43 protein-coding genes, 1 other RNA gene and 4 pseudogenes (1 of these 48 running past the window's edge) are annotated in these 57,671 nt (G+C 53.0%); 18 read left to right on the top strand and 30 right to left on the bottom strand.

Features of this window, described 5'->3' with window-relative positions:
• Together fnr and ACM6IR_RS16255 are read left to right on the top strand one after the other, a co-directional pair.
• Positions 1-17, top strand: the 3' end of a protein-coding gene (gene fnr, locus ACM6IR_RS16260) for a fumarate/nitrate reduction transcriptional regulator Fnr (protein ID WP_414908673.1). It extends 718 nt beyond the left edge of the window; only the last 17 of its 735 coding nucleotides appear in the window; its start codon lies beyond the left edge, outside the window; its stop codon occupies positions 15-17.
• A gap of 80 nt (positions 18-97) precedes the next feature.
• On the top strand, positions 98-646 hold the full coding sequence (locus ACM6IR_RS16255) for an adenine phosphoribosyltransferase (protein WP_414908672.1): 549 nt from the start codon (positions 98-100) through the stop codon (positions 644-646).
• 120 nt (positions 647-766) lie between these two features.
• Here ACM6IR_RS16255 and ACM6IR_RS16250 read toward each other — a convergent pair whose 3' ends face one another.
• The 5 genes from ACM6IR_RS16250 to dnaX form a co-directional block, all read right to left on the bottom strand.
• Complete coding sequence (locus ACM6IR_RS16250) at positions 767-1,915, bottom strand: acyl-CoA dehydrogenase family protein (protein ID WP_414908671.1); 1,149 nt, start codon at positions 1,913-1,915, stop codon at positions 767-769.
• Between the two features lie 182 nt (positions 1,916-2,097).
• The gene (recR, locus tag ACM6IR_RS16245) at positions 2,098-2,700 is read right to left on the bottom strand and encodes a recombination mediator RecR (RefSeq protein WP_414908670.1); all 603 of its coding nucleotides are present in this window, start codon (positions 2,698-2,700) and stop codon (positions 2,098-2,100) included.
• Positions 2,701-2,765: 65 nt separating this feature from the next.
• A complete protein-coding gene (locus tag ACM6IR_RS16240; protein WP_414908669.1) occupies positions 2,766-3,800 on the bottom strand; it encodes an NADP-dependent oxidoreductase in 1,035 nt (344 codons plus the stop codon).
• 271 nt (positions 3,801-4,071) lie between these two features.
• Positions 4,072-4,410 (bottom strand): YbaB/EbfC family nucleoid-associated protein, encoded by a 339-nt coding sequence (locus ACM6IR_RS16235; RefSeq protein WP_007905413.1) that lies wholly within the window; start codon positions 4,408-4,410, stop codon positions 4,072-4,074.
• Positions 4,411-4,477: 67 nt separating this feature from the next.
• Positions 4,478-6,568 (bottom strand): DNA polymerase III subunit gamma/tau, encoded by a 2,091-nt coding sequence (dnaX, locus tag ACM6IR_RS16230; protein ID WP_414908668.1) that lies wholly within the window; start codon positions 6,566-6,568, stop codon positions 4,478-4,480.
• Between the two features lie 145 nt (positions 6,569-6,713).
• Here dnaX and ACM6IR_RS16225 point away from each other — a divergent pair, with 145 nt between their 5' ends.
• Complete coding sequence (locus ACM6IR_RS16225; protein WP_414908667.1) at positions 6,714-7,478, top strand: substrate-binding periplasmic protein; 765 nt, start codon at positions 6,714-6,716, stop codon at positions 7,476-7,478.
• A gap of 303 nt (positions 7,479-7,781) precedes the next feature.
• On the opposite strand, the gene ffs is transcribed toward ACM6IR_RS16225, so the two are convergent.
• The 3 genes from ffs to ACM6IR_RS16210 form a co-directional block, all read right to left on the bottom strand.
• Positions 7,782-7,878: signal recognition particle sRNA small type (gene ffs / locus ACM6IR_RS16220), an RNA gene on the bottom strand.
• A gap of 200 nt (positions 7,879-8,078) precedes the next feature.
• On the bottom strand, positions 8,079-8,930 hold the full coding sequence (locus ACM6IR_RS16215; protein WP_414908666.1) for an urea carboxylase-associated family protein: 852 nt from the start codon (positions 8,928-8,930) through the stop codon (positions 8,079-8,081).
• A gap of 15 nt (positions 8,931-8,945) precedes the next feature.
• A complete protein-coding gene (locus tag ACM6IR_RS16210) occupies positions 8,946-9,599 on the bottom strand; it encodes a GntR family transcriptional regulator (protein ID WP_414908665.1) in 654 nt (217 codons plus the stop codon).
• A gap of 175 nt (positions 9,600-9,774) precedes the next feature.
• Between ACM6IR_RS16210 and ACM6IR_RS16205 the strand changes: the two genes are divergently transcribed.
• Complete coding sequence (locus ACM6IR_RS16205) at positions 9,775-10,332, top strand: TetR/AcrR family transcriptional regulator (protein ID WP_414908664.1); 558 nt, start codon at positions 9,775-9,777, stop codon at positions 10,330-10,332.
• Here the strand turns inward: ACM6IR_RS16205 and fabF are convergent.
• The 4 genes and pseudogenes from fabF to ACM6IR_RS16185 form a co-directional block, all read right to left on the bottom strand.
• A complete protein-coding gene (fabF, locus tag ACM6IR_RS16200; RefSeq protein WP_414908663.1) occupies positions 10,329-11,603 on the bottom strand; it encodes a beta-ketoacyl-ACP synthase II in 1,275 nt (424 codons plus the stop codon). The genes ACM6IR_RS16205 and fabF overlap by 4 nt on opposite strands.
• Positions 11,604-11,635: 32 nt before the next feature.
• The gene (locus ACM6IR_RS16195) at positions 11,636-12,430 is read right to left on the bottom strand and encodes an SDR family NAD(P)-dependent oxidoreductase (protein WP_414908662.1); all 795 of its coding nucleotides are present in this window, start codon (positions 12,428-12,430) and stop codon (positions 11,636-11,638) included.
• Between the two features lie 288 nt (positions 12,431-12,718).
• Positions 12,719-13,054, bottom strand: coding sequence for a ComEA family DNA-binding protein (locus tag ACM6IR_RS16190; RefSeq protein ID WP_414908661.1), 336 nt, complete (start codon positions 13,052-13,054; stop codon positions 12,719-12,721).
• Positions 13,055-13,166: 112 nt separating this feature from the next.
• Positions 13,167-14,490 (bottom strand): annotated as a pseudogene (locus ACM6IR_RS16185) (polysaccharide biosynthesis protein); the annotation flags it as partial.
• Positions 14,491-14,725: 235 nt separating this feature from the next.
• Between ACM6IR_RS16185 and ACM6IR_RS16180 the strand changes: the two are divergent.
• The 4 genes and pseudogenes from ACM6IR_RS16180 to ACM6IR_RS16165 all read left to right on the top strand — a co-directional run.
• Positions 14,726-15,334 carry an SDR family NAD(P)-dependent oxidoreductase gene (locus tag ACM6IR_RS16180; protein ID WP_414908660.1) on the top strand — a complete coding sequence of 203 codons (609 nt, stop codon included), beginning with the start codon at positions 14,726-14,728 and terminating at the stop codon, positions 15,332-15,334.
• 62 nt (positions 15,335-15,396) lie between these two features.
• Positions 15,397-17,019, top strand: a complete 1,623-nt coding sequence (locus tag ACM6IR_RS16175; protein ID WP_414908659.1) for a hypothetical protein — start codon at positions 15,397-15,399, stop codon at positions 17,017-17,019.
• A complete protein-coding gene (locus ACM6IR_RS16170) occupies positions 17,016-17,945 on the top strand; it encodes an NAD-dependent epimerase/dehydratase family protein (RefSeq protein ID WP_414908658.1) in 930 nt (309 codons plus the stop codon). The genes ACM6IR_RS16175 and ACM6IR_RS16170 overlap by 4 nt, the downstream gene beginning before the upstream one ends.
• A gap of 48 nt (positions 17,946-17,993) precedes the next feature.
• A pseudogene (locus ACM6IR_RS16165) lies at positions 17,994-18,323 on the top strand (IS66 family transposase); the annotation flags it as partial.
• Between the two features lie 183 nt (positions 18,324-18,506).
• Here the strand turns inward: ACM6IR_RS16165 and ACM6IR_RS16160 are convergent.
• Both ACM6IR_RS16160 and tnpB read right to left on the bottom strand, forming a co-directional pair.
• Complete coding sequence (locus ACM6IR_RS16160; protein WP_414908657.1) at positions 18,507-19,595, bottom strand: acyltransferase family protein; 1,089 nt, start codon at positions 19,593-19,595, stop codon at positions 18,507-18,509.
• A gap of 743 nt (positions 19,596-20,338) precedes the next feature.
• Complete coding sequence (tnpB, locus tag ACM6IR_RS16155; protein WP_414908674.1) at positions 20,339-20,446, bottom strand: IS66 family insertion sequence element accessory protein TnpB; 108 nt, start codon at positions 20,444-20,446, stop codon at positions 20,339-20,341.
• A gap of 649 nt (positions 20,447-21,095) precedes the next feature.
• Here tnpB and ACM6IR_RS16150 point away from each other — a divergent pair.
• The 7 genes from ACM6IR_RS16150 (at position 21,096) to ACM6IR_RS16120 (ending at position 29,336) form a co-directional block, all read left to right on the top strand.
• Complete coding sequence (locus ACM6IR_RS16150) at positions 21,096-22,538, top strand: UbiA family prenyltransferase (RefSeq protein ID WP_414908656.1); 1,443 nt, start codon at positions 21,096-21,098, stop codon at positions 22,536-22,538.
• Positions 22,535-23,848 (top strand): FAD-binding protein, encoded by a 1,314-nt coding sequence (locus tag ACM6IR_RS16145; RefSeq protein ID WP_414908655.1) that lies wholly within the window; start codon positions 22,535-22,537, stop codon positions 23,846-23,848. The genes ACM6IR_RS16150 and ACM6IR_RS16145 overlap by 4 nt, the downstream gene beginning before the upstream one ends.
• Positions 23,845-24,585, top strand: a complete 741-nt coding sequence (locus tag ACM6IR_RS16140; RefSeq protein WP_259152524.1) for an SDR family oxidoreductase — start codon at positions 23,845-23,847, stop codon at positions 24,583-24,585. Before ACM6IR_RS16145 ends, ACM6IR_RS16140 begins: the two co-directional genes overlap by 4 nt.
• Positions 24,586-24,773: 188 nt before the next feature.
• Positions 24,774-26,705, top strand: a complete 1,932-nt coding sequence (locus ACM6IR_RS16135) for an ArnT family glycosyltransferase (RefSeq protein ID WP_414908654.1) — start codon at positions 24,774-24,776, stop codon at positions 26,703-26,705.
• Positions 26,702-27,652 (top strand): NAD-dependent epimerase/dehydratase family protein, encoded by a 951-nt coding sequence (locus ACM6IR_RS16130; protein ID WP_414908653.1) that lies wholly within the window; start codon positions 26,702-26,704, stop codon positions 27,650-27,652. The genes ACM6IR_RS16135 and ACM6IR_RS16130 overlap by 4 nt, the downstream gene beginning before the upstream one ends.
• Before the next feature lie 2 nt (positions 27,653-27,654).
• Positions 27,655-28,941: an NAD(P)/FAD-dependent oxidoreductase gene (locus tag ACM6IR_RS16125; protein ID WP_414908652.1), complete on the top strand. Its 1,287-nt coding sequence runs from the start codon at positions 27,655-27,657 to the stop codon at positions 28,939-28,941.
• Entirely contained in the window at positions 28,938-29,336 is a 399-nt protein-coding gene (locus ACM6IR_RS16120) for a GtrA family protein (RefSeq protein WP_414908651.1), read from the top strand. Before ACM6IR_RS16125 ends, ACM6IR_RS16120 begins: the two co-directional genes overlap by 4 nt.
• 506 nt (positions 29,337-29,842) lie before the next feature.
• On the opposite strand, the gene ACM6IR_RS16115 is transcribed toward ACM6IR_RS16120, so the two are convergent.
• The 4 genes and pseudogenes from ACM6IR_RS16115 to ACM6IR_RS16100 all read right to left on the bottom strand — a co-directional run bounded on the left by ACM6IR_RS16115 (position 29,843) and on the right by ACM6IR_RS16100 (position 37,140).
• Positions 29,843-33,553 carry a rhamnan synthesis F family protein gene (locus tag ACM6IR_RS16115; RefSeq protein WP_414908650.1) on the bottom strand — a complete coding sequence of 1,237 codons (3,711 nt, stop codon included), beginning with the start codon at positions 33,551-33,553 and terminating at the stop codon, positions 29,843-29,845.
• A gap of 350 nt (positions 33,554-33,903) precedes the next feature.
• Positions 33,904-34,216 (bottom strand): annotated as a pseudogene (locus tag ACM6IR_RS16110) (IS5/IS1182 family transposase); the annotation flags it as partial.
• A gap of 344 nt (positions 34,217-34,560) precedes the next feature.
• Positions 34,561-34,864: pseudogene (locus ACM6IR_RS16105) on the bottom strand (class I SAM-dependent methyltransferase).
• 281 nt (positions 34,865-35,145) lie between these two features.
• Entirely contained in the window at positions 35,146-37,140 is a 1,995-nt protein-coding gene (locus tag ACM6IR_RS16100) for a polysaccharide biosynthesis protein (RefSeq protein ID WP_414908649.1), read from the bottom strand.
• Between the two features lie 446 nt (positions 37,141-37,586).
• Here ACM6IR_RS16100 and ACM6IR_RS16095 point away from each other — a divergent pair, with 446 nt between their 5' ends.
• The 3 genes from ACM6IR_RS16095 to ACM6IR_RS16085 all read left to right on the top strand — a co-directional run bounded on the left by ACM6IR_RS16095 (position 37,587) and on the right by ACM6IR_RS16085 (position 41,083).
• Complete coding sequence (locus ACM6IR_RS16095; RefSeq protein ID WP_414908648.1) at positions 37,587-38,624, top strand: ABC transporter permease; 1,038 nt, start codon at positions 37,587-37,589, stop codon at positions 38,622-38,624.
• Positions 38,625-38,637: 13 nt separating this feature from the next.
• Positions 38,638-39,381 carry an ABC transporter ATP-binding protein gene (locus tag ACM6IR_RS16090; protein ID WP_095130189.1) on the top strand — a complete coding sequence of 248 codons (744 nt, stop codon included), beginning with the start codon at positions 38,638-38,640 and terminating at the stop codon, positions 39,379-39,381.
• Positions 39,382-39,898: 517 nt separating this feature from the next.
• Positions 39,899-41,083 carry an acyltransferase family protein gene (locus tag ACM6IR_RS16085; RefSeq protein ID WP_414908647.1) on the top strand — a complete coding sequence of 395 codons (1,185 nt, stop codon included), beginning with the start codon at positions 39,899-39,901 and terminating at the stop codon, positions 41,081-41,083.
• Positions 41,084-41,367: 284 nt separating this feature from the next.
• Here ACM6IR_RS16085 and ACM6IR_RS16080 read toward each other — a convergent pair whose 3' ends face one another.
• From ACM6IR_RS16080 to ACM6IR_RS16025, 12 genes are all read right to left on the bottom strand, one after another.
• The gene (locus ACM6IR_RS16080) at positions 41,368-42,405 is read right to left on the bottom strand and encodes an NAD-dependent epimerase/dehydratase family protein (RefSeq protein WP_414908646.1); all 1,038 of its coding nucleotides are present in this window, start codon (positions 42,403-42,405) and stop codon (positions 41,368-41,370) included.
• 213 nt (positions 42,406-42,618) lie between these two features.
• Positions 42,619-47,586 carry a glycosyltransferase gene (locus tag ACM6IR_RS16075; protein ID WP_414908645.1) on the bottom strand — a complete coding sequence of 1,656 codons (4,968 nt, stop codon included), beginning with the start codon at positions 47,584-47,586 and terminating at the stop codon, positions 42,619-42,621.
• A 610-nt stretch (positions 47,587-48,196) separates the two neighbouring features.
• Positions 48,197-50,134, bottom strand: coding sequence for a glycosyltransferase family 2 protein (locus ACM6IR_RS16070; protein ID WP_414908644.1), 1,938 nt, complete (start codon positions 50,132-50,134; stop codon positions 48,197-48,199).
• Between the two features lie 136 nt (positions 50,135-50,270).
• Positions 50,271-51,290 (bottom strand): MraY family glycosyltransferase, encoded by a 1,020-nt coding sequence (locus ACM6IR_RS16065; protein ID WP_414908643.1) that lies wholly within the window; start codon positions 51,288-51,290, stop codon positions 50,271-50,273.
• Positions 51,287-52,249, bottom strand: a complete 963-nt coding sequence (locus ACM6IR_RS16060; RefSeq protein WP_414908642.1) for a UDP-glucose 4-epimerase family protein — start codon at positions 52,247-52,249, stop codon at positions 51,287-51,289. The genes ACM6IR_RS16065 and ACM6IR_RS16060 overlap by 4 nt, the downstream gene beginning before the upstream one ends.
• Positions 52,246-53,169, bottom strand: coding sequence for a glycosyltransferase (locus ACM6IR_RS16055; RefSeq protein WP_414908641.1), 924 nt, complete (start codon positions 53,167-53,169; stop codon positions 52,246-52,248). The genes ACM6IR_RS16060 and ACM6IR_RS16055 overlap by 4 nt, the downstream gene beginning before the upstream one ends.
• Before the next feature lie 54 nt (positions 53,170-53,223).
• The gene (gene rfbA, locus ACM6IR_RS16050; RefSeq protein ID WP_414908640.1) at positions 53,224-54,114 is read right to left on the bottom strand and encodes a glucose-1-phosphate thymidylyltransferase RfbA; all 891 of its coding nucleotides are present in this window, start codon (positions 54,112-54,114) and stop codon (positions 53,224-53,226) included.
• Positions 54,111-55,004 carry a dTDP-4-dehydrorhamnose reductase gene (rfbD, locus tag ACM6IR_RS16045; protein WP_414908639.1) on the bottom strand — a complete coding sequence of 298 codons (894 nt, stop codon included), beginning with the start codon at positions 55,002-55,004 and terminating at the stop codon, positions 54,111-54,113. Before rfbD ends, rfbA begins: the two co-directional genes overlap by 4 nt.
• Positions 55,001-56,077, bottom strand: a complete 1,077-nt coding sequence (rfbB, locus tag ACM6IR_RS16040) for a dTDP-glucose 4,6-dehydratase (RefSeq protein WP_414908638.1) — start codon at positions 56,075-56,077, stop codon at positions 55,001-55,003. Before rfbB ends, rfbD begins: the two co-directional genes overlap by 4 nt.
• 231 nt (positions 56,078-56,308) lie before the next feature.
• Positions 56,309-56,545, bottom strand: a complete 237-nt coding sequence (locus ACM6IR_RS16035; protein WP_414908637.1) for a lipopolysaccharide assembly protein LapA domain-containing protein — start codon at positions 56,543-56,545, stop codon at positions 56,309-56,311.
• 24 nt (positions 56,546-56,569) lie between these two features.
• Positions 56,570-56,872 carry an integration host factor subunit beta gene (gene ihfB / locus ACM6IR_RS16030; protein ID WP_414908636.1) on the bottom strand — a complete coding sequence of 101 codons (303 nt, stop codon included), beginning with the start codon at positions 56,870-56,872 and terminating at the stop codon, positions 56,570-56,572.
• A gap of 151 nt (positions 56,873-57,023) precedes the next feature.
• Positions 57,024-57,302 (bottom strand): hypothetical protein, encoded by a 279-nt coding sequence (locus tag ACM6IR_RS16025; protein ID WP_414908635.1) that lies wholly within the window; start codon positions 57,300-57,302, stop codon positions 57,024-57,026.
• Between the last annotated feature and the right edge of the window lie 369 nt (positions 57,303-57,671).

The following is a 57,671-nucleotide window of genomic DNA, read 5'->3' as shown; positions in this document are numbered from 1 at the left end:
GTTCTATCGAAGGCTGATTCCCGACGAGTGCGGCTGAGCGAAACGGTTCAGCCGCCGTTATACTGGGACGTTTGCAGCCTGCCAGGATTCTTCGACTATGGCCTTCGACGCCTTCGACATCAAATCCCTGATCCGCCCTGTGATCGATTTCCCCAAGCCGGGCGTGATCTTTCGCGATATCACCCCGTTGTTCCAGTCGCCCAAGGCCCTGCGCCTGGTGATGGACAGCTTCGCCCACCGTTACGTCGAGGCTGATTTCACTCATATCGGCGCGATGGATGCCCGTGGCTTCCTGATCGGCTCAATACTGGCCTATCAGCTGAACAAACCGCTGGTGCTGTTCCGCAAGCAAGGCAAACTGCCGGCCGATGTAATCGCCGAAGGCTATGCAACCGAATACGGCGAAGCCTTCCTCGAAGTGCACGCCGACAGCCTGTGCGAGGGTGATTCGGTGGTGATGTTCGATGACTTGATCGCAACGGGCGGCACGCTGATTGCGGCGGCGAACCTGATTCGGCGGATGGGCGCGCGGGTGCATGAAGCGGCGGCGATTATTGATTTGCCAGAGCTGGGGGGTTCGCAACGGCTGGAGGATATGGGGATTCCGACGTTCTGCCTGACGCAGTTTGCGTTGAGCGATCAGTAGGCGGCGTTTGTAAGGGCGCCATCGCGAGCAAGCTCGCTCCCACATTGGATTTGTGCCGTTCACAAAACCCCTGTGGGAGCGAGCTTGCTCGCGAAGGGGCCAGCCGCAACACCACAAAACTCACAACCCCATCTGCTTGCTGATGATTTCGTTCATCACTTCCCGCGTACCACCACCGATCGACAAAATCCGGTTATCCCGATACAACCGCTCCACCAGACTTTCACGCATGTAACCCAAACCACCGAGCATCTGCACTGCGTCGGTGGTAATGCGATCAGCCGTGTCCGTCGCAAAATTCTTCGCCATGGAAATTTCCTTGATCACACTCTGCCCCGCCGCCATTTTCGCCGCCTGGCGGTAGGTGAATTCCCGTGACACCTCCAAGGCCGTGGCCATTTCGGCGAGGCGGTGTTTGAGCACCTGAAACTTGCCGATCGGTTTGCCGAACGCTTCACGCTGATGCGCCCATTTCAGGCTTTCTTCCAAGGCCAGTTGCGCAGTCATGTTGGCCATCAACGCCAGCGCCAGGCGTTCGCTCTGGAAGTTACCCATGATGCAGGCGAAGCCCATGTTCTCGGCGCCGATCAAATGACCTACAGGCACCCGACAATCGTCGAAGAATAATTCGGCCGTGTCCGACGCCCACCAGCCCATTTTCTTCAACGGACGGCCGACGGTGAAACCGGGTGTGCCCTTCTCGATCAACAGCAGGCTGATGCCGCCAAACCCTGGCTCGCCGGTACGCACCGCGACGGTGTAGAAATCCGCACGGATGCCACTGGTGATAAAGGTTTTGCTGCCACTGACACGGTAGACATCACCGTCACGCACGGCACGGGTTTGCAGGTTGGCCACATCGGAACCGCCACTGGGTTCGGTGATCGCCAGGGCGCTGATCTTTTCGCCGGCCAGCACTTGAGGCACCACGCGCTCGCGCACTTCTGGCCTGGCCCACTTGAGGATCGGCGGCAGGCCGATGTCCAGTGAACCGAGGCCCGCCACCAGACCGCCGGAGCCGCAGCGCATCAGCTCTTCGCTGGCGGCTATTTTGGCGAACAGATCACCTTCGTGACTGCCACCGTGTGCCTCGGGATAACCGATCCCCAGAATCCCCGCCGCACCGGCCTTGAGGTAAAGCTCACGGGGGAAACTTTCCGCTTCTTCCCACTGGTCGATGTCCGGGAGAATCTCGCGCTCGACGAAACGCCTGACGCTGTCGCGGACCAATTGGTGGCTGGGATCGAAGTATTCCTGAAAGGCAGGCATCGGCGAACTCCACTGAAGGTTCAGTGACGTTAACCGAGCGCTTGCTTGGTTTTCAAGAGGGTTGGGGGGATCAGGTAAACCGAGGCGTGTCCTTCGCGAGCAGGCTCGCTCCCACAGGGATTTATATGCGCCGCAAATTCAATGTGGGAGCGAGCCTGCTCGCGAAGAGGCCCGCTCAGGCACTACAAAACGATCGGCTTACGCCCCGCAAACGAATGCGCCAACGTCCCGCCATCCACCAACTCCAGCTCCCCACCCAACGGCACGCCGTGGGCGATACGCGAGGCGATCAGGCCTTTATTGCTGAGCAGTTGCGCGATGTAATGCGCCGTGGCTTCACCTTCCACCGTCGGGTTGGTCGCCAGAATGACTTCAGTGAAGGTACCGGCCTCTTCGATCCGCGCCATCAATTGCGGAATACCGATGGCTTCCGGACCCAGTCCATCAAGCGGTGACAGGTGCCCCTTGAGCACGAAGTAGCGCCCCCGGAAACCGGTCTGCTCTACCGCGTAGACATCCATCGGCCCCTCCACCACACAGAGCAAGGTGTCGTCGCGACGGGTATCGGCGCATTGCGGGCAGAGGTCATCTTCGGTCAGCGTGCGGCATAGCCGGCAATGGCCCACGCCTTCCATGGCCTGGCTCAACGCCAGGGCCAGACGCGAGCCGCCGCTGCGATCACGTTCGAGCAACTGCAACGCCATGCGCTGGGCAGTTTTCTGACCCACACCTGGCAACGTTCGCAGGGCATCGATCAGTTGGCGAATCAAAGGGCTGAAGCTCATGGGGAAACGTCCGACAAAACAACGAGACGCGGTTTATACCCGCGCCTCTCTTTAGCGTCAAATACTCAGGCTTGCGCGACCCGCACCACCAGTTTGCCGAAGTTACGTCCCTCCAACAGACCAATGAACGCCTCGGGCGCCTGTTCCAGGCCATCGACCACGTCTTCGCGAAACTTCACCTTGCCATCACGCACCCACGGCGCCATCGCACTGAAGAACTCCGGCTGACGATCACCGTAGTCGTCGAACACGATGAAGCCCTGGATTCGCACGCGCTTGGTCAGCAAGATGCGCTGCAATTGCGGCAGGCGGTCGGGGCCGGTCGGCGCTTCATGAGCGTTATAGCCCGCAATGAGGCCGCACAGTGGAATCCGCGCTTTGGGATTGAGCAGCGGCAGTACGGCGTCGAACACCTTGCCACCGACGTTTTCGAAATAGATATCGATGCCTTTGCCGCACGCCTGCGCCAGCTCATCGGCGAAGTTCGGGCTCTTGTGGTCGATGCAGGCATCGAAGCCCAGCGTTTCCACCACATAACGGCATTTATCCACACCACCGGCCACACCGACGACGCGCAGGCCTTTGAGCTTCGCCACCTGTCCGACCACCGAACCCACCGCGCCGGAGGCCGCCGCGACCACCAGGGTTTCGCCCGCCTTCGGTTGACCGATGTCCATCAACCCCATGTAGGCCGTCATCCCTGGCATACCGAGCACACCCAGCGCCATCGACGGACTCGACAACCCCGACGGCACCGGAATGATGTTGCGTCCGTCGCTGATGCTGTGGCTTTGCCACCCCGTGGCGCCGACCACCAGATCACCTTCCTGGAACTTCGGATGCTGCGAGCGCTCGACGCGACTGACAGCCCCACCGGTCATTACCTCGCCGATTTGCACCGGCGCGGCGTAGGACGGCGCGTCACTCATGCGCCCGCGCATGTAAGGGTCCAACGACAGATACAGGGTCTTGAGCAGCACCTGACCGTCAGCCAGCTCCGGCAGTGCTTCGCGCTCCAGGCGAAAATTCTCCGGTGTCGGCGCGCCTACCGGGCGCGACGCCAGGACGATACGTTGGTTGAGGGTCAATGCTTGTGGCATTTTGGCTTCTCCTTTGATCGGTGAATTCGGCGGTATAGGGGAGCAGACCGTTGTGCGGGTGTCGCGTTCGATGTTTCTGCCGAGGACCGAGTTGACTTCATCGCGAGCAAGCTCGCTCCCACATAGATTTATGTACACCGCAGATCCCCTGTGGGAGCGAGCCTGCTCGCGAAGGCGGCCTCTCAGGCGCCACTGCCCACCAGACAAAAACAAAAATGCCAGGCGCGATGCCTGGCATTTTTTTGTAGCTCATTCGACGCGCTTTAGCGAATCAGAATGGCAGTTTCATGCCCGGTGGCAGTTGCATGCCAGCGGTCACGCCAGACATTTTGTCCTGGCTGTTGGCTTCGATCTTGCGCACGGCATCGTTGACGGCGGCGGCGAATACAGCCTCCAGCATCTCTTTGTCGTCTTCGCTCAGGCCTTCAACCAGGCTTGGGTCGATGGTCACACGCTTGACGTCGTGACGACCGGTCATCACCACGGTGACCATATCGCCGCCGGCTTTACCGGTGACTTCGGCGTTGGCCAGCTCTTCCTGCATCTTGGCCATTTTTTCCTGCATCTGCTGCGCCTGCTTCATCAGGCCGGCCATGCCACCTTTCATCATGGGAATCACCTCAAACGTACTTGGATAAAAACAGCGCCCGGCCCTTTCGGCCGAACGCCTTCAGTTATTAGCCCTGACTGACCAGAGCTTCGACAGGTTCAATAGTATCGTTACGGATCACCGCACCGAACTGCTGCATCATTTGCTGGATGAACGGATCACCGTGAATGGAAGCCTCGGCTTCGCGCTGACGGTCGACGCGACGGCGGGACGCTGCCTGGGCCGGGGTTTCCTGCTCGGGCTTGATCAGCTCCATGTTCAGGGTCAGCGTACGCCCATGATACTGGTTCAACGCATCGTTGAGGCGACGCTGCTGGGTCGCGTTGAACAAGGCGCTGTGAGCCGGGTCCAGGTGCAATAGCCAGCTGTCGCCATCGACTGAGATCAGCGTGCAGTTGGCGGCGATACTGCCGGTCATGCCGGAAATCGGCAATTTCGGGAACAATTCCAGCCATTGCAGCGCCAGCCCCGTGGCAGGCATCGCGGCGGGCTCCGGCTCAGGCTCCGGCACAGGCTCTGCCGTGTGCTCGTGGGCCAGTTCGTCGAGGTAGCTGTAGGCCGAATCCATGTCCGGCTCGATGTAGTCCTCGTCCAGCGGTGGCTCGTCGTCCATGTCCACGCCCGGCGTGGCAGCATCGACGTCGGCCACGGACGGTTCAGGGATGGGCGCAGCGGCCCACTCCGGTGCGTCCGGCACCACGCTGTCTGGCGTTGGCAACGGCATGGGCGGCAAGTCAGGTTGCTCACCGAGGGTTTCCAGCACCGGCTCGATGGCAGGTTGCTGGACAACTTCGGGCTCAACCGGATCATTCCACGGTAGGTCGACAACGGCTTCGACCGCTATGGGCTCGGCGACTGCCTCAGGCGCGACGACCGGTGCGACCGGCTCAGGCTCAGGCGCTGGAGCAACCACTGCCGCGACCGGCGCAGGCGTAACGGGGGCAACGGCCGGCGCGGCTGCCGCAACGACCACCGGCGCAACACGGGGCGCGGCAGCCACTGACTGGGAGGAATCAACTGTGGCCTGGCTGATCCCCACTGGCTTTAGCGGTTGCCTCGGGGCGTCCTCGGTGTCTGCCGGCCGGAACGCGAGCATTCGCAGCAAGACCATTTCGAACCCACCACGCGGGTCTGGCGCCAACGGCAAATCGCGGCGGCCAATCAGACCCATTTGATAGTAGAACTGCACATCTTCGGCCGGCAGCGCCTGAGCCAGCGCCAGCACCCGATCACGGTCGCCGTGACCGTTGTCGACGCCTTCAGGCAAGGCCTGCGCGATGGCGACACGGTGCAGCACGTTGAGAATTTCCGAGAGCACGCCGTTCCAGTCCGGGCCTTGTTCGGCCAGATGACGGACCGCTTCCAACAACGCCTTGGCGTCGCCTTCGATCAATGCATGCAGAACGTCGTAGACCTGGCCGTGATCGAGCGTGCCGAGCATTGCCCGCACGTCGGCGGCCATGACTTTACCTTCACCGAAGGCGATGGCCTGGTCAGTCAGGCTCATGGCGTCACGCATCGAACCGTCGGCCGCGCGACCGAGCAACCACAGGGCGTCGTCTTCAAACGGCACGTTCTCGACCCCCAGCACGTGGGTCAGATGCTCGACCACCCGCTCAGGCGTCATGTTTTTCAGGGAGAACTGCAGGCACCGCGACAGAATCGTTGCAGGAAGCTTCTGCGGGTCGGTGGTGGCCAGGATGAACTTGACGTAGGGCGGCGGCTCTTCGAGGGTTTTCAACAGCGCATTGAAGGAATGGCTCGAAAGCATGTGCACTTCGTCGATCAGGTAGACCTTGAAGCGCCCGCGGCTCGGCGCGTACTGCACGTTGTCGAGCAGCTCGCGGGTGTCCTCGACCTTCGTCCGGCTCGCGGCGTCGATCTCGATCAGGTCGACGAAGCGGCCTTCATCGATCTCGCGGCACACCGAGCACTCGCCGCACGGCGTCGAAGTGATACCTGTTTCACAGTTCAGGCATTTGGCGATAATTCGCGCGATAGTGGTCTTGCCCACCCCGCGAGTGCCGGTAAACAAATAGGCGTGGTGCAGCCGCTGGCTGTCCAAGGCGTTGATCAGAGCCTTGAGCACATGGGTCTGGCCGACCATTTCGCGGAACGAGCGCGGACGCCATTTACGTGCAAGAACCTGATAACTCATCGAAAACCGTCGCAACGAAGGAACAGAAGCGGCTAATGCTAGCGGAGCAAGCCCAAAATTGCATCCGGCGCGCTCGTCTAATCTGGCTAAGATGCATTTAAAGGGGCTTTTACCGGCTCGGGAGTTTATCGGTACCGGAGCGTTTATGCGGCTGGCCTTGGGGGCACTGCTGTTGATTAGCCTGAACGTCGCGGCCACTGGCGCGCCGTTGCGCTTCGTTGTGCCCGACAGTTGGGCGATGCCGATGGTGCAACTGGAACGCGGGCGCCCGACACAGGGCATTCTGTATGACGTGATGCTCAGCCTCGCGACGCAGGTCGGCATGCCGGCCGAGTTTCACGTGCTGCCTCGGGCGCGCGTGCAAAACGCCATGGAGCACGGCGAAGTCGATATGCGCTGCTATGCCGCACAATCCTGGTTGCCGAATCAGTCCGCAGACTATGTCTGGAGCATTCCGCTCTGGACTCAGCCCGACCTGTTGATCAGTCGACAAGACCCGCTGACCTCGGTCACGGCGGCCGACTTGCCCCGACAATCCATCGGTACGGTACTGAGTTACAGCTACCCGACCCTGCAGCCGCTGTTCGACACCGGCCGGTTGCACCGCGACGACGCCCGCAATCAGGAACAAGTGCTGGAAAAACTCCAGGCCGGCCGCTATCGCTACGCCGTGAGCAACCAATGGACGCTGGACTGGTTCAATCAACGCCTCATGCCGGGTCGACAACTACAAACCGTTGCGGTGCTGCAGAAACAGAGTGTCGGGTGCTACCTACGCAACGACCCGAAGCTACCCGTGCAGCTCATTTTGCGCACGTTACTGAGCATGAAAATGTCCGGGGAGATCGATGACATTATCCGGCTCTATATCGGTGACGCACCCTCCAGCGAGCGTAATGGCCAGCCCTGATCAACTCGTTACTTACGCACCATGTAGCAGCTGCCGAGCCCGCGAGGCTGCGTCCGGCTGCGCAGCAGTCGTGAAATCCGGCGAGGACTTTGTCCTCGAACGCAGCCTCGCGGGCTCGGCAGCTGCTACAAGCCAGACGCAGGCTTCGCCAGCTGCTACAAGTTGTGTTGCCGTTTAAAAGGGGGCCGGCTTAAAAAGCGGGGACGACAAAAAACCGCCCTGGACAGAGTCCTTGGCAGTGCAATAACAGGTATTTTTAATCAGATAACGCGAGAGAAAACTCGCGGTGCGTTATGGAGGCAACCCCACCAGCCACACCCCGGCACACAATGTCACCGCTGCGGCTGCTCCCTTCCAGGCCTGACCGGGTTCACGGCTGATCGTTGCGGGGGGACCGATGGGGTCACCATAACGACGCTCACCTGACGGCGAGCCGCGCCATTGTACCTATCTGAGACGAAGTTACAACCGTTCAGGCAGATTAAAAAATATGAGCAGCGTCAAGGACATGCAGCAGCCTTGAAAAGCGCCGGCTCCCACAACGGCAGGCGAGAAACACCACCGGTGCAGGAGCCGTCGAAGGCCGCGATCTTTTTGCGCTTACTTTTCCCACGCTGCCTTGGCAATGTGTAACCCGTGCAGCCCTTTGTAGGCCGCGCGCTCAGGCTGACTCCAGCCCTCAAGCAATGAATCCTCCAGACGATAAATCTCCACGCCCAGCGGGCGACACACACTCAGCGGATCTTGCGCATCCGGCCCCCACATGGCCAGCGACAAATCACCTCCCGGGCAGGTCGACAGTGCGCACAACAAATCGATTTCGGCAAAGAACTCCAGGTAGTCGCCCTTCTGCGCCGGGCAGGCCTTCATGAAGTACATGTCGTCGTGGTTCAGACCAGTGCACTGAAAAATGTTCAGCACATCGTGCACGTCGAACTCGGTCAGGCCGTGAGGCAACACCGCGCGGGTCAGGTTCGAGTGGCAGTGATGATGGAAATCTTCGCCGGTGAGCATTTTGTTCACATAGGGATCGCAGCGAGTGCCGAGCAAATCGTGCAGACGACCGCCATGTTCGTCGATGCCGTAATCCGCCAGGCTATCGTCGGTGATGGTCACCAGCGGCCGCAGAAAGGGCAGGTTCGACCAGAGCCGGTCATGAGTGCTGACATGGGCGCCCTGCAACTGCCGGGTCCGCGCCGCCCATAAACGTTCACGCGGATCGTTGGCATTCCAGACGTTGAAGTCCCCGACCTGCGGCCCGACCGGTGTGGTCACGCGAAACACATGCCCGGCCGGCACCTTCCAGGCGCGCCCCGTGCGGATCGGCACCTCGAACGACTCGATCAGTGTGCGCCCCTCCTTCGAGTCGCGAATTCGCTCATAAAAGGGTTTGTCCACCTGCAACGCCGAGCCTTTGCTGACTTGATAGGCCGCCGGATAGTCTTTGTACATGGCACGAATCCTCGATCAGTGATGGGAAGAAGGCGCAAGCAGTTGCACCAGAAGGTGTTCTGAATCGTCGAGATAAAGGCTCATGGCATCCTCGGCCGCGCGCTTGTTGCCCTCGGCCAGCCATTCATGAATCTGCCGGTCGCGCGCCAGCCAGGGCGCCTGAAAACGTGACTCATCAGGCGCACTGCAGAACACCAGGCGCAATTGCGCGACGACATTGGTGAAGAACTCATCGAACAATGGGCTGTGCAGCAACCCGACGATATGTTGATGAAACGCCAGACTGTGGGTGCCAACGGCTCGCCAGTCCTCGCGCTCGCGGGCCAGTTCGCTAGCTTCCAGGGCTTCAAGCATCCGGTCGGACTGATACTCGCGCAGCGGTTGACTGGCGCTGATGGCTTGCAGCTCCAGGGTCCGCCGAACGTTGAACAGATCCCGCACATCCTCGACGCCGAGCCTGCGCACCATCACGCCCTTGTTGCGTACATAGCGGGTCAGGCCTTCCTGTCCCAGGCGATGCAACGCTTCGCGGATAGTGTTGCGAGAAGCGTTGTAGGCAGACACCAGATCGCTCTCCACCAGCGCCATGCCAGGCAGCAAGCGACCGCCAATAATGTCGGCGCGCAATTCCAATGTGATGTGGTCGGCCAGGGACAGTCCGCTGCTCATGCTCATCGCCTCAAGATTGTTCAACAATCGTCAGCTAATGGGTAATCACTATTCGTGCCATCAATTACACGCACTTCTACCAAGTTCGACGCATCTGCATGCTTTTTAGAAGTGAAAGTACAGTCACCATCCAATTTTCATTGGTTAATATGGCGCATTGTTGCGGAGATTCGAGATGCGTTACTCGCAGGACCATAAAGCCCAGACCCACCAACGTATCATCAAGGAAGCCTCAGTACGCTTTCGCCGTGACGGCATCGGCGCGACCGGCCTGCAACCCCTGATGAAATCGCTGGGCTTGACTCACGGTGGCTTTTATTCGCATTTCAAGTCCAAGGACGAGCTGGTGGAAAAGGCCTTGCAAGCCGCCGGTGATGAGGTCGATAGCGTTTGCGCCGAACTGTTCGCCCAGGAGCGCCCGCTCGAGGCCTTCATCAACGCCTATTTGTCCGAATGGCACCAGACTTCGCCCCATGAAGGCTGCCCGCTGCCCACCATGTCATCGGAACTCGGCATGCGCGGTCAGCCGAGTCCGACCTCTGACGTGGTGCTCAATGCGCGCCTTCGACAAATCCAGGGCACGCTTGAGGGCGAGAACACAGAGGAACGCAGCATCTTCTTCATGTCCGCACTGGTCGGGGCGTTGCTGCTTTCGCGCAGCGTCGAGAATCCCGAACTGGCCCGGCAGATTCTCGACGTCACGCGTATCTTCCTCAATCAAGCCCCGATCTAACCATTCCAGCGCTTGAACAACACACTGGCATTCACTCCACCAAACCCGAAACCGTTGGACAGCGCATACTCGATCGCCATCGGCCGCGCTTGCCCGTGAACGATGTCGACGCCTTGGGCGGCGGGATCCGGATTATCGAAGTTGAGGGTAGGCGGCACGATCTGGTCGCGAATCGCCAACAGCGTGAAGATCGCCTCGACGCCGCCTGCCGCGCCCAGCAAATGCCCGATCGCCGACTTTGTCGATGTCACCGCGATCTTGTTATCCGCACCGAACAACGCCTTGATGGCCGCCAGTTCGCCCAGATCCCCAATCGGGGTCGACGTCGCATGAGCATTCAGATGCTGCACCTGTGCAGGAGAAATGCCTGCCTGGGCCAATGCCAGCGACATCGCTCGCCGCGCACCGCTGCCATCCTCAGGGCCTGCCGTCAGATGATAGGCATCGGCGCTGGTGCCGTAACCGACCAGCTCAGCCAACGGTGTAGCACCGCGTGCCAACGCATGCTCCAGAGACTCGATCACCAGAAGGCCCGCGCCCTCCCCCATAACAAAGCCATCGCGGCCACTGTCGAAGGGGCGTGAGGCCCGCTCGGGGGTTTCGTTGTAACCACTGGACAAGGCACGAGCAGCAGCAAACCCTGCAAGACTGACGCGATCGATCGCCGCTTCCGCGCCGCCGCACACGGCAATATCTGCCTCACCACAACGAATCAGCCGCGCAGCATCGCCAATCGCCTGAACACCGGCGGCGCACGCCGTTACCGGAGCACCCAAGGGGCCTTTGAAACCATGCTGGATCGATACATGCCCGGCGGCGAGGTTGACCAGAAACGAAGGGATGGTAAACGGCGACAACCGTCGCGGGCCACGGCTGTCCGTGGTGCGCACTGCATCGGCAATCGCGCCGAAACCACCGACACCTGAGCCGATAATGGTCGCAGTGCGCTCCTGCGCATTGGCGTCCTGCGCCTGCCAACCAGCTTGTTCCAAGGCCTGACGCGCCGCCTCCATCGCAAACAGAATGAAGCGATCCATCTTCTTCTGCTCTTTGGGCGGCGTCGCTCGGTCCGGGTCAAAACCCGCCTCGGCATCTTCTGCCAGCGTCGGCACCGTGCCACCGACCTTCGTCGGCAGATCGGCCACCACCTCATCCGGCAAGTTCCGCAATCCGGAGCGCCCGGCCAACAGACGCGCCCAGACCGCTTCGACACCGCTACCCAGCGGAGAAACCAGGCCCATGCCTGTTACAACCACTCGACGATCGCTCATAACGCAAATCCCTCAGGCCGGTTCATGACACCTCACTTATAACGCGCGGCGGCAGAACTTTTGGACAAATTTGGCGCCATCATGCGACGCGCCGCAACAAAGGCCTCCCACTCGCTCGCCTCCGGCAACGAAGGAATGGTGATCAACTCGCCCTGATCCAGACCCGACAACGCAGCATCGACCATCTCCCCCGCTTCCATGACCATGTCCGCCGGAATCTGCGAAGCGTCGATACCGGAACGCTCCCAGATTTCAGTACGTGTTACCCCTGGCAACACCGCCTGAACCCTGACTCCAGTGCCCTCCAGCTCGGCATTCAACGACTGCGTCAGACTTAACACATAGGCCTTGCTGGCGCTGTAAGTCGCATTGAAGCGTTCGGGAAACAATGCCACCACCGAGGCAATATTGATGATCGAACCACGACCGGCCTTGGTGAAGCTGGCTGCCGCCGCCGACGCCAACCTCGTGACCGTCATGACATTCAGTTGAATCAGGCGCTCCAGCTGATCCATGTCGGCATTGGCCAACAAACCATCGGCCGCAACCCCGGCGTTGTTCAGCAACAGGCTGATGCTCGAATCGCTGCGAAGACGCTGCTCCAGCTTCAGCACATCATCCTTTTGCGTGAGATCGGCCTTGAGCACCTCGACCTGAACGCCATGCTCAGCGCGCAACTTGCTCGCCGCCGCTTCCAACCGTTGTTCATCGCGAGCGACCAACAGCAAATCAAAACCACGCGCCGCCAAGCGCTCAGCGTAAATCGCACCGATACCGGAAGAAGCGCCGGTGACGAGGGCCGTACCTTGGGATTGGATGAAAGTCATGACTGTGCTCCTGAGAGAGGATTGAGCTTGAGAGAGTGCAAGCGCCTGAGGTTCAGAACTCTTCGGCGGGAAACGGATTTTATTATAGGCATAATTCAAGCTGAATATGATAGCCGTAATTTTTCTCATGCCGACGAAAGACCCGCCCCCTGTAGGAGCTGCCGAAGGCTGCGATCTTTTGATCTTTTGATCTTTTGATCTTTTGATCTTTTGACGTTATCCCCCTCTCCACAAGCCAGAATGCAAAAAGGCCAGTCAATGACCGGCCCCTCGCGCTGACTTAAAAGCTTAGTTCACCTCGAGCTTCTCGCGATTCTTATCCAGAATGGCTTTGCCAATCCCCTTCACCTCGAGCAATTCGTCCACCGACGCAAACGGTCCATTGCTCTCACGATAAGCAACAATCGATTTGGCCTTGGCCTCTCCCACACCGGACAACTCCCGCTGCAGAGTCGAGGCATCGGCCCCGTTCAGGTCGACCTTGCCGGACTGTGCCTTGGGCGAAACCTCCAGGACCACGGGCGCATTGCCAGACTCAAGTTTGACCGTCGGCGCAGCCACTGCAGCAACTGAGGTGCTAGCGAGCAGGGCAAAAACCAGAGAGTAGAAATAGCCAGTACGCATAAATGACGCTCCATGACATCAATTGAGAAAGCAGCTTTTCCGAAGCTGCCTTCCAAACTTAGGCGATGTCTGAAGCCTGTCAAAAATGTATCCGTTACAGGATGTGAAGCAATCAGGGTTCGAGGCGACGTTGCTTGAAGATCCAGTCAACGATATCGCGTTCGGGGGTGTAGCCACTGACGGTTTCGCGCAGGATCTGCCGGACACGAGAGTAATCGTCCTGCTCGACGGCACTCAGCAACTCGGTCAACCGGATCTTGAGCACATCCCAAGGTAAATGGTCTTCATTGGCACTCATGATCATTGGGTGCTGGGTCGCTGCCACGTTGTCGCCGATCAGCAACTCTTCGTAAAGCTTTTCGCCGGGACGTAGCCCGGTGAACTCGATGGAGATATCCCCCTGCAAATTCTTCTCCGAACGCACGCTCAAGCCCGACAGGTGAATCATCTTCTCCGCCAGCTCGACAATCTTCACCGGCTCGCCCATGTCCAGGACAAACACATCACCGCCCTGCCCCATGGAACCCGCCTGGATCACCAGTTGCGCGGCCTCAGGGATAGTCATGAAATAGCGAGTGATTTTCGGGTGCGTGACCGTCAACGGGCCACCCGATTTGATCTGGCTGTGGAACAGCGGGATCACTGAACCGGAAGACCCCAGCACATTGCCAAAGCGCACCATGGTAAAACGGGTCTTGTTGACCCGGGATACATTAGCTTTATCGCCGAACAACACCGGGGCAATCTCACGACTGAGGGCTTGAAGGGTCAACTCGGCCAAACGCTTGGTGCTGCCCATGATATTAGTGGGACGTACGGCCTTATCGGTGGAGATCAGCACAAAGTTGGACACCCCCGACTGCAACGCAGCCTGAGCGGTGTTGAGCGTGCCAATGACGTTGTTCAGCACGCCTTCGGCAATGTTGCGCTCGACCATCGGGACGTGTTTATAAGCGGCAGCGTGGTAGACGGTGTCCACACCCCAGTGTCTTCATCACATCCAGAAGTTTGTCCTGGTGGCGGATGGAACCGAGAATTGGCAACAATTTGACCGAAACCGACTTACGACAAGCGCGCTCGGGTTGATGACGGTAGTGACAGGACGATTTCATGAGCGCCGGTTGCGTCTATCATCTGTTGGATATGTTTGGGTTTGTAGACTTGCAACCCGGCAATCGAACAATCCGCGATGCTCGGATCATCATCGATAAAAGCTACGGGACGCAAGACTCGGCCCATGCGAAGTGCTGCAACCAGCTGATTGCCGGCTACGCCTGCACCGTAGATGGCGACTTTGGTGAGGCCATCATCCCGGTTGGCGAACGGTACATGCTGCGCGGCGGTGAACCAGTCTCCCATGAAATATTGACGCATGCACAGGCGCAGACCGCCGATGATGACGAGGCTTAGCACCAGTAGTTAAAGACTATTGAGCGGAATAAAGGACTCCGCAATGAAAAATACTCACCGTCTATGGTTATGCCATAAGGTCTATCCGGGTGCGTTTCATTGGCACTGGATCCATGACGACAAGCCCTCTCTATGGTAACGTGCCCCGCAAAACTTAGTGTGGATGGTTGGCTAGCCATCACAGGAGCAACTATATCGCCTCCGGCGCCGCCATCGACCTAACAAACTGATTTGTTAGTCCAGCATTCAAGGACAGTTCTTGTGCCCCTCCCCCTCGTAGTTGACCTCGACGGAACGTTGTTGCGTTCGGACCTATTAGTAGAAACCGGCACGGCATTTATCCGTCGCCATCCATTTCAGCTCTATAAAACGGTAGGTTGGCTGGCGCAAGGTAAAACTGTGCTTGAGTCGCAACTGGCTTCTGCAACCGATATATATGTTAATGTTTTACCTTACAACGCTATTTCTGTCATCGCGTTACTCACGTTGCTGGGCAATCAATTTGAAATTCAAAGATATGGCTCATTGGCGGTCATTTCTTCGGTAGCTGGCGACAGAGGCAGACCCTCCAACTATTTATACGGCACAGCAAAAGCTGCCGTTTCCACATTCTGCGAGGGTTTGCGCGCAAGACTGTTCAAAGTCGGCGTTTCGGTGACTACCATCAAACCCGGTTTTGTTCAAACACCTATGACCAAGGGGCTCAACCTGCCTCCCCTGCTGATAGCACAACCTGAAAAGGTAGCACTTAGCATTGTCAAAGCGGTGCAAAATAAAACCAACACGCTGTACACCCCAACATTCTGGGCACTGATAATGCTTATTATCAAACATTTACCAAACTTTATATTCAAGCGGATAAATCTATAGTCAGATTTACTGCAAGTGATAAAACTTTATACATCCAGCTTCATCGACAACAGGGCTCTTCAATGTCAGCTTTAAATACCCTAGGAAATCTGCTTCAAAGGCATTTATTACTAATTGCCCTAGTCATTGTCATTCTGTTGAACCTGTACTACCTGAAGACGTACCCTATCAATATTGCTGCCTTTGACTATCCAAATTATGCTCAGATGATTTTCTCCAGTGTATCCAATCTTATCCACGCCAGTGGATATACTTTGGCCTCACGCTTCGCACTCGATTTTGCTGGCGTACCCAACGGAGTAGACATCTATAATGTTAAATGGCTGCAACACTTACAGCACATTCATTTTTACTTCCACGTGTTCGCCATCGCAATTAGCACATTCATTTGCAATAAAGTATTTGGTAAAATCTCAGCCACACTTATGTGCCTAGCGTGGGGTGGCAGTCTGTTTTTCATGGGCGGGGTCAATTCCATCGGACCGGACTGGCTACAAGGAGACTTTCTTGCCATCGCACTGCTGACCGCTCTCTGGGCGTTCGATGTAAAAAATAATGCAAAAATAATTTTGTATATACTGTCCGTAGTTATTCTTACGGTTGCCTACCTTGTAAAGTTCAACTCCTTGGTAATCGCCCCTGTCATTGCGATGTTAGTAATTTTTGACAGCAAGGACTGGACTTGGAAAATCGCGACAGCCATCGTCAGCCTATCGGCGAGCACCATAATTATATTTGTATTTGTCGAAACCTTTCACTACCCGACGACCAATTCACGGCAACTGAGTTACGATCATGCTTGGGTTCTAATTGACGCAATACCAAACGACTACATCACTCAGGAACCAAACAAGCTGGGGGTCAACAGTTTGAGGTGGCGGGCCCTTGGCGCAATTTTACCACCGGAATATTTCAGGGCTGCAGCCTATCAAGATGTTGATTGGGGCGCACCAAAAGAAGTAAGAGCGCCCTACCTCGCACAATATAATTATCTGATGAACGCATCGCGCTCGGAGTTGATTGATTTCACGACCAAGCACCCCCTGCCTGAAACATTTAATATTCATGTTTCGGCCATTCCCGGCTATTACTATATCGGGCTTCCGCAAACGGACGCCCTAGGTATAGCCGTGTATAAAGAATCGGTGCTGGCGATACCCGCGGCCTACATCGCGAAATTGATCACGGGGTGGTTAGCTTTTTTCATCGAAAAACCGTTCCAACTCACACCTTTAAAATCAAATAGCTTGTATCTGATTATTGGCGACAATATTCAAGCGGATGGAAGCGTTAAACTGACCCCTCCTCCGGACGCTATACCTCAACACATGCCGTACTGGAATCCTGCCGAGAAAGCACAACACCAAGGCATGGTGTTTTTTGGTTGGATGAATTTCCTGACTCCGCCACCTTGGGTCTATGCCTTGCTGGCGTTCGTCTCATGTATCGCTATATCTAAAACACAAAACATCAGAAAAGCCTTTCAGGCAAGCTTGTTAGTATTGTCTACAGCATTACTGGTTAGTTCTTCGTTGATGCTACTGACTGTTCGTTCCAAGGAAATGCTTGCACTGTTGCCCATAGTAAGTATCTTTCTCAGCTTTGGTTTTTCTAGCTGCATCAATTACTGCCTGAAACGAAGATACAACTTAAGCATGCTGGGCTTAAATGGAGAGCCAAAATGAAAATAATTCTTCCAGGCGGAGCAGGTTTGGTCGGGCAAAATTTGGTGGCACGTTTAAAAAGCCGCGGATACACTGACATCATGGTGCTCGACAAACACCGAACGAACCTCGCCATATTAAAGTCTGTCCACCCAGAACTGACTATTGAGTATGCGGACCTTTCAAAAAAAGGTAGTTGGAGCGAACACTTTGTTGGCTCGGCAGTGGTCGTCATGCTACAAGCTCAAATCGGTGGCAATATCTATCAAGAATTCGTACAAAATAATGTGATTTCAACACACCTAATACTGGACTTGATAAAAGCCAATCCGAACATGCACCTTGTTCACATTAGCTCGTCTGTACTGGAATCTAAAGCCGACGACTTCTATACGCAAACAAAGCGTGAACAAGAGGAGTTGGTATTAGCCAGCAATATTTCCTGCCCGATTCTTCGACCAACCCTTATGTATGGCTGGTTTGACCGCAAGCACCTCGGCTGGCTTGCCCGCTTCATGAAAAAAACGCCAGTGTACCCAATCCCCGGGGACGGTAAGTTTATGCGCCAGCCTCTTTACGCCGGTGATTTCTCCAACATCATTATCAGTTGTATCGAGCAGCAAAAAAAACAAGGTATTTTCAATATTTCCGGACATGAAAAAATTGATTACATTGATATCATCCGCAAAATAAAACGAGTGACTCACTCGAAAACAAAAATCGTGAAAATACCCTATACACTTTTTTATGCCTTGCTTTGGATGTGGGCACTCTTTGATAAAAACCCGCCCTTTACAACGCAACAGTTAGCGGCCCTGAGTACAAAAGATGAGTTTGAAGTCATCGACTGGCCTTCAATCTTTGGGGTTCCCTACACCCCCTTTGCCATCGCCATAGACGAAACATTTAATAATCCAACTTATAGCAATATTGTGCTGGAATTTTAATGATGGGACAGCGAATCGCCGTATTAGGCGCAGGACCAATGGGATTGGCAGGTCACTTCGCAAAGCGCACTGGGCAAGGCCGTTAATTATCTGGCCAGCAACTGGAGCCGGCTGGAGCGTTACGTGGAGGCTGTTTTTTTACCGATCGACTACAACAGAGCCGAGCGCGCAATAAAACTGTTTGTCATAGGGCGCAAGGCATGGCGGCTCAGCGATACGCCCAAAGGCGCCACCGCCAGTGCTCAGATTTACAGCTTCAACGGCCAGGAGCCCTATACGTGGCAGCGCTACGTACTTGAGCGGTTGCCGCATGCATCCACGGTAGAAGACTGCGAAGCGTTGTTGCCGTGGAACTGCTCACCGGAAATGCCAAGGTAAACCAAGGCCTCACCTTGCGGTGGGCGGAGTTTATGGATCTGTTACGAAGAAGCTGATCCATAAACCGGGCATTATGAAACCTTGGGGGGGTAGGATCGTCAGGCGTCGGCGCTGTCGCGGCAGCCCCTGTAGCTCTTCATAGGTGACCTGAGTGACTGTTACATCATAAATACATACATTTGCTCAAGCCCCTGAATTGAGCTTTTCACCCACAACAGGATTGAACGCCGAATAGGCATCAACACCATTCGATACAGACCTGACTTTATTTTTTGGCTTGAATTTGAGAACCCTTTTCTCAACCAAATGCCAAGAGCCGTATCCCAAAATCAGAGTAATGACCACTGTAACAACAAGATAGGTTGAATAGGCAATACCAGGGAATTTTAGCAAAACAAACTGCTGAACCGGAAAAGCATAGATATAAACACCGTAAGAGCAGTCACCCACTTTATTGACCAAGCTCCCCAACCAACTTCTGGAAAGTCCATATGCCAAAACGACATACGGTAACGTAAGCCATAACAGGGCTTTCGAAAACGATAAATACGGTGCCAGAAGAAGGGTAATCATCACCATGACAGTTACGCCGGAGAGACTGAACCACCGTTCGAGCCCCCACTTCGCATAACATGCCCCAATCATGAAATAGATGCCTATTAACGGAATGTTTCTTACATCACTACCGTGAACCACCAGCAAAGGCGCATCTCGCCAGCACCAAAAAACTACAATCAGCGCAAACAATGCTGCGGTAACTGTGTATGCAAGACGACCGCCTTTGAATAGAAGCCCAAGCGCCACCACTACCAGATACATGAAAAATTCAATAGGCAAACTCCATAGAGGACCATTGATCACATTGGCAACTCTGGAGTGCTCCAGCACGCCTGGCAAATAAAATACCGGACTTAAAATTATGTTCTTCAAGTACATAATAAATGCCAGATCCGAGAAGTACTGCTTGACTGTCAACGTCGAAAAAATTGGACCAAGCAGAAACGAAGTTAGCACCACAACAACAATCAGGGCTGGAAATATTCGCAGCGATCGTTTAACTAAAAAGCTAATGACCGAAGGATCAAAACTCCAACTTTTTGAAATCAAATAACCACTAATGATAAAAAATATCGCGATCCCGAGCCCACCATAGGAATCAATACCGATAAAAATCTCCGGAGTATTACCGTAAATATCGAATGAATGAGCATATAGAACCATCAGCGCGGCAACCAACCGTAACAAGTTCAAGTTATTATCCTTGTGCAGCATGTATTTCCGCCCTGATTTTAATTACAGATGATAAGAAATTTCTATTCTTGCAACAGCTCATTGGTCGCGCAGGGTAATAGCCCGGCGCTTCGTCAGGTCTGAGCAAATGTCTTCGCTGGAGGACTGGATCACACGTATTCCCGTGCCATCATTGATGACGCGGTGAGGATGATACAACGCTACTTGGTCCTCTTGCAGCTCAATCAGCCTTTGCACCTTCCAGCTGCGAACTGGAGCGCGCCGCTTTTGAAGGCGCTTGTGCTGCTCTGCCAAGACGTCGTTGCGATAAAGCGTGTCGGGGAGGTCAGGAGCGTAGGAGTTCCTGAGCCTTGGATCGCTCGTCGCCTGTCGTTTCGGATCCGGCAGGTCTCGGTATTGCGAGTTTCGAGGAGCTCACACTATCGTGGCACAGGTCGCGCCCGGCGCTGCTGAGAGACGCCGTCGTTTATTCGTATGCAATCCACGAAGTACACCTACCGCCGGATGTGCTTCCCGTTTACCGTGACATGTCCGGTGAGCAGTTCCACGGCAACAACGTCTCGTAGTCGACCACCGTGCGCATGCGTGGCTGCTCCAGTGGCGCAGCCACGCATTGGAGCGTCTGCCACAAGCCTCGAGCGTAGAAGACTTCGAGGCCTTGCTGCCGCGGAACTACACGCCGAAAATTCCAAGATAGCCATAGATCCCCACCTTTAAAGTATGGGGTTAATGCAACTCTTACGATACGTTCAGCTCTTGTACGGTCAGCACGATCGCCTCATCCGTGATGTCGGGCGAGGTTTTGAACGTTCAGACTCCAGGCGCTTAAGCCAAAGGCAAAAGCCGTTGCGCTCCCAATAAAGGATTTTCACTAGATTACGAGGGCGATTCAGAAAGACGAAAAGCACGGGGTCAAATACCTGTCAAAAATGTGTCCGTTACAGGATGTGAAACAATCAGGGCTCGAGTCGGCGTTGCTGGTAGATCCAGTCAACGATATCGCCATCGGGGGGTGTAGCCACTGACGGCTCGCGTAGGACCTGTCTAGCGCGGGTGTAATCGTCCAACCGCGCCGAGCGTTCGCCTTCCTGTCGTAAACCGGAGTTGCGAGCGAATGCCACTGACCTGGAGCGGCGGGGCGGAAAGATCAAATTCAGCAATTGCGAGAAGCGGATCGGTGCCCGGATCGACGCCAAGGCGAGCGGAGTGGTCTACGGAGAGAACGGTGAAAAATGGAAGATTCTCGAGGGTTAGTGACGCGCCTCACTCTTTGTGCGGGGATCCAATCAAGTTGACCAGGTCAGGGATGGGCTGCGTTACGACTCTGTGATCACCCTCATCACCGCATGCCCTGCCAGTCAATTTATTAGCCACTTCCCGTGAATCCATGTGTCATCCGTGGTACCATTTCGCGCAAATTAAAGCCTGATGGCCTTTTAGTAGCCTTTGCTAAGATCTCCGTTGTTTTCCTGATCTTATTTTGTTTTTGTTTGAGTAGCCAATATTCAGGGAAGAGCTCTTGTGACTGTCTATATTACACCTCCCACTATTCCGCTTATTGTCGATCTCGACGGTACCCTGCTGCGCTCCGATCTGCTGCTGGAAACAGGTATGGCTTTTGTTCGGCATAAGCCATTGAGCCTGTTTAAACCCTTTATTTGGTTGACCAAAGGCAAGGTGGCTTTAAAGGAAGGTCTCGCCCAGGCTACCCATATTGATGTCAGTGTCCTGCCTTTCGATCCTGCGGTCATTGAACTAATTGAAGTCGAGCGGAATAACGGTCGGACCATAGTGCTGGCGACAGCCAGCCATTACAGCCTGGCCGAACGTATTGCTGAACATCTTCAATTGTTTGACCAAGTGCTGGCCTCTGACAGCAAGCGAAACCTGTCGGCCCATCGTAAACGCGATCTGTTGGTCGAGCACTATGGTGAGCAGGGCTTTGATTATGTGGGTAACTCTCATGACGACGTCCCAGTTTGGGCGGTTGCCCGGAAGGCTTATGTGGTCAATCCGGAATCCGGTGTTGAGCGTGGCGCTCGGGCACAAGGCAATGTCGAACAGGTGATTTACTCCAATCCTTCCAGGCCGAAGGACTGGTTGAAGGCGTTGCGGCTGCACCAGTGGATGAAGAATGCGCTGATTTTCGTACCTCTAATGGCGGCGCATCAACTGACCAACCCCATGCTCCTATGGCAGGGAGTATTGGCCTTTCTGTTTTTTGGGCTATGTGCCTCCAGCGTCTATCTACTTAATGACTTGCTGGATCTCGCCGATGACCGACATCATCACTCCAAACGGCATCGTCCATTTGCCGCTGGACGATTGTCGATCAAGTCCGGGCTACAGCTCTTTCCCATATTATTGGTTGGCGCTTTTTCAGGGGCTGCATGGCTTCTGCCTTGGGAGTTTTCCGGAACCCTCATTGCATACTACATATTAACTCTCGCCTATTCGCTGTCATTGAAACGACAGATGGCTATCGATGTGATCGCCCTGGCTGCGCTTTATACCCTGCGCATCATAGCTGGCGCGGCAGCATTCAGTTTGGAACTGACATTCTGGATTTTGGCGTTTTCGATGTTCATGTTCCTGAGCCTCGCACTAGTTAAGCGCTACGCAGAACTGCGAGAAGCAAGGCGCAAGGGCGATACCGGGAAAACCCGTGGGCGAGGCTACTATCCCGCCGATCTGGAAATGATTTCCTCGCTGGGCGCGTCTTCCGGTTATCTAGCCGTAATGGTCTTGGCTCTATACATCCATGATCAGGCTACAACCGGGCTTTATGCCCACCCACAAGTGATCTGGCTAGCCTGCCCGCTGCTCTTGTTCTGGATCACTCGAGTGTGGATGCTCACTCATCGCGGGCAAATGCATGATGACCCTGTAGTGTTCGCCATCCGCGACCGCAGCAGTCTGGTCGTTGGCGCTTTGTTTGGGCTAGTGTTCTGGGTAGCAGCATGACTCGTCCGCTGCACTCTTGGGGATGCTATCCCTATGCCCCGCAGACTGCACACGCTTGTAGCTGGCGTAGCGAAGTCGAGGCTCTGCGCGATGCTGTGGTCGCCACGCACGGAAGCACCCTGCCGTATGGCAACGGACGTAGTTATGGAGACAGCTGCCTAGCCGCGAGCGATCAAGTGTTGCACATGGGAGCCCTGAATCGCTTCATCCAGGTTGATTGGCAGCAAGGAACCGTACAAGCAGAGGCCGGTGTAACCCTCGCCGAGATCCTGGCAATTTCCATCCCGCAGGGCTGGTTCCTGTCAGTCACACCTGGCACCCAGTTTGCCACCCTCGGCGGGGCCATCGCTAACGATGTCCATGGCAAGAACCATCACCTGCGCGGCACCTTTGGCAACCATGTGCGGCGTTTGGGTTTATTGCGCCATAATGAAGGAGTGCTGACCTGCTCTCCTACCGAGCATCCCGAATTTTACACCTCTACTATTGGAGGTTTAGGTCTGACTGGAATTATCGTGTGGGCAGAAATTCAGCTTATCCCCATTCGCACCAGCCAGATCGACAGTACCGTAGTGCGTTTCGGCAATCTGGGCGAATTCTTCAGCCTGTCCGCCGAACTCGATCACCAGCATGAATACAGTGTCGCCTGGATCGACTGCCTGGCAAAAGGCACTCAGACCGGGCGGGGCGTATTCATCGTGGGTGACCACGCACGTTATGGTTCACTGGAAGTGGACGAGCGAGCGAAGTTTAGCGTGCCGCTGACACCGCCAGTGTCTCTAATCAACAACCTGTCATTGCGAGCCTTCAATGATATGTATTGGAGGGTGCATCCTGCCCAGAGCACACGCAAACGCGGTGACTACGAGCCCTTCTTTTATCCGCTGGATCGCATACTGCATTGGAACCGTATCTACGGGCGCCGAGGTTTCCAGCAATACCAGTGCGTGATACCCGACGCAGTGGCCGAGGTAGTCATGCACGAGTTGCTGGAAGCCATTGCAGACTCTGGCCAAGGCTCGTTTCTCGCCGTGCTCAAACGCTGTGGCAACATCGCCTCGCCAGGCCTGCTGTCCTTCCCTCTCCCCGGCACCTCTCTAGCCTTGGACTTTCCGCAGAAGGCTGACTTGGTGCGGCTATTTGCAAGGCTGGATGCCATCGTTCGCGAGGGTGGTGGTCGCCTGTATCCGGCCAAGGATGCCCACATGACCGGCGGCGATTTCCGCAAAGCATACCCCGCATGGGAACGACTGGAAGCACTGCGTGATCCCTCTCTGAATTCCCACTTCTGGAAACGAGTTACTGCATGAAACGAATTCTAATTATTGGTGCAACATCGGCCATTGCCGCTGCCTGTGCACGTCTATGGGCCGAACAAGGCAGCGAGTTTTTTCTCGTGGCCCGTAACCTCGAAAAACTAGAACAAACCGCAGCCGACCTGAAAGGTCGAGGCGCCAAATCAGTAACACTTCACTGCATGGATGCCACCGACTTTGTAGCACACGGCGCAATGCTCGACAGTTGCCTAGCGACCTTACAGCAAATCGATATTGCCCTCATTGCGCACGGCACATTGCCCAATCAGAAAGTCTGCGAGCAGGACGTTGGCGTAGCGCTCCAGGAATTTGCCAACAATGGTACGTCGGTGATCGCCCTGCTAACGCTGCTGGCCAACCAATTTGAAACCCAGCGTTGTGGCACCTTGGCTGTGATTACCTCGGTAGCTGGTGACCGCGGTCGTCCGTCCAACTACTTATACGGTACCGCCAAGGCTGCAGTTTCCACCTTTTGTGAAGGTCTACGAGCACGTCTGTTCAAGGTCGGTGTACATGTCATTGACATCAGGCCGGGCTTTGTCGATACACCGATGACTCAAGGCTTACCATTACCTGCTGCACTGCTGGCCAAGCCTGAGCAGGTGGCCCTACGCATTGTAAAAGGTACTGATCGCAAAGTTGACGTCCTCTACGCCCCGGGATTCTGGGTATTAATCATGATGATAATTAAGTTAATTCCTGGCGTAATTTTCAAAAGAATGAATATGTAAAATCACTTACTTCCAGACGGGTGGACAGTGCGAATGTTGTAGTTATGCTGCAGGCGCAAATTGTTGCGCAATAACAATGTACCGCGCTTCTGGTCATTGATCATGATGGTCATCCGGAAGTTGCCGCAATTCATATTCAAAAAATAAATTTCTGATATTCAAACTTTTAGACGGACTGGGGTGGATCCTTGAAGCTATTCAAGCTGGCAGATAATGAGCTGCTGATCGAGCGCAGTATCAAATGCATTGCCGTATTGACGGTGCTTTACGCGACCTATCTGGCGCTTCGCTTTTCGGGGCAGCCATTGCTTGAATTGTTCGGCTTTCGCCAGACCCAAACAGCGCTGACCTCCTTCTGGTTCATCAAGGAGGGTTTCAAGTTCGCCTACGAAACACCCGTCTCCGGCGCCCCCTGGTCAATCCCGTTTGAATTCCCGCTCTATCAGGCGCTGGTGGCGCTGATCAGCAAGTTCACGGGCCTCGATCTGGGCAAGGTCGGCAGGATCGTTTCTTTCGTGTTCCTGGTGCTGTGCCTGCTGCCGACTCGCTCAATCTGCCAGTCGTTGAAGCTAGCCCCGCGCAGCTTCTATATTTTCGCCGGTCTGCTGTTCTCCAGCCCTCTTTACCTGTTCTGGGGTCGCACCTTCATGATCGAGACGGTGGCGGTGTTCTTCGCCGTTGCCGCGATTAAGTATTTCCTCGATTTCCTGGCCGCAGGTCGCCACCGGGACGCGATTTATTTCACCACTCTGATTTCGCTTTCGATCCTGCAAAAAGCCACCACCGGCCTGCCGGTGCTGGCGGTAATGGCACTGGTATTCCTGGTCCACGAAACCCAGCGTAATGGGGGCATGTTCAAAGCCATCAGTGCACGTAACATCACCTTGGGCATTCTGCTGTTCGCGCTGCCTATCGTGTTCGGGGTTGCCTGGACCCACTACACTGACGTGCTCAAGAACGAGAATGAATTCGGCAGCGCCCTGACGTCCAGCGCACTCTCGACATGGAACTGGGGTACTTTGCCTCAACGCTTTTCCAAGCTGTTGTATGGCGAGGTCATCTGGTCACGCATCGTCAAGGGCAACCTGTCGGGCGTCTTCGGTATCGCAATCATCCTTTGCGCCCTGTTGATGGCTCGCGACACCAGAACTCGCCTGGTGGTGCTGACGAGCTGCGTCCTGGCATTGCTGCCCCTGTTCATATTCACCAATCTTCATCTAGTCCATAGCTACTACCAGTCGGCCTGCGTCATTTTCATCATCTTCGCACTGGCCGTGGCGCTGTCCGAAGGCCTCGCTCATCCGCAGTCTCGCCTTTGGATATTGGGGCTGTTCGTTGCCTTGCTGGCCAACAACTACAGCACCTTTGCACAAGGGTATGGCGAAAACCTGCAACAGAAGATTGACCTGAGCAACTCTAAAGATCTTCTAGTGGCTGACACGCTGAAGCACAACATGAAGGACGGGGAGGCGTTTACCCTGTACGGCAACGACTGGAGTTCGTCGATCGTCTACTACGCACAACACAAGTCATTCACCATTGCCAACAGCTTCAAGGATCTGGACAAGACCATCGAATCCCCCGAGACCTTTCTGGGTGGCGCGCCCCTGGGCGCGGTAGTCGCGTGCCCTCCGGTTGAGAAGCCCAGCCTTGGCCAATTGGTTAACCAGCAACACAAAGACGGTCAGTGGAAGGTCGCCGAAGTATCAGGCTGCTACATCAGCCTGCCACAGACGAACGTAGGCCTGGACCTACCGAAGACCCCAGCGCAATGCATTGGCAGCCTCGACTTCGCGAACCCGACCACGCAGAAGCTCGCAGGCGCCATTGAAGCCAAGGGCTGGACCGTCGTGGATGCGGCCCGAAACCAGCTGTCGTCACAGGTCTACATCACCCTCACCGATGCCCACCAGAACGTGCGTTACTATGATGCGACCCAGTACGCACGCCCTGATGTAAACGACTTCTTCAAAAAATCCGACCTCGGCAACGCCGGCTTCGGCCGCGTTATAGACACCCGCGACCTCAAGGGCAGCTATGCCGTTGGCGTGGCCCGCGTGGTAGGCAAGGAACTGCAGTTGTGCCAATTTCGCAAAGACATCCAGGTTGACCCGCAATGACCGCTATTAATCTTGATGAACGTATCATCCTGCCCGGCGGTGCCGGGCTGGTCGGACAGAATCTGGTAGCTCGCCTCAAAGCCAAGGGCTACAGCAATATCGTGGTCATCGACAAGCACCGCGAAAACCTGGAGATCCTCAAGCGCGTGCAGCCTGATGTGACCACCATTTTTGGTGACCTGTCCATGCCCGGTGAATGGCAACAGGCCTTCGCCGGTGCCAATGTGGTCGTCATGCTGCAGGCACAGATCGGTGGTATTGACTATCAGGAATTCGTCGACAACAACGTCAATGCGACCCGCCTGATTCTTGAACAGATCAAGCTGCACAGCATCGACTATCTGGTGCACATCAGCTCTTCGGTGGTCGAATCGGTGGCCGACGACTTCTACACCAAAAGCAAAATAGAACAGGAAAAGATGGTGCTTGAAAGCGGTATCCCCTGCCCGGTGTTGCGCCCGACTCTCATGTTTGGCTGGTTTGACCGCAAACACCTGGGCTGGCTGTCGCGCTTCATGAAGAAGGTTCCTGTCTTCCCGATTCCTGGTCATGGCCGCTACATGCGCCAGCCGTTGTACGTGGGCGATTTTTGCAATGTCATCATCAGCTGCATACAAAACCGTGTGCGCGACAGCATCTATAACGTATCGGGGCACGAAAAAGTCGACTACATCGATATTATTCGCGAAATCAAGCGTGCCACCGGCGCCAAGGCCGTGATCGCACGCATTCCCTACGGCCTGTTCTACAGCCTGATCTGGACATGGAGCCTGTTCGACAAGAACCCACCCTTCACCACCCAACAGCTGGCTGCACTCAGCGCCAAGGACGAATTCGAGGTCAATGACTGGCCCGGCACCTTCGGCGTGACCTACACGCCGTTTGCCAAGGCGATACAGGAAACCTTCAACGACCCCACTTACAGCAAAGTGGTTCTGGAGTTTTGACGATGGGACAAAGAGTTGCCGTGCTGGGCGCTGGCCCCATGGGCCTGGCAGTGGCCTACCAGTTGGCCAGGGACGGGCATAAACCCGTGGTATTCGAGGCGGATGACCGTGTGGGTGGAATGACCGCGGCGTTCGATTTCTCGGGCACCACCATCGAGCGCTACTACCACTTCCACTGCATTTCTGACCATGCCTTCCTGAAGGTACTGGACGAGTTGGGCTTGGCGTCGAAAATGCGCTGGGTCGAAACCAAGATGGGCTATTGGTATCAGAACCGCTTGCAACCCTGGGGCAATCCCATTGCTCTGCTCAAGTTCAAGGGCCTGAGCCTGACAGCCAAGTTCCGTTATGGCCTCCACGCATTCCTGTCCACCAAGCGAAATGACTGGAAGCCTCTGGACAACGTCGAAGCCACGGGCTGGATCAAGCGCTGGGTCGGGGCCGAGGCTTGGGAAGTGCTATGGAAGCGCCTGTTCGACTACAAGTTCTACCATTACACCGATAACCTGTCGGCAGCCTGGATCTGGAGCCGCATTCGCCGCATCGGCCGCTCGCGCTATAGCCTGTTCCGCGAAAAACTCGGCTACCTGGATGGCGGTTCTGACACCCTGTTGCAGGCGCTGAAGGCCGATATCGAAAAACACGGCGGCATCATTTGCCTGAGGTCGCCTGTCAACCGCGTAATCATCGAAAACGGCAAAGTTCAGGGTGTGGTCTGCGGGGAAGAAATCCAGCGCTTCGACAAAGTCATCAGCACCGTGCCGCTGCCCTACGTGCCCTCCCTGATGCCGGACCTGCCGCAGGACATTCTCGCGCGCTTCGCAGCCCTCAAGAACGTCGCGGTAGTCTGCGTGATCGCCAAGCTGCGTAAGCCTCTGACCGAGAACTTCTGGCTCAACACCAACGACCCCGAAATGGATATCCCCGGACTTGTCGAATACACCAACCTGCGTCCAATGAACGAACACATTGTCTATGTGCCGTTCTACATGCCTAGTGAACATCCTAAGTTCGCCGAACCGGACCAGGCGTTCCTCGACAAGGTGCGTCGCTACCTAAAGAAGATCAACCCGGCACTGAACGATGAGGACTTCATCAATATCCACGCCAGCCGCTATCGGCATGCCCAGCCCATTTGCGACCCGGGCTATCTGGACCGGCTGCCGCCGGTTTCGCTGCCGGTACAAGGCTTGTGGGTAGCCGATACCTCCTACTACTATCCCGAGGATCGCGGTATTTCCGAGAGCATCGATTTCGGCAGAAACATGGCAAGGGATGCAGTTAAGTGAAACAACTGCTTAATCGACAGTTTCTTGCCTTTCTGCTAACGGGGGGTAGCGCAGCTACCGTCAACTTCTTCTCGAGGATCTTTTATAACCAATGGCTGAGCTTTTCAGTCTCGATCGGGCTCGCCTACCTGACCGGCATGATCGCCGCCTTTGTACTGGCACGAATGTTTGTCTTTACCGAAAGCCAACAGCCCATCCATCACTCGGCAATGTTCTTTGTACTGGTCAACCTCGTTGCGGTCGTACAGACATGGATCATCAGTATTGGCATGGCATCGTACATTCTGCCGGCAATGGGCATGGAGTCCTTCAAGCATGAAATAGCGCACGCATTCGGCGTGGCAGTGCCGGTGTTTACCAGCTACTTCGGTCACAAGCGCTGGTCATTTCGCTGAAATCGCGCGTAGAGGAGCCCGGGCCATGGGCCCGGGCTCCGGCAATTACGCCGCCTTGGGCGGCGCCCACAGCACATTCAACAATGCATATAAGCGCTCCATGAACTCCACCTTTAAATTGTGGGGTTCTTGGAGCGCTTACCGATGAACAGCGTTAAATCATGGTGATGGGCTCCTGATGAAAATCGGGAGCAAAACTTCTGCCGTCAGCTATCCGCTTGGAATGTGGAGTTGATACGTTTTTTGGCGTAGGACGCATCATAACGGCGAGCCCCAGAAGAGAATCGGGAACACAGCATCCGGGATCAGGTGGCGGGTTTGAATTATATGGAGCAGATACGAACAACCTGAGCGAATATTATAATCCTCCCTCTAAAAACAATTAAACAGCCTAACCAACACTCAAAAACTAAACCAGAACACACAAAAATAAAATAAAAACGCAGTTTACAGAAGACATTAAAAAATGGCTTTTTGCCTGGCAAGCAAAAAGCCATTTTAGCGACTTAGCGTGTGCTACCTCTAACATTCGTTACTGCATATTCAAAGCCCTCGTTTTCACAGACCAAGGGAATGATACGTTCTAGTGCATGCAGCAACGAGCCATCATACGGAAGGGGCTCTGCAGGATAATCCTCCCACTTCAAACACAAATTAACTAGTGGTGCCAATACTTCTGAGCGAGCCCAGAACATCGTCCCTACCGGGAAATTAATATTCTTAGGAAGTTTGTCAAGCGACAAACGCAAAGCCAGTTCTTGAGCAGGTTTTTCGTTTGCATCCCAACCCACAACATTCGAATCATCTGGAAAAATCAATCCAAATTTCGGATTCAAGCACATTTGACCAACGATGACGTCAGCCATATTTCCAGCTGCTCCGCCCAACAAATTATCCAAGAGGAAGTTGAACCATTTTCTACCAACCTCCAAGTCTTTGACATCAACAGTTTTCTTCGTGTGAATATGCCCAACAATTTGATAATTTTTTACGAGCTCTGAACCGAAAGCAGTCAGCAAGGGACCGATGTCTCTCCCTCTATTTGGAACAACTTCAACACAGACAGCCTCTACGTTACCAGCCTTTAATAGAGCCAGGATTTCAAGTTTAGCTTCTAACGACGGAGCACTGATAAATAGATCTGGCCTTACCTTGTTTGCCTTCAGTCTTTGCAAAATTTCCGGGAGTAAATCCGGATAGTATACGTGAATATGAAGCGCTATCTTTGTGTCATCCAACACTTCGGCAACTATTGTCTTTGGCGTCAGCACTGGACGCAGCCAAGAGCCCCGGGGTTCGCCGGCCTGAAGAAAATGGGAGTACGGATCAATCTCAAGATGGTCGAGATTATTCTGTTCAAGATAGATACCTGGATGAAAGCCCGGAAAAGGTTTTTTTCTGCCTATTCCGCGCACCCAAGAACGCATATACATACAAAGCAGGTCGCTATCACTAAAGTTCACCCGATGAGAATCTCTGAGAAACTCAAAATCGGTCAAACCAGATTCTTTCACAATCAAATAATCTGCATATTCCTGCTTCGTTCGCGCTTCGACAACATGCGCAATCCGTTCCAAACTTTCGATATATTTATTCATATCGAAATAATCGTGAGATTTAGAACGACTCTGCCTACTGACGTCAGCTCTCAAATTTTGAGAGTTTGCTAACGAAAGGATTTTTTCTGCCATTGATACAGTATCCAGATACGGCGCAACACATTCCTCAGCAAGACCGCACGAAGATAAGAAGTCAGCTATACCCGTAGTTTTATCAAAACACACAATCGGTAAGCCGTGGCTGAGTGCATCAATGGCGACATTGGGCAGCGGATCCAGTCGCGACGTCAGCAGGAAAATATCGGAGTTTTCATACACCGTATCGATGGCAAAAGTTTCGGAAATGAAGAATACATTTTTCTCGAGGTTCGCTCTTGCTATTTGATCTGCCAAATAGACAGAATAGCCTATGTCGTGATCCGGATTGTACCCTTGTCCAACCCAGACAAAACGACAGTTTTTACCACCTGGTGCATTGACCACCCTTGCAGCACATTCTATGAAAAGGTCTACTCCCTTTCTCAGCTGCACATAACCGGCTCCAAGGATTACGACCTGCCCCTCCGCACTCCCATTAGGTCGCATTGCATTTATAATGCGTTGTTGCTCCCTCTCGATATCGGAAGAACTATGGTTCTCGGGAGGCAAAAGGCAGCGGCCTTGGGGAAGAATATGCGTATGCCCTTTGTTTAGCTCCGCGTACTCCGCCTGGGCACTTTTCAATGTAATGTCTGTTGAAAATATCAGCTCACCTGACCAAAAAAGCGCTTCTCGAAATGCACTGCGAGGTCGAGTATTTGCGGCGAATTCATGCACTAGGCTTAAGCAAGGAACAAACCGCTCGGCAAGAGCAGGCAGTACGTATCTGGCTTCAATACTATTCGCTATTGCGCAATCTATATTGAAACGCTCAAGTATCTGTTTTACGATCGCCTTGGTAATTACCGAGTTATTTTTTATATCCGCGAAGGGCCCAATTACCGCAGCACCTGAAGCTAAAAATGCATCCTCTAAATCCCCCCCACCAAGAAGAAGGGCGACAACGTTGTACTTTTTAGACAGGTTTATAATTATATTGAGACTTAATATAGGTGCGCCTGTCCTGGAAGCTTCGTGACTGACAACCAAAAACGTTTTGCGTAATGGATCGATAGACCCGTTTGCACCCCGAACTTCAAGAGCAGGCATGGCTCCCATGCGCCCCTCCCTTTTACCTGTAGATCGGTAATGCACCTCTGGATCTACTCCGGAGTTTTTTACATCAGGGTAAAGAGCACGATATAACTCAGCATCAAAAATGTCCGCGTCTTGGATTTCAATAGAAAGCGGACGTCCTTCAATAGCTCCATTCACAAGGAAGTGTTCTTCTGGAGAAACCCCGATAGCAGCCACATCTGAGTTAGCATGTAAATATTTATTGTACTCAAAGCTAAAATGCTTTGAAAGCACACGTGCAAATGGGTGCTCAACCGCCCCCAATAGCTTACGCGCCGCTCGCATAGCTTTCCACGGACGGGAAGAAAATATAATTTTCAGACACTCGGCCAGAACTACAGTTAGCTGATGTTTACTATCCAGCAATACCTCGAACTGATGATGAGCCTCTGTATTTCGCTCATTCAAGGAACGATTTTGCTGCCTCAGGGAAAGATTTTCATCTCGCTGCTTAACCAATTCAAGTTTTAACTTCTCCCGCTCAGTCAGTACAGTGGAAACTTTCGCTTCTAGCCCCTTCAGTCGCCCCTCAAGTCCATCAGAGAGTTCTCTAAGCTTGGATTGTTCTGCCTGAGCATCTTTTATCTGTAGGTGAAAATCAGAGATCCTGGAGTGCCGACCTTTAATCATACTGATCCCTCTCAGCGCCATATCGAGTGCATCTTGACTCAATTCGGCTTTACCCTTAGGCACGTCCAAAGGGTAGTTGAAAGCAGTAAAATCACCAGCATACAAAAGTTTTATCAACTCCGCAGACCTTGAAGTAATAAAGCTTTCGGAGTAAGGAATTAGACTTTGGTTAGCTCGATTTGTCACAAACGGGGCAATAAACTCATCACCTACAATACTTTCAAGCTCTGCTTCCAGGCTCAAAGTATCTTCCAACTGCGAAACAATGTCGTACTTTATTAAATCAGGACGCAGCAAGGCTACTTGTGGAGTCCAATGCGGATCCAAGAAACTCGGAGCCTCAACAGCCAACAAATATTCAAGAAAACCTTCAAAAGCATTCGCGATATCAACGATGCTCGCTATTTTATGAAAATAAAACTCTTGCTTAACATACCGCCCTATCTGCAATGGCTCACGAAGTAAAATTTTTGATTGCCACGCTGAAAATATACGTTCGTAAGGATTTCGAACCACCGCAAAACGAAAAACCCCATCAGCGTTAACGAGCTCACCCAGCCGGGACTCGGAAAGACCGGTAACTGATGGGGCAACCAGATGAAAGGTGTCATGGATGGTTAACTCTGGCGTACTCTCTAAACTTTTGAGGTCTTTATTGATGTCAGGCACATAACCTTCAAGCTTAGCGAACCACCATTTTAATGAAGTGGAGCCCGCTTTCGGCGTCGACACATAAAAAATCTTATATTTTTCAGAGTAGCATGAGCTATATCTCATCAACTCCAATTGACCTCTAGAAATAACACCAAACATAACACACCCACCCTTTATCACAGAATTTTTTCATACAACAACAAGCCGTCTACAGCACTTTACTAATAGGTAACTAACCCATGAGTTAACAACGCCAAAAAAAATTCCTATTTAATGCCGGAGAGACTCGAAACACCAAAGCATCCATGACACGATAAAACTTATTCGGCTGATAGTTCGACCATAGCCCGCGCCCAGTAAAACAAACGCACGACTGTAGATTCATGACACGAGAGAAATCAACTGTGGACCGCTGTCCAGCCGCGGCCATTCTAATAACTTTGTGATCTTTCGGATATTGCAGCCCTGCCACTTCAAACTCGAATAACATTTTAATGAGCGACCCGAAATAAAATGGTGGAGTCGTCAAGAATCGGATCGCCCAGCGTGAGCCGGGTGAACTGGCGTAGCAAGTTAATTTCATGGAACACATCCATCGTCGGATCACTTCAAGAAAAACCAGTTTTGCAGCAAATGAATAGACCGCACGGTCTCCAGAGGATACAACTTACGACCATCACCCACCTTGGGAAAGTACGGTTCAATCAGCGCCAGTAATCCGCTCCAGGGCACCACCCACGCCATTTCAGCCAGAAAGCGTTCACGCCCGGGTTGCTTACACTTGCTGGCGTATTCGAAATCGGAACAGCTCATCTGGTTCATGCCGGGCTCGGGTCAGGTAGTCATGGCGTATTCAAGCACATCTGAGGACTTGTTCCGAGTTTCTCCGACACACCTACGACAAAAAAAACTGCGAAAGATCGACAGTCGGGTGCGCTTTCTGACCAAGCGCGTGAAAAGCCTAAAAGTCGAACGCGATCACCCCTACGCCCCAAACAAAGTCCACTTCTGCACGCGGGTGACGATCGAAGACGAGCATGACAGGGCATCGCCCTTCCACATCGTAGGCACTGACGACTGGACCTAAAACTGTATCTGATCAGCAGCGCCCCCCATACACTGGCGAACAGTTCGTGTACATCGTCGCGATCGACTACCCCTGAATCTCAGCGACGAGTTATCAGACCTAGGCGGGCGATGCGCGTCAGCTGCCTGATGACCTCGGGTGTATCTTCGAAGCCAGGTGATGACGGCCAGGTCGAAGCTGTCGCCGGCCAAACGTACGATCAACTCACCGTCTTCAAAGAACTGGACCAGAATTGCCGAAAGGTTTCCGTTATGTTGTGGCCAGCCGTCAAAATAGCGAAGCAAGGTGGGCTGGTATCAGTCAGCAAAGAGGTTTTTTGGATTGCGCATGGTAGGGTATGCCGTGATCGGCGCAGTACGAAGTAAGGGGCGTAGTGCATTCATCGCGCCTCAAAAGCCTGCATGACAGGTGAGAGGCAGCACCGAACCAGCGCTTTAGCGGTATTTCGGCCTGCAGCATACGCGGTAACTGTGTCGGACTTGACCACAGGCGCAGCAATAGAAGCGCTGGTCATCAGGGCAAAACAGAGAGTAGAAGTAGCCTGTACCCATAAGTGACGCTCCATGACATTGATAAGGAAGAACAGCTTTTCAGAAGCTGCCTCTCAAACCTTGGCCATGGGACAACTCTGTCAAAAACGCGTCCGCTACAGCGTGTGTAACAATCAGGGTTCGAGGCGACGCTGCTGGTAAATCAAGTCGACGATTTCACCATCCGGGGCGTAACCACTGACAGTGTCACGCAGAAGTTGGCGAACTCGCGAATAATCATCCCGCTCAACGGCAGACAGCAACTCCATCAACTTGCCCTTGAGCGCCTCCCAAGGCAAATGATCTTCCTTGGCGCTCATGATCATCGGATGCCGGGTAGCGGACACGTTGTCGCCGATCAGCAACTCTTCGTAAAGCTTTTCCCCGGGACGCAGCCCAGTGAACTCAATGGCAATATCGCCGTGCGGGTTTTTCTCCGAGCGAATGCTCAGGCCAGACAGGTGAATCATCTTCTCCGCCAGCTCGACTATCTTGACTGGCTCGCCCATGTCCAGCACAAACACATCACCGCCCTGCCCCATGGAACCGGCCTGTATTACCAGCTGTGCCGCTTCGGGAATGGTCATGAAGTATCGGGTAATCTTCGGATGGGTAACCGTCAAAGGCCCGCCCGACTTGATCTGGCTGTGGAAAAGCGGAATAACCGATCCCGATGAGCCCAACACATTACCGAACCGCACCATGGTGAAACGGGTCTTGTTGACCCGGGACACGTTGGACTTGTCCCCGAATAACACCGGCGCCAACTCACGACTGAGAGCCTGCAAGGTCAACTCGGCCAGCCGCTTGGTGCTGCCCATGACATTGGTAGGGCGTACGGCCTTATCGGTCGAGATCAGCACAAAGTTTGCAACACCAGCCTCCAACGCAGCCTGAGCGGTATTTAGCGTCCCGATCACATTGTTCAGCACACCTTCGGCAATGTTGTGCTCAACCATCGGCACATGCTTATAGGCCGCCGCGTGATAAACCGTGTCTACATTCCAGGTCTTCATCACATCCAGAAGTTTATGGGGATGACGAATCGACCCCAGTATCGGCAACAACCGGACAGGCAACGACTCACGAGCAATACGATGCTCGAGCTCGGACAAAATGCTGTAAAGATTGAATTCGCTATGATCGAACAACAACAGCGTAGTTGGCCCCAGGGAGAAAATCTGACGACAGAGCTCGGAACCGATCGAGCCGCCCGCCCCCGTCACCAAAACCGTCTTGCCCTTGACGCATCGAGCCAAGAGGTCAGGCTGAGCCGGCACCGAATCCCGCCCCAACAAGTCAGCAATGTCGACTTCCTGAATGTCGTCCACCTTGACCCGACCACTGGCCAGATCAGTGAAATTCGGGACACTGCGCACATGGAGCGGGAAGTCCTCCAGAAAATTGAGAATCTCCCTACGCCGCGCACGAGTCGAAGACGGCAACGCCAGAAGAATTTCCTGAGCACCCGTCACGTCGATCATCTGCTGAATATGCTTGGGCTTATAGACCTGCAACCCGGCAATCGAACGATCCGCGATAGAGGAATCGTCATCGATAAACGCCACAGGACGCATCACGCGCCCCATGCGCAACGCTGCAACCAACTGGTTGCCCGCCACGCCAGCGCCGTAAATGGCGACCTTGGTCAAACCATCGTCTCGATTGACAAACGGTACATGCTGCGCAGCGGTGAACCAATCGCCCATGAAGTACTGACGCATGCACAGGCGCAGGCCGCCAATAATTACCAGGCTTAGCCACCAATAATTGAAGATGATAGAGCGCGGCACCACGACTTCGTGATTGCTGTACCAGTAGACCACCACGGCGAGGATCAGCGAGGACAGACTGACCGCCTTGACGATAGCAATCAGTGCATCATTACCGAAGTAGCGCATGACGGCGCGGTACATGCCAAAGCGTACGAAAAGGGGGATGGCAATAATCGAGGCACTGACGAAGAGCCAGAAATGGGTCTTTAGCGGATTGTAAATGTCGTCGATACCGAGGCGGACTATAAAGGCCAGCCACAAAGCGACCCACACCAAAACCACATCGGTGGCGACTTGTATCAGTCTTTTTTGCCTGCGAGGCAAACCAAGCAAAACTCTCCGTACTTTATCCATTCAAGCTTTCGAGCACGCAGCCCCCTCCTTTTACGCAGTCGTCGATCAGCATTGTAACCTCAATGAGGACGAGATCGCCCAATACTTGCATATGGCAGGGTCCAGGAAGGAGCATTTTACTGAAAGCGCCGCTATAATTCGCCCCTCTGACTGGCCTGCCAGACAGACAACGCCAGACGCGAAACTCGGTTGAAAACCACGAAACGTTGCTGCCATGGAACTGCTCGTCGCCAACCATGAGCTAATCGCTCTGCCCGCTTTCGAGTAGGCGAATTATAGCGAGCGCTTACGATCAGACGCTGCGAATTAGCTCAAAATGCGTTTCTGGAGTGAGGGAATTTTCTTGGGCGTTCACCTCTGACCGTGGGATGATAGAAAAAGTGCAAATTATCGGGCAGAGACTTTATTTCTGAGCACTAGCACAACAGGACCGCTCGACGCAAGCAATGCTTTTTGAACGGATAGTTCAAGCTTGTCATGGTAGCGAACGCGCCGAGTGCGCGCACGCCACACGAAATAGCTACAGACTTTACACCCCCTCCTTGCAGCAGGGGGAGGGGCACTTTGCGTGGAGTACATCCCGCGATCATAAAAAACTGGAAACTAGACGGGATGGAAAAAGTGACACTGCACCCTCCTACAAGATTACAATCATCGACTGTTTTGACAACCCGGTGTTTCGAATGCTAAACAACTCAATTACCGCCGCCATGGCAGACATAGCGACGGCTGTAAAGCGCTATTCTCTGGTAGGCATGCTCGGATGGCAGGATGTACGTCAACGGTATAGGCGCTCTGCTGTCGGACCGTTTTGGCTTACCATCAGCATGGGCGTTATGATTGGTACTATTGGCCTCGTATTTGGCCAAATATTTAATTCCCCCATGAAAGAATTCCTGCCATTTCTCGCAGCAGGTATGATTCTCTGGAGTTTTATTTCTACCTGCGTATTAGAGGGCTGCACCAGCCTCATCGCCGCAGAAAGCATTATCAAACAACTCCCCATCCCATTATTCGTGCATATTTTACGCACAATATGGCGCAATACTTTGATCCTCGCGCACAACATTGTCATTTTCCCGCTTGTGCTGCTGGCTGTTCAGAAACCATTGGGTCTTGGCGCGCTGTTGAGTATCCCGGGCTTTGCACTGCTTGTTCTCAATCTGGCATGGATCAGCTTGATATTGAGCCTTTTATGCGCTCGATATCGCGACCTCCCGCAGATCATAGCGAGCGTCTTGCAAATTGCCTTTTACTTGACGCCAATCATGTGGCTTCCAAGCCTGCTACCTGGCCGAGCCGGCACCTATTTACTGGATATGAACCCCATCTATCACCTCATACAAATCGTCAGGGCTCCCTTGCTCGGACAGGATGTGAGCACTGTTAGCTGGTGCGTGGCCGGGGGCATGGCTCTGTTTGGCTGGTGCATAGCGATCATCATCTATGGCCTCTATAAACGTCGCATTGCTTATTGGCTCTAAGAAGAAAACTATTATGGCTTTTATTGAATTTCATAACGCATGCGTTGATTTCCCTATCTATAACGCAAGTGCTCGCTCTCTGAAAAAGCGACTGATTCAAGTCGCTACAGGCGGCAAACTCAGTGCCAACGAGCAAGGCCGAGTGATCGTCAGAGCACTGGAAGACCTTACTTTTTCCCTCAATGACGGAGACCGGGTTGGATTGCTCGGTCATAACGGCGCTGGCAAAAGCACATTACTCAGACTGCTGAGCGGCGTATACGCCCCCTCCGCCGGCACCGCCAGTATCAGCGGTGAAGTCGCTTCCCTCATTGATATTTCATTAGGGATAGACCCGGAGGCATCGGGCAGGGAAAACATCTTCATGCGCGGCATCCTGCTCGGGATGACAAAAAGTGATATTGCAGAAAAACTCGACGAAATTATTGAGTTTTCAGAACTGGGTGACTTCATTGACATGCCGGTTCGCACATACTCTTCCGGTATGCACTTGCGCCTGGCCTTTGCGGTATCGACGACCATCAGACCTGAAATATTGATCATGGACGAATGGCTGTCGGTAGGGGACGAAGGCTTCAAGCACAAAGCAGAAGCTCGGATGAACGAACTGGTCCAAGCCACCAGCATTTTGGTGATAGCCAGCCACTCCCGCGACCTGGTGCTGCATACATGCAATCGGGTCATTTGGCTGGAGCACGGCAAAATAAAAATGGACTCGGATCCCGAAACAGTTACCCGAGCTTATTTTGGACACTAATATTTTCCTCCGCGTCTGCAAGCCTCATTAAGCTAATAAACCGGTGAACTCATAAAAACCCACTTTATCAAGTCAAGATAAACGTAGGTTCTTTATGAAAGTAGCCGCGTAGACACGGCAGCGCAGACCCAACCACTTCATGCTCCCCAGACACAATCCCACCACCTGAACTCGAATGCTGCGCTCCCGATTTCTTTCCGGAGTCGGCATCCCATGATGCGACCCGACGCAAAAGTCGAAAAGGTCTATCTGTATCCAAAACCAGCCCCCTCCCCAATTCTATCGTTGGCCTCGCAGCCCCCGGTTGAACTGATCATCATGGTGACGGCATTCACCCACCTGCGCTTGACGTGCCCCTCAACAAATCCGGCAGCCGTGTGAAAATTTTCGCAGCGCGGAGAGAGACGACTCCGACTGCAAGCCCCCCCCAAAGCTATGGGCCAAGGCTAGCCAAAACAAATGAATATGCCTATCATCCCGCACCTATAGCTCAAACGATAAATATTCAAGGCCTGGCATGTCAACAAAATTGGAATACGGAAGCAATAGACTATTCCCTCTTGAAGCCTATAGGGGAATAGCTGCATTTATTGTGCTTGTTCACCATTTTTTTTTAGCGTTTTCCCCATACACAACAGGATTATCAGAGCAAACACGAGACAAAGACAGCTTACTAGGGCAGCCATATTTTGCTCTTTTAAACGGCACAGCGGCTGTCGGTTTTTTCTTCACACTTTCCGGGTTTGTTTTATGCTGGTCCTATTTCAATCATGAAAACCCGCAAAAACTTCTCCTGGCATTTCTTAAAAGATTTCCCAGACTGGCCGCTATCGTAACGATTACCACTGTCGCAAGTTACTGCTTATTCAAGCTTGATTTTTATTACTTCCATGATGCCTCGCAACTTAGCTTGAGCCCATGGCTTGCGACATTTGCTCACGGATGGACGCCAGGGTTTGAGCCAAGCTTTTGGGAAGCGCTAACGCAGGGGATGACAACTTTTTTCACTGGCGAAGCCTTTTACAATACAAACCTTTGGACTATGAAAGCCGAGTTTTTCGGCAGCATGATTGTCTTTATGCTCGCATGCTTTATTTCCGTAATACTCGGATATCGCTACCTGATTTACGCCTTTATAATTATTTCAATATCAGCACTATTCTATAACGACTTCATATTCCCCTTTGTTGCCGGCACATTTCTTTCTGCCTATCTAGCCAAAAACAAAAAAGAAATCCCTTTCCATGCATCCATAGCGCTAATTATTTTTGGGCTATACATGCTCGGCTATATAATCCCGGAAAAATCATACGCATGGGCTTCAGCCATCCCGGTTATCATGAAAGTGCACACCCAATCCCTACTCCACACACTGGGTTCCGCCTGCATAATATTCGCAACCATGACCAATCAAAAGGTGTTTAAAAACCTGAATGGAAAACTTTTAAGAGGCATTGGAAAAATTAGTTTCCCACTGTATCTTGTCCACACTCTTGTGATCTGCTCGATATCAAGTTACGTATATCTTAAACTTGCAAATCACGAAATCAGCAATACATCAAGCTTAATTATCGTATTTATTGTAACCGCCACCACTTCAATTGCACTAGCAGTACCACTCTCTCGTTTTGATGACTGGTGGGTTAAACAGGTTAATTCAACCACACGAAAACTCTTGAAAGAAAAACAATTTGTCTATTGAGCCCTACCTATAAGACGCACCTGCCAATATCACCGACAAATCAGGTACTGCAGCGTAAAAGGTCTTTCACGGATGACAGGGCATGCAGAAACAACAACGCCGATTTGATTGATGATGTTCGCGGGTGCAAACATATCTAACAAATCGGCGCTCTTATACGTAATATTTTGGAAGGGCTTTTCTTTCGTCACAACCCAGCCGGATGGTGACGCTCTACAGATCGATTTGACGCCTCATACCCACCCGCCTCGTACAATTGCAGTCCCATCGCTAAATCAATGTGCTTATTCCGGATTTTCCAATAACCAAGCGGCAAAGCGCTCCAATCCATGATCAAAACTCACGGCAGGACCCCACCCTAAAGACTGTTTGGCACGCTCTATATCCAGGATACTTACAGGCACGTCAAACCCACGACCCGACACGTAATGACGACTTACATCTCGCCCCGTGACTCTCTCGATCGCATCAAGTACTTCATTGAGACTATGTCCGCGCCCTGAGCCGATGTTGAACACATGTTCTTCACCGGATCGCGTCAACGATGCCAACAGCGCTTGCACCACATCAGAGACGTGTATGTAGTCACGTACCACCGTGCCATCACCCCAAATCTCAACCGTCTCGCCACGCAGGGCTTTACCAAGAAATACGGCAACCGCGCCTTGGCTGGCATAGGTGCGCTGCCCCTCACCAAACGGGTTTGCAAGACGTAGAACAGTATAGTCAAGGCCGTGTAAGCGATGAAAAAGCGCCAGATACTTCTCGATCGCCAACTTGGCAATTCCATAGGAACAGGCCGGGTCAGTGGCATGGGTTTCTGGAATAGGTACTTGCGTAGGGTCGCCATACACCGTGCCACCGGAGGAGATAAAAATAATCTTCCTCAGGCCGGACTTTACCGCAAGGTTTAGCAAACGGATGGTCGCAACGACATTGCTCTCCACATCGAAGACGGGATCAGCATTTGAAGACTTGGGGAGCGTAGTAGACACGAGGTGATAGCAAACATCGCAACCTTCCAATGCCCGGGCGACTTCGGCCTCACTGGTGAAGTCGCCTTCGCAAAGCTCGAAATTAGGATGATTGGAGTGGGATTCACCCAGCGGCACCACGTTAGGACGATCGAAACAGCGCACAAAATGCCCCTGATCGAGCAATGCGTCTATCAAGTGGGTGCCTATGAAACCGCGCCCCCCCAGAACCAGGGACCGCTTAACGGGATTAGGGGAAGTGTTCTCGGAATTATTCAACGTTGCCCTCCAGCGCTTGATATGGTCGGAACTGCCAACTTGTGCAGCAGCAGACAAGGCGGGCGTCACCTCCCCCTTCCTTACCAACCATTGCAACGACCTACACTTTAATATTTAACGGAACACACTGTGACAGCTAATGATACGTCAAGCGAGACGGCTGACCAAATTGCCAGAGGCGTCCGCCTCGCTCTCAGTGCAGGTCTGGCAATCTGCCAGACCTGCTCAGTGAGTCCCCCTTAATGCTAGCTGTCCTGCTTGCAGTAAATCCGGCTACAGGTCTTAAACAGGAATGCTTGAGACTTCAGCCTTCGCCGACTCCGCCCTATGCAGCTGAATGTCACGCTCGAACAAACGAAGATATTGAGAGGCAACCGCGTCAATTCGATATCGACTAGAGACGTCTTTCACCAAGCCGACGGCTTCCTGGTATTTCCTTTCATCTGTCGCGAACGCCGCAATCACCCGGGCCGTGCTCTCGATTGGGACTACCCAATCTTCCAACTCGATAATCTCCCCGGCAACGCCGCTCTCTATCGTCAACATGTTTTTGATGTCGCCGACGTCTGTGGCGATGTATGGCTTGCCGGCAAACAGGCAATCGACAATGGTCAGAGGGAAACTCTCGGACCTGAAGGTCGATAACATGATGCCCATGTCTGCGGCAGCATAATGGCCTACAGAGTTATCGCTAAAGCCAGCCAGGTAAACGAAGTCCGGCGCACCTGATTGGCAGTACTCATCGTACACCAGGCCATTACCGACCAATATAATACGGATGTCACGACCGGAAAGTGATCGCGCAAGCTCTACAGCCTGGATAGCTTCGTTCCAGCCTTTATCGGGTATCGCACGACTGACACAGCACAATACGAAAGCATCGTCCGGTATACCCATCTGCACCCGCGAAATTGGAACGATTTCCGGCGGCTGCAAGCCATTAGGAACCTTGACGAAACGAGGAGAAGACTTGTCGTAAAGTGAGATATCCGAGAAAGGAACAAGATTCTTCTCAGCGGTGTAGATCCATGTACTGACGCCTTTGTCAGCAATGCGCAGCTGTTCATCGGTCACCCCGTTGCCATGTTCAATCATCCCGTGCAGAGCCGCCACATGGGCGCCGAGCTCGGAAAAAACATCCGGGACATCAACCGGATACTTCTGAACGTACCACTGGTGGCTATTGAGTGCTTCAATTCCGAAATCGTGAATGATCGCTTTCACTGATTCGATATTAGACGTCTCGATCACAGGCACGTCATTTCTCAGCATTTTGCGAACACCATCTTCGCGCTTTGGTATCCCGGCGCTAAACAAGGAAACGGAAATACCTTGGCGCTTAAACTCGTTTGCCAATCGAATGGGAAGAATCTCGGCACCACCCGGATAGAAGCCGATGGTCGAAACCATCACGTTCGGCAGTCGATCAGCCCTGGCACGAATAATCGAATCATGATCGTACCAGCGTAAAAACTCTTCTGCGGAACCCCCGACATAGTGATCGTACAGCTTCTTACTGGTCTCCTCGCAAGACTCAAGCACCGACAACGGTACATTGTAGAGGGACTGGACCGTTCTGTTCGCCACCCCCAACTCGCGATAAAAGACCTCTTTGCGATAAGTGGTGTTGGCAGTACTTGCAAAATGTCGACGGAAAAAGTTTGTGCCCTCAGTGGAGTAAGCAATCTTTCCACCGCGCAGGATATGCAAATAGAAGACCCAGTCACCGGCAACTTTCATTGACAGCCACGACTGATCATCCAACAGTGGCATATCAACGGGGCGCTTGAAAATCGCGCCGCTGGCGTTAGGTATTGTATTTTTGATACCCAATGCCGAACGCACTTCGTTATGCGCCGTGTTTACATAGGAGCTTGTCCATTTTTTCGCGCATTCCAGATCGCTTACATAGCTAAGGAACTGGTCCGGCATAACGACTTCGTCGGTGGTTACGAACTCACATTTTGAGTACGCGAGCATGACCGCTTCATCATCAAAACAACTGACGAGCGCATCCAGAAAACGCTCATCACAGTAGTCATCGCTTTCAGCGACCCATACCAGGTCGCCTGTGGCCGCTTTTATCCCCTTAGCCCACTGATGAAAAACGCCACCCGAGTTCGTCTCATTAAATAACAGACGCGTTATGTCAGGGTACTTTTCCGCATAACTGGTTAACACCGAACGGCTATCATCAGTCGAACAGTCATCCATCAGGATGACTTCTATATTCTTGTAAGTCTGCCCATAAATACTATCCAGCCGACGAGCAAGGTAGCTCTCATGATTGTAATTTGGAACAATTACCGAAACCTTTGGCATAACAATACTGGAATCAATATCCAGCAAAGCGCGGGTTGTTTCGTTCAGCCGACCAAAACCGGTGATACTGTCTGGCTCAAGGAAAAGCCCTTCCTGCCAATTGTTCCAGGCATTCACGAACAGTAGACGGCGATCCTCGGGGAGAGCCTTTCTCGCGCCTCTGATCGCCGCGTCAAGCCAACGTCCATAGTCACGAATATGAAAGCGCGAATACACCAGAGGAGAATATTGCTTAAGCGCAGTTTCATCACGCCCTAATGAAATAGCGTGGAAAACCGGAGTAGTACGAAGATGTGTTTTCTGCGCTCGCACGATCCCTTGCGAAGCAACAAGGTTATACGGAACGGTATCTATCCCATTCTTGTTTTGCGGTAGAAATACGCCAGTTTCGCCCGGCACAGGATCTGCAGAAAGATCAAGCGCGGCGTCACACAAACCATCGAGGTCCTGCGCCAACTCTTCCGAACCCGCGAAACCAAACTGAGCAATCAGGTACACGCCGTCACACAGTTCATTCAATCGCTCACGTAGCTTGCGAATTGAATCAACGATGTCTTCGTCGTACTCATTGAGCTTAACCACGATGACGGGTCGCTCATCAACCTGCACACATCGCTTATCAGCTAGAACTGCAACAACAGGCGTAATCAAGTTGTTCGCCAGGCCTTCCTGATGCAAATCTATTTGAACGCAGAAATTAAAGTCGATTTCTGTATGGGCAAGAAAAATGTCCAGAGGCTGTGGCGACGCTTGCACAACCGTATCTGCGCTCAGTTTGAAGCAAAAGCCAAAAAAGCCATGACTTTTGGCACTGAGTGCCTGCTGGGTGAGCACACGCCCATCCAACGCATCATACAACCCAAGCATCTTGTCAGGACGTGGTCGCTGCGAATTGCCTTTGGCAGCGAATCTGGCACTACGCAACGCCTCCCAGTCAGGCGATACATAGAACGCGAGCAACTTGATGTCGCTGTTAACTTCACCAAAACGGATGTCGTTTTCGTGATTAATGAGTGCATCCGGTACCGCTATTCTATGCTCCGCCGCACCAGTGACAATGTAATGCCAAAGCGGGTTGAGACCAATATGTTGAATGTCTTTGTAAAGTGCGAGGTAGGCGCGCGTATCAAAGTCCATGGAAGGATTTTTACCTTCGCGCCAGCCCTGTTCACAGTAGTGCCTGAGCGGATCTACCGAGACCTCCGGTACATCGCTGTACATCGCAAGGTAGTACTTCTCGTCGAACAATCCTGACTTTTTGACGGCTTCGATCTGTGCCTCGAGCACAGCGTTGAGTACCGGTATCGGTGTATATTCACCATACGGCTTGAAAACCGCATTGCGCCCGACGGGACGACGCTTGACCGCCGTCATTTCGCAAATGCGAACTGGCAATCTGATTGGACGACCTTCGAGCTGTCCGCATTGAATGTAGTGAAGCAGCGGATGGACCTGAGCCTCGGCAACATCAGGGTTGGCCAACAGATAATTCGAAGGACTGAAAGCGGCGCAAGGATTGCGATTTTCTATCCAGCCCTTGAGCATGTAGTGCTTGAGTGGATCAGTGCCTTTTGCACGCACATCTGCATTATTGGCCAGGTAATAATCCGGATCAAACAACCCGCTTTCTTGAATCTCACGAAGAGTGTTTTCGTTATAAAGCTCTCGACGACGCCTTAACGAGTCGACAACTTTACTCCACGTCAGCGTTCTGACGTTATGGACGGAATCTCGCACAAACCCTGAAACCATGCGCACAGACGACATTAAACGCCAGGAATGCGAAGAGAGTAATGCCTGGAGTTCCTGCTGCGTCTTGAGCAGATCAGCCTTCAGACTGACATTCTCTTTTTCGTGATCAACCAAAACGGCTTTGAGATCGACTAACTGCCTGTTGAGCACACCCACAGATTGCTCAAGACTGGCGATATGCCGGTCACGCTTAACCAAAGAACCCATGAGCTCTTTTAACTGCGATTCACGTTCGAACAGAGTCGGATTCAATGACGCAATTCGCTGATTCAAATCCTCGATCTGTTGAGTCAAGTCCTGGATTTGAAGGGCGCGCGCACCTATTTGTTGACGACTTTCCCGAATCAGCCTGGCCGCGTCAAACGCGAGATCCAACTGCTCTACCGTAAACGCTTCTGTACGTTCTGGTACCTGCCTGTCATATCCGAAGACATCAAAATCTTCGGCATACAACTCTTTAATCAAACTTGCACTTCGTTCCGTTATAAAAGCAGGAAGAAAGGGAATGACATTTTCACTTGGCGAAGGCTCTGCGAAAGGATCGGTGGCCTGCTCACCGAAGTGCTCCGATAATGCTTTATGGAGTTCAGAGGAATTTTCAATTTTGACCAACAAGGAATAATTGATCAAATCCGGACGCAATAGCGCGGCTTGAGGCGCCCAAAAATCTTTTTCAGGTGAAGATGCGCTATTGCTAGCGAGATACTCCAGAAACGCCTCAAAAGCCGAAGCAACATCCGCTACGCTTTTTACCGGCTGCTGTAACAACTCAAACTTTGGATACGATGCGACCTGCTCCGGATCTTGCAACAGTATTTTCGACTGCCATGCAGAGAAGATGCGCTTATAAGGGTTTCGTACGGCGGCAAATCGAAAATATGTATCAGAAAGAAGAGGTTCCAAAAGGTCGTTTATTTCCAGCCCGCTGACATGGGGCGCAACCTTGTGAAACTCGTGAACAACTTGATCAGAATTGCTTCCCGCAGCCTCACCGACGCCGCGCAAGGCCTGCGAACAACCTTCCAGTGACGCAAACCACCACTTCAGGGAAGTACTCGCAACCTTGGGGGTACTAACGTATAAAACCTTGTACTTCTCGGAACGGAAACTGTTCCACTTGAGATAGTCGAAGACTTTTTGTTTGTCCACTGATGACAAATCACTAATATTTAGCATATGCGTCAAAAAATCCTATGGGCATGCTGACTCTCAGCAACGCACTTCCAAACAAGTAAATTATCTGCACTAATCCGAAAACCCTGTAAGACGGCCACAACCATAGGCCTACATAAAAGGGTAACACTGCAAATGACCACTCCCCGGCTCCCGCGACGACTACACATCGACGACGTTAGCCCCCTTGGGCCGACCGAACCACAGCCGCGGTCACTGACCCAGAGCAAACAAGCGCGAAGCCAGTCACGACTGATTTATAACATTTTTTGATCATAACATTCAAAACAGCTCAGAAATACTAGATTTCTTACGTACGGCCTGGCCGCAACCCCCAACAAGAAAGGCTCAAGCCCCTGCCGCCAAGAGCGAAAAGCACCTCAAACTCAAGCACATCCGGGGTGGAGTGAATCGTTGGCGGGACACAGACGGCGCACCGTTCCAAATCATCCTGGCTTAGGCCTCCGCCCGCCAAAACAGACTGATTTGCTTACCTAAAGGGCCGCCCCTGCATCTCGATAAAAGCCAAAATATTGCGGAGCAAAAAAAAAGCCACTCACAGGGAGTGACTCAATTTTCAAAATTCAATGCCGAAACCGCTAAAAGCACGAACTCAGGTATAACTCTTACACGTCTTCACCGCGTGATTCTTGGCAATATAGTAAGCCTCATGCAACTGCATGTGCCGCTCCACTCGTACAGTGGGGTCGCCTGGGGTTCTAAACAAAGACGTTGTTTTTGGCACATAAACAAATTTATTACCATAGCCATACCGCAACCAAAGGTTCCAGTCTTCAAGACTACTCATATCGGTTTGAAATCCACCCCGCTCCAAGTAGAGATCCTTTTGAAAAAGGAGAGACTGGATCGCTATAAAGTTGTGATCTAACAGAACGTCATAGTCATATTCTTGCTTGAGGATATGAGGAACATCATGACTCACCTCAAAATATTTCTCGTCCACGCCACTTGCAACAGTACCGACTTCCATTGCCAATGAGTATGCTGCTACAGCACCAGGATCTTTCGCTAACGCACCAACAAGCACCTCGACATGATCCGCAAAAAGCAAATCATCATCATCGAGAAACATACAGTATTTTCCGGCAGCCTTTTCCAAGCCATAATTACCGGTAACCGACCGGCCGACCTTATCGAGGGAGTAGTAACTGACCTTCATTCCCTCCGGAAATTCAAAGTCGGCCACCACAGCGCTCATCGTTGAACCACCATCCTCAACGACTATCAACTCGATATTCGGATAAGTCTGATTAAGCACCGATATCATGGACTGCTTGAGAAACTCTCCCCGATTCTTGTACGTTCGTGTCACCACACTAACAAGAGGATATTCGGCCAAGGGCTCACCCACCTCCCAGAACGCCCCATCCCTTATCATTTCATAATCAAATCCCCTGAAAGGGAAATAGCAGTTTTCACTCGGCCCCTTACCACGCATAAAATGCCGAGCCTTCTTGAATATCACACCGAAGTTCCTGAACACATCGCGACGAGCGCCAGCATAGGGTTCTGGTCGGAGCAAAAGCAGGCACTGCAAGATAAAACCACCCACTCTATCGCTTAGATTCCCATAACGTAGCCGGATATAAGCATTGGCCAGCGTGCTGCCGGTATACTGAATCGGCTTTATATGATGCTCATGCTCATAGGTATAATGATAGATGACTGCAGACGGGACATACTTGAGTTGGTATCCAAAGGACCTGAAGCGATAGGACAGCTCGACGTCTTCGCCATACATGAAGATCTCGCGCTCGTAGCCACCGACTTCAACGTAAGCCGACCTTCTCACGAGTACGCAAGCATGGGACGACCAGTTGGTTTCCAACGTTACCGGGTCGTAATATTTAGGATGCTCATAAGGTGCCTGCCTCAACTCCCAGGACGCCACCTCGGCCTTGGCGTCAGCCAGCGCAGCGTTTACCACTCTGGTTATAGCGTCTTTGGCAAAAACGATATCGACATTACTGACAAGAAAATACTCAGCATTCCCTTTTTGGATTGCCTTTTCATGCCCGGCACCAAAACCCACATTGTCGCCTTTCAGAATGTCGAAACCAGCCACTTCCTGACCCAGCACTGCCTGCCAACGCTGCAATGCTTCGAGGGTGCTGTCCGAAGACCCGTTATCAACAAAGAACATATTCAATTTGCTGAGGGGGTAACTCTGCGCCTTTAATGATTCAAAAAAACCATCAATCCACTTGCCGCTATTGAACGTCACTACCGACACATCAATAACTGGCTGAGCCTGAGCGACTGACGAGTTCTGCCGCGGTGAGAAACGCCGATCCAATATAACCTGTATAGCCTTGGTATTATTTCGCGAATTAATCACCAACATTATGTTTTCGCGCAAACGCTTGAAAAACAAATGTATACGAACACGAACCCACACAAGGAAAGGAAACTTTTGATAAAAGGGTCGAATGAACGCTTTAGACTTAGCCAGAAAAAAGCGCACGCCTCGAAAAAAACGCATTACGACTTGCCAAATCTTTGAAGTCACCATACCGAATAAATCACTCATCAAATCGAAACTCCTAACCAATGCAACTTAGCGACCTGCAAATATCACAACATCAGCAGCAGGCATATTCTCAGACGTCCTACAAGAGAGACAACTATGCAATCCTGTGTTGACATGTGTTTCTGACGCTTTTTAATTACACTACTTGCTCCGACTCTCCAGCTTTGTAGGCGCACGCGATAAATAGAAGTGGAGCATAAGCCACGACCATACCAAAAAGCCCAGAAATCCACCCACTTGCTACTGCGATCGATAGCGGCATCAGCCATACCAAATTAATAGTGATAGATGCCAGCACTACTGCTTTATGGCTACGGTGCTTCCGAGAGGCATATTGATAACCATGACTGCGGTGGGCTTCATATACTTTTTCACCTCGCAAAAGCCTGCGGATCAGGGTCCACGTCGAATCAACAATGAAAACGCCAAGCATGATCAACCAGCTCCAGAGCAACTCGGGCGACTTAGAGGCTGCCTGAATGGACATCCCTGCCAATACAACCCCCAAAAAACCACTGCCTGCGTCTCCCATGAAAATTTTCGCCGGCGGATAGTTCCAACAGAGAAAACCCGCGACTGCTGCCACCAGAGCCAGCGGCCCCCACGCCAGTTCGAGGTTTGCGCCAAACCAATAGACCAGAATCATTCCGAGGCAGACACTGATCGCCTCAGCACTGGCCAAGCCGTCGATGCCATCCATGAAGTTGTAAAGATTCAGCATCCAGACCAAATACAGCACAAACAAAATATTCCCAATCCATCCTAGTTCAACGGTAGCACCAAAGAGCGTGATGGAAGGAGCGCCTCCCAGCCAATATAACGCCCAAATCGAGGCAGCAAAATGCCCCAATAAGCGCCACCTTGCAGCGATATGCCCGTGATCATCGGCAAAACCGATAATCGCGACCAACAAACCGCTCCCCAGCAAACCATAGAGCGTCGCCAGGCTCATCAGATCAAGACCGCGAAGGATCAGAAGCGCCAATAGAAAGGAGACAACAATGGCTACACCTCCACCCCGAGGAGTAGGCACAGAGTGAGAGCTGCGCTCGTTTGGTATATCCATCAAGCTCTTGGCCAAAGCATAACGGCGTAAAATAAGCGTCAGCCCCCAGGAAATAACGAATACTGCAAGTAGCAGCCACAAAAAAGTCATTTCGTCTGCGCGTCCAGATAGTGACCTGCGGTTTGGCGCATGGCTTCGTCCATGTTGATGGGTGGCGTCCACCCCAATAATTCATGATTTTTGCTGATGTCGACCTGCAATGACCCGCAGATCCGTTGAGCAACGGATTGCTTTCTCAATACCGCTGCCGCCACTACCAGCAACCACTCTGGTAATGGCAAGAGCCGGGCCTTCGTCCCGAGCGCATTGCCCAGGCGACGTAGCATTTGGGTTGTGGATAAGTCCTGGCCATCACTGACCAGAAAGGTCTGGTTCGCTGCAGCAGGATGATCGATGCAGGTGATTATAAGGTCCACCAGGTTTCCGATCGCCACAAGACTACGCTGATTCCGGATTGCTCCCAACGGTAACGGAATACCTTTGTTGAGCCAGCGCAACATACTCAGAAAATTGGCTTTAACCCCCGGCCCATAGACCAATGGTGGGCGAATGATCACCACTTCCATTCCGGTTTCACGAGCAAGTTGCCTCAGGGCCTGTTCAGCCTCGTGCTTGGATATGCCATAAGGATCCACCGGTGCCGGAACATCATCAGCCTTGAACGGCTTGCCTGGAAGGGTGCTTTCGCCATTGACCTTGATCGAACTGATGAAGATGAAGCGTTTGACTCCCGATTCAGCGGCACGCTTTGCCAACCGAAGAGTGCCCTCCACATTGACCTTGCGAAACTCGGTCAAGGCGTCAGAAGCGATTTCGTTCATCACATGAACTCTGGCCGCGGCGTGGACGACCACACTTATATCGTTCAGCTCAGACAACGCTTTAGGATCGTTCAGATCAAAAGGCACAACGGGACATAAACCCTGCAACCGCGTGGGGCTACGAGCCGCTGCGATCGGGGTGAACCGTTTGTCCACCAACATCCTGAAAACCAGCGCCTCACCCACGAAACCGCCCGCCCCCGTGACCAATACCTTTGGGGCTGTCATTGAGCTTTGTTTCCTATCAACGCGGTGACCCAACAGATAAAAAAGAAGAAAATCTTGTCCCGTACCCGGCGCCTGCATTGCCAGGCACTGAAGGACAGTTTCATCAGTTCCGTTCGCCGCAATTGCAGTAAAACGCCTTCGAAGGGCTTCGCCCCCTGCCCCACCAGATCTGCAATCAGGCGCACCTGACTGAACCACCAGCCGTCATGAATGGTTTTGTAACGAGCGATCAAAGGACTCAGGCCGGTGTTGGCACCAACCTGATTACGCTCGTGCTGCCGGTAATCCATGCTGGGTACCGGGTCGATATACCAACGGTAACCATGACTACGCGCAAAGGCGTAGCAATACCAGTCATGCAAAGTTACACCCTGCAGTTGCTGCCAGTTGGCGAGCATCGAACCTTTCAAGGCTTCTATCAGGTTCTTTCTAAAGACATAGGTGCAGCCGGGTCCCGCTGCCTCGAACAAAAAATCCCAGGCGACCTGAGGCTGTGCCTTATCCAGCAGCTGAGTTCTGCCGTTTGGCCAGAACGCCGTCACGTTACTGGAGTAGGCATCTACTCCACGAGCCTGCAGCGCCTGGGTTGCTCTCTGCAGCTTGTCGGGATACCAGATGTCGTCCTGGTCGGCAAAGGCGACGAAGTCGTAGCCATCGAAGTCAACGTCCCGGATCAACCGAAAGAAGTTGCGCGATGCTCCGCCGAAGCGATCGGAATCTGGAAGCACTACAACTGCTGGATGCTCAGCCGCATAAGCTTCACACCATGCCTCGGTGCCGTCCGTGGAGGGGTCGATGCTAATGTGCAGGGTAACGTCGACCGCTAACTGGCCGAGAATCGAGACCAGTTGCTCCTCGATCCACTGCATTCCGTTGTACGCAGCCAGCAAAACTGCAACCTTGGGATGTTTTACTGGCATGCTATTCCTGCTTGCACGGATTAAACGCTAGGTTTGAAAGTGAACCCTCTCGACTCAGAGGGAATCCAAATCCAGCAGTTTTTGCAGGTACTGACCATAGCCTGTCTTTTTCAGCTTATCGGCCTGAGCGCCCAACTGCTCAGCGGTAATCCAACCGTTGTTGTAGGCGATCTCCTCCAGGCACGCCACTTTCAAGCCTTGACGCTGCTCGATCGTGTGCACGAAGTGACTGGCTTCGAGCAACGAGTCGTGAGTCCCCGTATCCAGCCAGGCAAAACCGCGCCCGAGCATTTCGACATTCAGGGTGTTCTGCTCGAGGTACGCGCGGTTAACATCGGTGATTTCCAGTTCGCCCCGCTCTGATGGCTTGATGTTCTTGGCGATATCGACAACCTGGTTGTCGTAGAAGTACAAGCCGGTGACCGCATAGCTGGATTTGGGCTTCAGCGGCTTTTCTTCGATGCTCAGGGCGCGACCGGAGGCGTCGAACTCAACCACACCGAAACGCTCGGGGTCAGACACGTGATAACCGAACACTGTAGCGCCATGCTGTTGAGAGCTGGCGGAGCGCAGGTTGTCCGAGAAGTGCTGACCGTAGAAGATGTTGTCGCCCAGAATCAGACAGCAAGGATCCTTGCCAATGAACTCTTCACCGATGATGAACGCTTGCGCCAGACCGTCCGGGCTAGGCTGTTCGGCGTAAGTCAGCTTGATGCCGTACAGGCTTCCGTCACCGAGCAGCTTACGGAAGCACGGCAAGTCTTCCGGGGTAGAGATGATCAGAATTTCGCGCATGCCCGCGAGCATCAATACCGATAGCGGATAGAAGATCATCGGTTTGTCGTAGATCGGCAGCATCTGCTTGGACACGCCAAGGGTCAACGGGTGCAGGCGCGTACCTGAGCCGCCAGCGAGGATGATGCCTTTACGATTGTTCGTGGTCATTTATTCAGGATTTCCATAAGCATTCGGGCTACGCCACTTTGCCATTCCGGCAAGTGTAGAGAGAAATTGTCGTGCAGCTTCTGAGTGTTCAGACGCGAGTTCAGAGGGCGGCGAGCCGGTGTTGGATAGGCCGTGGTCTCGATTGGATTGACCTCGGTCACCACGAGTTGTTCACCCCGGCGACGGGCAAAATCAATCACATAACTAGCATAGCCGTGCCAAGAAACTTCACCACTGGCGGCCAAGTGATAAATGCCAGCGAGCTCAGGGCTGCGCATGACTTTTTGAATGGCCAACGCGGTGATGTCGGCAATAAGGTCGGCACCGGTAGGAGCGCCGACCTGATCAGCGATTACGCTCAAGGTCTCGCGATCCTTGGCCAGTCGCAGCATGGTCTTGGCGAAGTTGTTGCCGCGAGCACCGTAGACCCAACTGGTGCGGAATATCAGGTGGTTGCAGCCAGATGCGACTATTGCCTGTTCGCCAGCCAGTTTGCTGGCGCCGTAGTGATTCACGGGGGCGACCGCATCTGTTTCCCGCCATGGCGTCGAACCCTGGCCGCTGAAGACGTAGTCAGTCGAATAGTGAATCAGCCAGGCGCCCAGAGCCGCAGCTTCTTCAGCCATGACCTGAGTTGCCTGACTGTTCACGCGATCAGCCAGCTCGGTCTCGGACTCGGCTTTATCGACAGCGGTATAGGCCGCAGCATTGACGATGACATCGGGTTTGGCCAGGCGGATCGTGGCGCGCAATGCGTCGAGATCCGACAGGTCACCGCACAAACCATCGACTGTATGACGATCCAGGGCAATCAACTCGCCAAGTGGTGCCAGGGAACGTTGCAACTCCCAGCCCACCTGGCCGTTTTTTCCCAGCAAGAGGATTTTCATGCTTTGTTCGAACGATCTGCGTAGTTCTTGTCGATCCACTGCTGATAGCTGCCGCTCTTCACATGAGCGACCCACTCAGTGTTGTTCAGGTACCACTCGACAGTCTTGCGAATACCGGTTTCGAACGTTTCTTCAGGCACCCAACCCAATTCGCGCTGAATTTTGCTCGCGTCGATCGCGTAGCGCTGATCGTGGCCCGGGCGATCCTGGACGTAGGTGATCAAACTGACGTGCGGGCGATGAGCGGAGTCCGGACGCAGCTCGTCCAGCAATGCGCACAGGGTGTGCACCACTTCGATGTTTTGCTTTTCGTTGTGGCCACCGATGTTGTACGTCTCGCCGATAACGCCTTCGGTCACGACTTTGTACAGGGCACGGGCATGATCTTCGACATAGAGCCAATCGCGAACCTGATTACCTTTGCCATAGACCGGCAGCGGCTTGCCTTCCAGTGCATTGAGGATGATCAGTGGGATCAACTTTTCAGGGAAGTGGCACGGGCCGTAGTTGTTCGAGCAGTTGGTGACCAGGGTCGGCAGGCCGTAGGTACGGCTCCAGGCGCGAACCAGATGGTCGGAACTGGCCTTGCTGGCCGAGTACGGCGAGCTTGGCTGGTATGGCGTGGTTTCGGTGAAGAGATCTTCCGGACCTTCGAGGTCTCCGTAGACTTCGTCAGTCGAGATATGGTGGAAGCGGAATTTGGCTTTGCGCTCCTCATCCAGCGCGCTCCAATACTGGCGCGCAGCCTCCAGCAACGTATAGGTGCCGATGATGTTGGTCTGGATGAACTCAGAAGGACCGGAGATTGAGCGATCAACATGAGATTCAGCGGCAAGATGCATGATGGCATCGGGCTGATGATCGCGAAGGACGCGGTCAACCTGCTCGCGATCGCAGATGTCGACGTGCTCGAACACATAGCGCGGGCTTTGGTCCACTTCAGCCAACGACTCAAGGTTGCCAGCGTAGGTCAGCTTATCCACATTGACTACGGAATCTGCAGTATTGGAGATGATGTGACGAATGACTGCAGAGCCAATAAATCCGGCACCGCCGGTTACTAGAATTTTCACGCGAAACCATACCCTTGAGTTGCTGACAGGGCTGCCTACCGAGCACTGCCTAATCCATAAATGCAGAAGCCGCCTGGTTTAGCAAAGGCTTCTGAAAGAGTCAGCCTGAACCGAATGGAGAATGAGCTGCTATTCGGGCAGGCGGAACATTTTACAGTTTAATAAAGGTTTTACTAATGAATATAGACAAACTGTGGCACAAATTCGATGCCAACCCCGTCTTTGTCGCAGTCAGGCGCGGTACTTGCGTGACATTCTGGCTTTGCGAGCGAACCAGCCAAGGATCGGACCGATCACCATCCCTGTTAGCAGCACCAGGACCATAACTACCGACATCGGCAATTGCGGCCCGGTCCACCCCAGGAACAGGAGCGAAACTGACTGTTGGTTTTCCAGCATGAATATCAATACCGCCAAAACCAGCAATACAACAAAGACGCCGAGGAGTATGCGCTTGAGGTTACGCATGAGCCGCTCCTTGAATGAAGACTGTCAAAGCCCCTCGCCCTCGTCCTCATCCTCATTCACACGATCCCGGAGCTCTTTACCCGGCTTGAAATGAGGAACGAACTTGCCGTCGAGACTGACAGACTGACCGGTTTTTGGATTGCGGCCTACGCGAGGCGCACGATAGTGCAGCGAGAAGCTGCCGAAACCACGGATTTCGATGCGATCACCGGTGGCCAGACATTGGGACATTTGTTCAAGCATGGTCTTGATGGCCAGCTCCACATCCTTTGATGAGAGCAGCCCTTGATGGGTGACAATTCGTTCGATCAACTCCGACTTCGTCATATTTTTCCCTTCTTTTTCAAGCAGCTAGATCAGCGCTTCAAAGGTTTTAGCACGCCCGGATGAATTTGAACAGCCCGACTTCCGACATATCTTTATCAACCATGAGACGCCCGATTTCAGACCAGCAGAACGCCGATTCCGCCTTGCGCACTCACCTACAGATAACCAGCATGGTGCGTGTCAGATAGCCCGCCGGATTGAAACCAAAAGGAAATTCATCCTCATCTTTGGCATCATCGGACCTTGCCACGACCTTGTAACCCGCCACACCGCACTCCTTGGCCGCCCTCTTTTGACACTTCTCCCAACCAGAGCCCAATCCAGAACAATCGATTTCGATACCACTGACCCCACGCACCGCGTGAGTCTTTGCGCCAGTGGTACACCCTGCCAATGTCAGCACAGCTATTGCGACAATGAGCTTGTTCATCCACTTCCCTATACCGGGCACCCTGCCCGACTGCCGTTCAATACAGTCTAAAGACTAGCTACAAATAAGCGATTGATCCGATTAAAGAAAGAGACATCATGTAGGGCTCGTTGGTTTCACTGCCTGAGTATCGCGCGCATACGTGTAACGCGATTTGTAGCAGCTGGCGAAGCCTGCGTTCGACTGCTGTAGGAGCGAGGCTTGCCCGCGAAGGCGTCAGTTCTGACACACCGCGTTATCGTTCTTCGCGAGCAAGCTTCGCTCCTACAGGCGGACGCAGGCTGCGCCAGCTGCTATGTATGGACTCATTGGTTTTATAGGCAAGCCCTGGTAGCGCTTAGGCGGTCGCCAGGCCCGCCAAATTCCAGG

Origin of the sequence: Pseudomonas sp. IT-P253 (assembly GCF_949768125.1) — a bacterium.
Taxonomy (GTDB): Bacteria; Pseudomonadota; Gammaproteobacteria; order Pseudomonadales; family Pseudomonadaceae; genus Aquipseudomonas.
Note: the sequence above shows the minus strand (reverse complement) of the source record. Positions and strands in the feature narration are given on the sequence as shown.

Excerpts from the sequence above, each read along its gene's own strand:
- ACM6IR_RS16130 (WP_414908653.1), top strand. The coding sequence starts at position 26,702 with ATGACCGCTATTAATCTTGATGAACGTATCATCCTGCCCGGCGGTGCC.
- ACM6IR_RS16095 (WP_414908648.1), top strand. The coding sequence starts at position 37,587 with ATGCTTTTTGAACGGATAGTTCAAGCTTGTCATGGTAGCGAACGCGCC.
- ACM6IR_RS16250 (WP_414908671.1), bottom strand. The coding sequence starts at position 1,915 with ATGCCTGCCTTTCAGGAATACTTCGATCCCAGCCACCAATTGGTCCGC.
- rfbA (WP_414908640.1), bottom strand. The coding sequence starts at position 54,114 with ATGACCACGAACAATCGTAAAGGCATCATCCTCGCTGGCGGCTCAGGT.
- rfbD (WP_414908639.1), bottom strand. The coding sequence starts at position 55,004 with ATGAAAATCCTCTTGCTGGGAAAAAACGGCCAGGTGGGCTGGGAGTTG.
- ACM6IR_RS16100 (WP_414908649.1), bottom strand. The coding sequence starts at position 37,140 with ATGGATAAAGTACGGAGAGTTTTGCTTGGTTTGCCTCGCAGGCAAAAA.
- ACM6IR_RS16125 (WP_414908652.1), top strand. The coding sequence starts at position 27,655 with ATGGGACAAAGAGTTGCCGTGCTGGGCGCTGGCCCCATGGGCCTGGCA.
- ACM6IR_RS16035 (WP_414908637.1), bottom strand. The coding sequence starts at position 56,545 with ATGCGTAACCTCAAGCGCATACTCCTCGGCGTCTTTGTTGTATTGCTG.
- ACM6IR_RS16090 (WP_095130189.1), top strand. The coding sequence starts at position 38,638 with ATGGCTTTTATTGAATTTCATAACGCATGCGTTGATTTCCCTATCTAT.
- ACM6IR_RS16070 (WP_414908644.1), bottom strand. The coding sequence starts at position 50,134 with ATGAGTGATTTATTCGGTATGGTGACTTCAAAGATTTGGCAAGTCGTA.
- recR (WP_414908670.1), bottom strand. The coding sequence starts at position 2,700 with ATGAGCTTCAGCCCTTTGATTCGCCAACTGATCGATGCCCTGCGAACG.
- ACM6IR_RS16140 (WP_259152524.1), top strand. The coding sequence starts at position 23,845 with ATGAAACGAATTCTAATTATTGGTGCAACATCGGCCATTGCCGCTGCC.
- dnaX (WP_414908668.1), bottom strand. The coding sequence starts at position 6,568 with ATGAGTTATCAGGTTCTTGCACGTAAATGGCGTCCGCGCTCGTTCCGC.
- ACM6IR_RS16065 (WP_414908643.1), bottom strand. The coding sequence starts at position 51,290 with ATGACTTTTTTGTGGCTGCTACTTGCAGTATTCGTTATTTCCTGGGGG.
- ACM6IR_RS16190 (WP_414908661.1), bottom strand. The coding sequence starts at position 13,054 with ATGCGTACTGGCTATTTCTACTCTCTGGTTTTTGCCCTGCTCGCTAGC.
- ACM6IR_RS16115 (WP_414908650.1), bottom strand. The coding sequence starts at position 33,553 with ATGTTTGGTGTTATTTCTAGAGGTCAATTGGAGTTGATGAGATATAGC.
- ACM6IR_RS16175 (WP_414908659.1), top strand. The coding sequence starts at position 15,397 with ATGTCAGCTTTAAATACCCTAGGAAATCTGCTTCAAAGGCATTTATTA.
- ACM6IR_RS16240 (WP_414908669.1), bottom strand. The coding sequence starts at position 3,800 with ATGCCACAAGCATTGACCCTCAACCAACGTATCGTCCTGGCGTCGCGC.
- ACM6IR_RS16205 (WP_414908664.1), top strand. The coding sequence starts at position 9,775 with ATGCGTTACTCGCAGGACCATAAAGCCCAGACCCACCAACGTATCATC.
- ihfB (WP_414908636.1), bottom strand. The coding sequence starts at position 56,872 with ATGACGAAGTCGGAGTTGATCGAACGAATTGTCACCCATCAAGGGCTG.
- ACM6IR_RS16055 (WP_414908641.1), bottom strand. The coding sequence starts at position 53,169 with ATGCCAGTAAAACATCCCAAGGTTGCAGTTTTGCTGGCTGCGTACAAC.
- ACM6IR_RS16215 (WP_414908666.1), bottom strand. The coding sequence starts at position 8,930 with ATGTACAAAGACTATCCGGCGGCCTATCAAGTCAGCAAAGGCTCGGCG.
- ACM6IR_RS16195 (WP_414908662.1), bottom strand. The coding sequence starts at position 12,430 with ATGACTTTCATCCAATCCCAAGGTACGGCCCTCGTCACCGGCGCTTCT.
- ACM6IR_RS16225 (WP_414908667.1), top strand. The coding sequence starts at position 6,714 with ATGCGGCTGGCCTTGGGGGCACTGCTGTTGATTAGCCTGAACGTCGCG.
- ACM6IR_RS16235 (WP_007905413.1), bottom strand. The coding sequence starts at position 4,410 with ATGATGAAAGGTGGCATGGCCGGCCTGATGAAGCAGGCGCAGCAGATG.
- fabF (WP_414908663.1), bottom strand. The coding sequence starts at position 11,603 with ATGAGCGATCGTCGAGTGGTTGTAACAGGCATGGGCCTGGTTTCTCCG.
- ACM6IR_RS16160 (WP_414908657.1), bottom strand. The coding sequence starts at position 19,595 with ATGCTGCACAAGGATAATAACTTGAACTTGTTACGGTTGGTTGCCGCG.
- ACM6IR_RS16060 (WP_414908642.1), bottom strand. The coding sequence starts at position 52,249 with ATGACAGCCCCAAAGGTATTGGTCACGGGGGCGGGCGGTTTCGTGGGT.
- ACM6IR_RS16085 (WP_414908647.1), top strand. The coding sequence starts at position 39,899 with ATGTCAACAAAATTGGAATACGGAAGCAATAGACTATTCCCTCTTGAA.
- ACM6IR_RS16210 (WP_414908665.1), bottom strand. The coding sequence starts at position 9,599 with ATGAGCAGCGGACTGTCCCTGGCCGACCACATCACATTGGAATTGCGC.
- ACM6IR_RS16075 (WP_414908645.1), bottom strand. The coding sequence starts at position 47,586 with ATGCTAAATATTAGTGATTTGTCATCAGTGGACAAACAAAAAGTCTTC.
- ACM6IR_RS16255 (WP_414908672.1), top strand. The coding sequence starts at position 98 with ATGGCCTTCGACGCCTTCGACATCAAATCCCTGATCCGCCCTGTGATC.
- ACM6IR_RS16025 (WP_414908635.1), bottom strand. The coding sequence starts at position 57,302 with ATGAACAAGCTCATTGTCGCAATAGCTGTGCTGACATTGGCAGGGTGT.
- ACM6IR_RS16170 (WP_414908658.1), top strand. The coding sequence starts at position 17,016 with ATGAAAATAATTCTTCCAGGCGGAGCAGGTTTGGTCGGGCAAAATTTG.
- ACM6IR_RS16145 (WP_414908655.1), top strand. The coding sequence starts at position 22,535 with ATGACTCGTCCGCTGCACTCTTGGGGATGCTATCCCTATGCCCCGCAG.